This is a genomic window from Nonomuraea sp. KM90, assembly GCF_052246675.1.
GTDB lineage: Bacteria > Actinomycetota > Actinomycetes > Streptosporangiales > Streptosporangiaceae > Nonomuraea.
In genome coordinates, this window is sequence record NZ_JBQQCB010000054.1 from 1 (window position 1) to 57,671 (window position 57,671).

Below are 57,671 nucleotides of genomic sequence, written 5' to 3' on the forward strand. Positions count from 1 at the left end.
GAGTGCCCCTGTGATGATCGAGGATCTTTCCGAGCCGGAACGCGCCCTCTGGGAGGCGTTCCCCGCGGCGCGTCCGGTAGATCTCCCCGGCTCCCCGGTTCGGGCCGCGGTCATCGCGAGGCTGCTGCTCGGGGCCCAGGAGCGCCTTCCAGGGCAGACGCCCGGCGTGCGTCTGTCCGGAGCCCGGATCGCCGGCCGGCTGGACCTGTCGTACGCCGAGGTCCAGCACCCGCTGATCTTGACCGGCTGCGACTTCGAGGAAGCGCCGGTCCTCACCGGAGCCCGCACCGGCCTGGTGGACCTCTCGGTTTCCCGGTTACCCGGGCTGCGGGCCGGAGACGCCGTGATCGGCGGGGGCCTGCGCCTGGAAGGGTGCCGGATGGACGGCCCGGTTCAGGTCGGTGGGGCGCACGTGTCCGGGACGCTGGACCTCAGCGGTACGGCGATCAACGCCGATCTGGCCGTCCACGCCGCCGGCCTGATCGTCGACCGGGACCTGCTGTGCGCGAACGCCGTCATCGACGGTGAGATCCGCATGGCGGGCGCCCGGATCGCCGGGACGATGATCCTCGACGGCGCGCAGGTCGGGCGGCCGGGCGGCGGCAGCCTCACCGCCGACGGGACCGTCATCGACGGCGGGTTGTCGTGCGGCCACGGCTTCCGCTCGTACGGCGAGCTGAGCGTGCAGGACGCCCGGGTGGGACGCACGTGCGCGTTCAGCGGAGCTCGGCTGTCCAATCCCTCCGGCGTCGCCCTCAACGCGGAGAGGCTCACCGTCGAGGGTGGGCTGCTGCTGAATGAGAGCTTCACCGCCGAGGGCGAGGTCCTCCTGCGGGGGGCCCGCGTGGCCGGTTCGCTCTCACTCGCTCACGCGACCCTCGTCAATCCGGGAGAACGCGCGCTCAACGCGCCGCTGATGGAGCTCGGCAGCGGGCTGCGCGCCACACCGGGCTTCGTGGCCACCGGGGAGGTCTTCCTGGACTCGACGCAGGTCCGCGGATCGGTCAACGTCGACGGCGGGCAGCTGTCCAACCCGGGTGCGACGGCGCTCTCACTGCGGCGGCTGGGAGTGACCGGCAGGCTCAGCTGCAGCGAGGCCTTCAGCGCCGATGGGGAGATCGTGCTCATAGACGCCAGGGTCGAGGGCAGCGTGGCCTTCCACGGCGCTGTCCTCAGCAATCCTGGCGGGAGGGTCCTGTCCCTGTGGCAGGTGATCGCGGGCGGTGGCGTCGACTGCTGCGAAGGCTTCACGGCCAAGGGAACCCTCTCGATCAGAGACTCCCGGATCGCCACCACCCTGTGCTTCGCGGAGACCACCATCGACGGTGACCTTCACCTGCGTGGCGTCCAGGCGGCTTCGCTGAGGATCGGGCCGGAGACCGTCCTGCTCGGCGCCGTCGATCTTCGCCACACCCGGGTCGGCGTGCTCGACGACGTTCCCGGCCGGTGGCCCGATCGGCTCCGGCTCAACGGTTTCACCTACGACAACCTGGAGGCTCTCCTGCCTGTCCAGGAGCGCCTTGACTGGCTGGCCAAGGAGGGTTACCTGCCCCAACCGTACGAGCAGTTGGCCACCGTCTACCGCAGGCACGGTCACGACGAGGCCGCCAGGGACGTGCTGCTGGCCAAACAGCGGCGCCGTCGGGCGGGGCAACGGCTCGGGGCGCGGCTCTGGGGGTATCTGCAGGACTGGACCGTCGGGTACGGCTACCGCCCGTTCCGTGCCGCGCTCTGGCTCGCGGCCCTGCTCCTCATGGGTACGCTCGCCTTCACCGCCCACCACCCGGTGGCCTTCAAGCCGGCCGAGGCGCCCCGCTTCAACGCCTTCCTCTACACCCTGGACCTGCTGCTCCCGATCATCAGCTTCGGCCAGGAGGGCGCTTTCGGCGCGCGCGGCACACATCAGTGGCTCGCCGCCGCGATGATCGCCGCGGGGTGGATCCTCGCGACGACCATCCTGGCGGGCCTCACCCGCGCGCTCTCCCGCCAGTAGCCCGGGACGCTCGCGGGCTTGTGTGCGGGGATGTCGGCGGTCAGGGCGACCCAGTGGTCAGACGGGGAGTTCCCCGCCCGTGGTAGGTACTCCTGCCATGGAGTTCTTCTGTTATCACCGGGACCGGCCTGACTCCGCGGCGCTGCGCGAGGAGTTGCTGGAAGCGCACTGGTCCTACATGGACCGGTACGCGGCGGAGCTGATCGCCCGTGGCCCGACCTTCGCCCGCGGCGGCGAAACGGCCACCGGCAGCGTGCACATCGTCGACCTGCCGGATCCCGCCACCGCGCGCGCGTTCGCCTTCGACGAGCCCAACTACCAGGCCGGGGTGTACCGGGATGTGATGTTGCGTCGCTGGCGGAACGTGCTGGGGCGCACCATGTGGGACTTCCCCGGCGGCCGGGAAGGCGGCCACCGGTATCTGGTGCTGGGCCTCGGCTCCGGGCAGGCCGCGGACCTCGTCCCGCCGCCCGACCGGGACGAGCTGATCGCGTACGGGCCGCTGCTGTCCGACGACGGCGCCGCCTGGCTGGGTACGGCGGCCCTGGTCCGGGCTCCGGACCCGGACGCGGCACGCGCCGTCCTGACCCTGGACCGGTACGCCGGCATCGAGGTCCACGACTGGGAGTTCGGCGGGCGACGCTGATGAGCAGGTGACCGTGCCGGCGCGCTCGGGCGCGGACCCGTGAGCCCGCGGAGCGCATCAGGATCCCCGCTGAGCACGGGCGGCCGATCGGCTGCGCCGCCGGTATTCGGTGGGTGTCAGCCCGACCAGCGTCCGGAAGCGGCGGGCGAAGTAGGTCGGGTCGTCCCAGCCGACGGCGGCGCCGACCCGGGCGGCCGGCAGGGTCGACTGCGCCAGCAACGTGGCGGCGCGCTCGGCCCGCAGCCGGGCCAGGAAGCCCAGTGGCGTCAGCCCGACGTGCCGCCGGAACAGCCGGCCGAGGTGGGTGGGATCCAGGTTGATCGATCGGGCGAGCTCGTCCAGCCGCCACGGGTGGGCGGGCGCCGCCTCGAGCCGGGCGATGGTGGCGGCGACGGCGGGGTGGACGGCGGGCTCGATCGTCTGCTGCCCGGGGTCACGGCCGTCGGCCAGGATGCCGAGCACGGTGACCAGTCGGCCCAGCACGCGGCCCGGCCGGCTCTGCTCGGCCCCGAGGTCCCGTTCGAGCAGGGTGATCTCCGCGATGGCCTCCTCGGCGGCGGCCGGATCGGCGGTCGTGACCGCCACGCCGTGCGTGCCGGAGGCCACCGGGTCGGTCCACAGCATCCGGCGCAGCATCGGGAGGTCGTGCAGCGCCGCCAGCTCGGCCCGTAGCGCCTGGGCGGACAGGCAGCAGTTGGCGACGGTCAGGCCGGCGCAGTCGCGGAACCCGTGCCAGGCACCGGGGCGGAGCACGATGACCTGCCCGCGCCGCAGCGGATGCTCGCCCTGGCTGGTCACGTGCCGGCCGTGACCGGCTCCGATCACGGCGATCTCGAGGAAGTCGTGCGCGTGCGGCTCGATGTCGAGATCCAGGTGGTGGACACCTGCCAGGACCGGGTCCCCGGCGAACAGCGCGTGCTCGTGCAGCGTGGCAGGCATGTCGGGATCGTACGACCACACGCCGGGATCGGCCTAGCCCCGGGCGGCACGCTACGACGACGCTTGGAGCATCCCAACGGCAAGAACCTCGGAGGTCAGTGATGGCGACGACCACGACCCGGCAGCCCGGCAGCGATGTCGGCCCCGACGGCCGGGTGCCGGACGAGCTGGTGGCGGCGTACCGCGAACACGGTTTCGTCCGAGTGCGTGGCGTTCTCGAGCCCGGCCGGATCGAGCGCTTCCGGGCCGGCGCCGAGGCGTTCCTGCGGGCGCACCGCGCGGAGAGCCTGGAGACGCGAGGCGTCTTCAGCCAGCTGGTCAACGTCTGGCGACAGGACCGGACGCTTCGGGAGCTCACGCTCGACCGGCGGCTCGGCCGGATCGCCGAGCAGCTCGCCGGGTTCCCGCTGCGGCTCTGGCACGACCAGATGCTGGTCAAGGAGCCGCACAACAACGCCGCCACCGAGTTCCACCAGGACCGCCCGTACTGGCCGCACGCGGGCGACCGGCTCCCGCTGTCGGCGTGGATAGCGCTGGTCGACGTTCCCCCGGAGCGGGGGTGCATGACCTTCCTGCCCGGCACCCAGCATCGGACCGGCCTGCGCCCGCAGGACCTCCACCGCGAGGAGGACCTGTTCGAGATGGACCCGTCCCTGCGCTGGATCCCCCGGGTCACGGTGCCGCTCCGCGCCGGCGACTGCACCTTCCACAGCGGCTACACCGGCCACATGGCGCTGCCCAACCGCACCGATCAGGCCCGGTTCGCGCACGTCGTCATCTACATGGACGAGGCGACCCGCTACAGCGGGACCGAGCACATCGTGACAGATCCCCTCGGGCTCGCCGTGGGTGCCGGGTTGGACGGCGACACCTTCCCCCGCCCCTGGGCCTAGATCACCACTTGTTCGGGCAGACCCGGATGGTGCGGGTCGAGAACGACCGGATCGAGATGGACCGCGTCTTCGGTGCGATCCGCCCGTTCGCGAGGCGCTTCACCATGAAAACGCCGGGACGGCCCCGGAATGGGGGTGAACCCGACGGCGGCCATGGCGACGCCCATGGCGAGCGCGCCCGCGAGGGCGGAACGCCGAAGGCTCACCAGTTGGTGAAGGCCCCGTCCGGAGTCCGCAGGTGCGGGCGCTCGGCGGCGACGGCCTGGTAGCGGCGGGCCGCGGTCCGGTCGAGGTCCACGCCGAGCCCGGGCAGCTCCGGCAGCTCCACGCGCCCGGCCCTGATCGTGGGCCGGGCCGTGAACAGCGCGTCGATCGCGGGCTCAGGCGGGGCCTGGTGCTCCTGGATCGCGGCGTTCGGGGTCGCGAGGTTCAGGTGCAGCGAGGAGGCCGCGGTCACCGGGCCGAGCGGGTTGTGGGTGGCGAGCCTGATGTAGTGCGTCTCGCACATCGCCGCGATCTTCCTGGCCTCGGTGAGCCCGGCCGCCACGGCCACGTCCACGCGGGCGTAGTCGATCAGGTCCGGCTCCACCAGGCGCTGGAACTCCCACTTCGAGCCGAACTGCTCGCCCGCCGCCAGCGGCACCGCCGTACGGGCCCTGAGCATGCGGTAGGCGTCCAGGCCCTCGCTGCGCAGCGGGTCCTCCACGAAGTACGGCCGCGCCGCCTCGATCTCCCTGCACAGCGTGACCGCCTCCGGCGGGTCGAACCTGGTGTGCACGTCGAGGATCAGCTCCACCTCCTCGCCCACCACCTCCCGCATCCGGTGGAACAGCGCGATCCCCGCCCGCATCGAGGCCCGCTGGTCGAGCACCCCGTCCGGCGCGTGCGGCACCGCGAAGCGAAGGTGCCGCCAGCCGTCGGAGACCAGGCCGCGCGCCTTGTCCAGGAACGCCTCCACGTCGTGGTAGTCGTCGCCCAGGTGCGTGTAGGCCGGCACGTGGTCGCGCACCCGCCCGCCGAACAGCTCGTAGACCGGCACGCCGAGGGCTTTGCCGCGGATGTCCCACAGGGCCACGTCCACTGCGGCGATCGCGGCTGACAGGAACCGGTCGGCGGGGAAGAACCCGCGCCGGAACAGCACCTGCCACAAGTGCTCGATCCTGGTGGGGTCCTCGCCGATCAGGAGCTCGCCCAGGTGCTCGATGCCCCCGGCCACGGCCTTCTGCCTCGATCTGATGCCGACCTCGCCCAGGCCGTACAGGCCCTCGTCGGTGTCGATGACCAGCAGCATCATGCTGTCGCCGTGATCGGGCAGGGTGAGCAGTTCCCAGCCGGTGATCTTCATCTGACTCCTTTGAAAACGATCCCGCAAACACTCAGGGATGCATCATGACAGAGCACCGCAGAGTTGAATAGGTCAGGTATTTTCCTGGATGAAACACTCTTGACGCATTCCGGGAACGTTTGCAACGATCCTCCCAACCAGTGACACGGGAGGGCGGAACCGGTGGCGGTAACGATCAAGCAGGTGGCGAGCGCGGCCGGGGTGTCCGTCTCGACGGTCTCCCGCGCGTTCACCGCGCCGGAGCAGGTGCAGCCGCAGACCCTGCAGCGCGTCCGCGAGGCGGCGGCCGATCTGGGCTACTCGCCCAACCCCGCCGCCCGCTCACTGCGCGGCGGCAGGACGGGGTCGATCGGTCTGATCATCCCCGACATAGCGAACCCTTTCTTCCCGCCGATCTTCAAGGCGATGCAGGCCCGCGCCAGGCGGCTCGGCTACACCGTGCTGGCCGCCGACACCGACGAGCGCGAGTACGACGAGCTGGAGACCATCGCCGCGGTGTCCAAGCAGGTGGACGGCCTGATCCTGTGGGCGTCCACCCTGCCGGCGGAACGGCTGCGCGAGCTCGGCGCCGAGATGCCCACCGTCCTGGTCAACCGGCACGTCGAAGGGCTGCCCGAGCTGCGCATCTCCCTGTCGCAGGGGATCGCGCAGGCCGCCGAGCACCTCAAGGCGTACGGGCACACCCGGTGCGTCTTCGTCAACGCCGAGCACGGCGAGCACGGCCGCGGCAAGTCCATCAGGGAGGTCTTCGAGGCCCACGACCTGACGCTGACCGAGCTCGGCCCGTACGACCCCCGCTTCGAGACCGGCGTGCACGCGGCGACGCTCGTCGCGGCGGGCGAGGCGACGGCGGTGCTCGCGCACAACGACCTGGTGGCGCTCGGAGTGCTGCACCAGTTCGCCAAGCTCGGCATCGGCGTGCCCGACCGGGTGAGCGTGATCGGAATAGACGACACGCTGCTCGCCGCCACCTCCACCCCGTCGCTCACCACGATCAGGATCTCGGCCGACGAGGTCGCCACCCGGGCCGCCGACCTGCTCATCAACACCATCACGGGCAGGGGCGAGGCGCGGACCGTCGAGATCGGCTCGCGCCTGATCCCCCGAGCCTCCACGGGCCCCGCCCCCGGCTGAGCCCTCCCTCCCTTCAGCGAAACCCCTTTCCGGCACGGCCGCCGCGCCCTGCCGCCATCTCGACGTGCGCCACCTCCACCACAGGAGTCATCATGAAGCTGACCGCCGGCCTCCTCGGCTGCGCCGTACTCACCACGGCGCTGACCGGATGCGGGTCCCCCTCCTCCGGCGAGCCCGGAACCGTCGTGATCCGGGTCCAGGGCATGCCTCCCGCCACGGACAAACCGGGTCTGGAGCAGTTCAAGAAGATGGTGGCGGAGTTCGAGAGGCAGAATCCCGGGATCAAGGTGCAGGGCTCGACCACGGTGTTCGACCCGCTCACGTTCTCCGCCAAGCTGGCGGGCGGCAAGGTCGAAGAGGTGATCAAGGTCCCGCTGACCGAGCCGCAGGGCCTCATCGCCCGCAAGCAGGTCAGGCCGCTCACCAATGAGCTGTCGGGGTGGGCCCACTACAAGGAGTTCAACCCCCAGGTCCTGCGCCCGCTCAGCGACGCGGCCGGCGAGGTGTACGGCGTCCCGCAGGCGCCCTTCGCCCAGGGCCTGGTCTACAACCGCGACCTGTTCACCAAGGCCGGGCTCGACCCCGACAAGCCGCCGAAGACGTGGGACGAGGTCCGCACCGCGGCCAAGGCCATCGCCGACAAGACCGGCAAGGCGGGCTTCGTCCACGAGTCGAAGAGCAACCAGGGCGGCTGGCAGCTCACCATGCTCGCCTACGCGCACGGCGGCGAGATCGAGCGCGAGGAGGGCGGCAGGCACGTGGCCGCCTTCAACGCCGACCCGGTGAAGAAGGCGCTGGGCCTGCTCAAGGAGATGCGCTGGACGGACGACTCCATGGGCGACTCGCAGCTCAACGACCAGAACGATGTGATCAAGCGGTTCGCCGCGGGTGAGATCGGCATGTACATGGGCACGCCGGGCACCTACCGGCTGGCCAAGATGACGTACGGGATGGAGAACACTGACGCGTTCGGCGTCGGCCCGCTCCCGCAGGCCGGCGGGAACGCCACGCTGACCGGCGGCGACGTCTACCTGGTGCCCAAGTCCGTGACGGCGGAGAAGGCCGCCGCGGCGGTGAAGTGGCTGCTGTTCGCCTACGCCGAGCCGCAGCACGACCCGGCCGTGGCCGCCTCCAGGGCCAAGCAGCTGGCCGCCGACCCCGAGTCCGCGGTCGGGGTGCCCACGCTGCCGATGTTCGACGCCACGCAGCAGGCCAGGATCGACGAGGCCGTCAAGCCGTACGTGAACGTCAAGCTCGAGCACTTCCGCCCGTGGCTGGAGGGCACCCCGTCGCTCACCCTGCGCCCCGAGCCCGCCGTCCAGGCCCAGCAGGTGTACGCGGTGCTCGACACGGTGGTCCAGGCGGTGCTCACCGACAAGAACGCGTCCGTGGACGACCTGCTGGCCAAGGCGGAGACGGACGTCAACGCCAAGCTCGCGGCGGCCAGGCAGTGAGTGCCGGCCGCACCGGGACGCCCACCGTGTCCCCGCCCACCGTGTCCCCGCCCGCCGCGTCCCCGCCCGCCGCGTCCGCGGTCCGGGCGGAGCCCACGAGAGCGGCGGTCAGGAAGGGCCGGCACACGCTGACCGCGCTGGTGTTCCTGGTCCCGGCGCTGGTGGTGTTCGGGGTGTTCTCCTGGTGGCCGATCGTCAGAGGCCTGCTCATCAGCTTCCAGGAGACGAACCTGGTCGACCCAGCCGCCTGGGTCGGCCTGGACAACTTCCGCGCCCTGTTCGCCGACCCGCTGCTGGGCACGGCCGTCGCCAACACGCTGGTGTTCGTCGGGCTGGCACTGCTCATCGGCTTCCCCGCGCCGCTGGTGCTGGCCGTGGTGCTGTCCACCGTGCGCAGAGGCGCGGGCGTCTACCGCTTCCTCGTCTACCTGCCCGTGGTGGTGCCGCCCGTGGTGGCGATCCTGCTCTGGAAGTGGTTCTACGACCCGGGGCACGGCCTGTTCAACGGGCTGCTCGGCCTCGTGGGGCTGGGGCCCTACCCGTGGCTGGACTCGCCGGACACGGCGATGGTCAGCCTGGTCCTGCAGTCCACCTGGGCGGGCATGGGCGGCGCGGTGCTGATCTACCTGGCCGCGATCGTCGGCGTCCCGTCCGAGCTGTACGAGGCCGCCCAGATGGACGGGGCCTCCATCCGGACGCGCGTGTGGCACATCACGCTTCCCCAGCTCCGCCCGGTGATCGGCCTGCTGCTGCTCATGCAGCTCATCAACACCATGCAGGTCTTCACCGAACCGTACGTCTTCACCGGCGGCGGCCCGGAGAACGCCACGCTCACCGTCCTGCTGCTGATCTTCAGGTACGCCTTCCAGGACGGCGCCTACGGTCAGGCGGCGGCGCTGTCGTTCCTGCTGGCGATCGTCCTCGGCCTGCTGTCGGCCGTCTACCTGCGGGCCACCAGGAGCTGGAGCGCGTCATGAGCCTGATCTCACCTGTCGAGGAGCGCCGCCCGGCGGTCAGGGCGGGGCTGCGCACGATCCAGGCGCTCACGCTGGCCTTCCTGGTCCTGATCGGCCTCGGCCCGCTCTACATGACGGTCAAGGGCGCCGTGTCGCCGAGCGCCGACCTGATCTCCAAGCCGCTCGACCTGTGGCCCGCCGACCCGCGCCCGGAGAACTTCGCCACCGCCTGGGACGACCTCGGCATCGGCCACTACCTCCTCAACACCGTGCAGGTGGTGGGCGGTTCGTGGGCGGTGCAGCTCGTCGTGGCGATCACCGCCGGCTTCGCGCTGTCGGTGCTGCGACCCCGGTTCGGCAAGTACGTCTACGGCGCGATCCTGGCCACGATGTTCGTGCCCTACACGGTCTCGATGACCAGCCTGTTCCTGACGGTCATCGACCTGGGGCTGGTGGACTCGTACTGGTCGATCTGGCTGCCCTCCGGCGCCTATGCGTTCAACGTGCTGCTGGCCAAGCGGTTCTTCGACGCGCTGCCGCCCGAGCTGTTCGCGGCGGCGCGGGTGGACGGGGCGAACACGTGGCAGCTGCTGACCAGGATCGTGCTGCCGATGAGCCGGCCGATCCTGGCCGTGATCAGCCTGCTGGCCGTCATGCACAGCTGGAAGGACTTCATCTGGCCGCTCGTGGCCATCACCGATCCCGAGAAGCAGCCGATCAGCGTGGCCCTGGCCAGCCTGGCCGAGCAGGCGCCGCAGGACGAGCTGATCGCCGCCATGGCGATGGCACTGGCGCCTCCGGTGCTGGTGTTCCTGGTCTTCCAGAAGCACATCGTGGCCGGGCTCGGCTTCACCGGCATCAAGGGCTGACATTTAACGAAAGGCACCCCCCATGGCCGAAATTTCCCGTCGTATCCTCTTCCAGGCTCTCCCGGCCGCGGCCGGCGCCACCTTCGTCGCCACACCCGCCGCGGCGGCCGGCACCGCGACCGGCGGCGCCGCCGTCGCCGAGCCGATCTCCGTCCAGGCCGACGGCATCACGCTGATCGCCGAGGAGGGCGGCTCGATCCTGGTGCGCGACGACGCCGACCGCCTCCGGCTCAGCCACTTCATGATCAAGGACAGCGTGCTCGGGCAGCAGCGCACGTTCGGCGGCACGCCCTCGCTGGTGACGGTGGACGGCAAGCCCGCCATCCAGGTCGACTATGTGATGTCGGCGTCGGCCCAGCAGGTCAAGGTGCGTGGCCTGTTCACCGTCTCCGCCCGCAGGGCGCACCTGCGCTGGGAGGTGAGCGGCAGCGCCACCCTGACGCCTTCCGGCTTCATGTTCGCCAGGACCGTGCTCGGCCCGTCGGCGCCCGAGCGGTACGTGCCCGTCACCAGGTGGACCCGCGACCCGCGCGGCGGCGTCCCGTACGAGGTCAACGCCGGCGCCCTCTACCAGGAGACCTGGACGGACACCGCCGCGTTCTTCCGCCTGGACAAGACCACGCCCGGCTTCACCAACGCCACCTGGATCCACGCCCCCGCCACCACCGGGACCGTGACCGAGGCCGAGCTGGTGCTCGGGGCGATGCGCCCGTCGGCCGCCAACGGGATCGCCACCGGGCTCCCGCTGAGCGTGGACGCCTGGTGCGACCAGCCGTTCGGCCTGCACGAGCCGAACGCGAGCATGCGGCTCAGGGCCCAGGTCGTCAACGGCTCGGCCACCGAGCGCAGCGTACGGCTGAGCTGGTGCGCCCGCGACTTCGACGGCAGGAAGGCCGCGCACGGCGCGCTGACCAGGACGCTCGCGCCCGGCGCGGTCTGGGACGAGACGTTCACGGTCGGGGGCTCCCCGCAGGGCATTCTGTTCGCCGAGGTCAAGGCGGTCGCCGACGACACCGACGAGGCGTTCGCCCGGACGAACCTGGCCACGCTCAAGCCGTACGACTACCAGGCCGAGGGGAGGTTCGGCGTCGCCAACTACTTCTGGATGCTGGTGCCGGACAAGGAGTCGGTCGGCGCGCTGATGCGCAGGATCGGCGTGAAGTCGGTACGCATCGCCTACGACGGCGCGCCGGGCCACTCGCCCGCCGAGCTGGACGCGCTCGGCGTCCCGCACAACGTGCAGCTCGGCGGCGTCATCTTCAACGGCACGCCCGAGCAGATCGCCGCCTGGGCCGACGACCGGGCGGCGATCGCCAGGGCGTCGGGCGCCCGCTACTTCGAGGTGGCCAACGAGCTGAACAACCCGTGGATGCAGGGCAAGCGGGTGCCCGAGTACATCCGCGACGGGCTCAAGCCGATCCACGACCGGCTCAAGGACTCCGGCATCAAGCTGATGAACTGCGGCCTCGGCGGCATGGACACGGTGTGGACCGCGAAGTTCATCGAGGCGGGCGGCTGGGACCTGATCGACGGGTTCGCCATCCATCCGGGGCGCGGCAACTTCACCCCCGACTACGCGCCACCGCCCGAAGAGTGGGAGCAGGGCGAGAACGGCACGTACTGGAACTTCCTCGGCGCGCTGCGGGAGGCCCGCAGGACCATCGACGAGCAGGGCGGCGGCAAGGAGCTGTGGCTCACCGAGGCGTACGCCTGCACCAGGCCGAACCGGTGGTGGAACGACAACCACCGGCAGGCGGCCGAGAACGTGCTGCTCACCCTGGCGCTGGCGGTCTCGGCGGGCGTGGACGGGGTGAACTGGTACCAGCCCCACGACAGCACGATCCACCATCCGCAGGAGGCCGACCCCGCCAACCCCGAATACCACTTCGGGCTGATGAACCGCGACACCAGCGCCAAGGCCGCGCTGCTGGCCTACGCCACGGCCACGCGGATCCTGGAGGGAGCGAGGTTCGTCCGCTGGCTGACGTTCCCCGACCCGGAGCTCAAGGGCCTGCTGTTCGACGGGTTCTCGATCCTGTGGAGCCGCAAGGACGGCTATCTCCAGCACGCGGACCACGGCACCGACCAGTGGTATCCGCACAAGGAGGCCTGGGCCGACCACTGGCCCACCAAGACCCCCCTGCTCCTGCCCGCCGGGGGCGCCACGGTCCGCGAGGTGGACTGCATCGGCCGCGAGCGCACCCTGCCTGTCTACAACGGCAAGGTGCGGGTGGTCCTGGACGGCGCGCCCCGTGTCTACTACGGATTGAGCGAATGAGACAAGAAACCGTAAGTCATGACATCACCGTCGTGGGTGGCGGCCTGGCCGGGGTGTGCGCGGCCGTCGCCGCCGCCCGGCTCGGGCGTACGGTGGCGCTGGTCGGCAACCGGCCGGTGCTGGGCGGCAACTCCAGCAGCGAGGTGCGCGTCTGGGTGTGCGGCGCGACCGGCCACGGCAAGAACCACCACGCCCGCGAGGGCGGCATCATGGGCGAGCTGCTGGTCGAGAACCAGTATCGCAACCCGCTCGGCAACCCCTACTTCTGGGACACCACGGTGCTGGACGCGGTCCGCGCCGAGCCGAACGTCTCGCTCTACCTCAACACCGACGTCCGCCTCGTGGACGCCGACGGGAGCGGGATCTCCTCCGTCACGGGCTGGATGATGGGCTCGGAGCGGCTCATCACGTTCGAGTCGTCGCTCTTCCTCGACTGCACCGGCGACGGCCTGGTCGGCCACCTCGCGGGCGCCCGTCACCGCATCGGCCGCGAGGGCCGGGCGGAGTACGGCGAGCCGTGGGCGCCCGACGAGCCCGACGACATCACGCTGGGCAGCACGCTGCTGTTCTACACGAAGGACGCGGGAGAGCCGGTCCGCTACGTCCCGCCCGGCTTCGCCAAGGACATCACCACCACCTCGATCCCCGAGCGGCGCATCATCAAGGCCGGTGACAACGGCTGCGCGTACTGGTGGATCGAGTTCGGCGGCGAGCTGGACACCGTGCACGACAACGACCGCATCAGGGACGAGCTGTGGTCGGTCGTCTACGGCATCTGGGACTACATCAAGAACTCCGGCAAGTTCGACGCCGACACGATGACGCTCGAATGGGTGGGCGCGCTGCCGGGCAAGCGGGAGTACCGCCGCCTGCTCGGCGACTACGTGCTCACCCAGCACGACGTCCTCGGCCAGACGCCGTTCGACGATCGGGTCGCGTTCGGCGGCTGGTCGATCGACCTGCACCCGCCGCAGGGCATGTACGCGACCGAGGCCGGGGCCAAGCAGCGCTACGCCGACGGCGTCTACCACATCCCCTACCGCTCGCTCTACTCGGTCAACGTGCCCAACCTGCTCATGGCCGGGCGCAACATCTCCGCCTCCCACGTGGCGTTCGGCTCGACCAGGGTGATGGCCACCTGCGCCACGATCGGCCAGGCAGCGGGCACGGCCGCGGCGCTCTGCGCCGAGCGCGGCACGCGCCCGCGCGACCTGCCGGCCGCCGACCTGCAGCGAACCCTGCTGCGCGAGGACGCCTCCATCGTCGGGCTGCCGCTCGACGACCCGGCCGACCTCGCGGGCACCGCCACCGCGTCGGCGTCGAGCACGCTGTCCCGCCTGGTGGTGGACACCCCGGCCGACCCGTGGCCGCTCGACGCGGACGCGGGGCTGGTGCTGCCCGCCGACCCGGCCCTCGGCGGCGTGCGGCTGCTGGTCGACGCGGCCGGTGACACCACGCTGACCGTCGAGCTGCACGACCCTGTGCTCGGGCAGAACTACGTGCCGCGCGAGCTCGTCACGACCGGCGCGATCCCCCTGTCCGCGGGCGAGAAGCAGTGGGTCGACCTGGGCCTGGACTGGCGGCCCGGCACGCCGCGCAACGCCTTCATCGTCGTCAGGGCCAATCCGCTGGTCCGCCTGCACGTCGCCGACCAGCCGACGCCCGGCGTGCTCTGCTTCACCCGGATCCCGCTGCGCCCGCAGGACGAGAGCCCCCAGCCGCTCCGCGAGTGGGTGGACACGGGGCTGCTGCGCCGGACGTTCTGCCTGGAGACGGGCGGCACGGAGGCGTTCGCGCCGGGCAGGGCTCTGGACGGCTATCAGCGCCCCTATGCCGGGCCGCACATGTGGGTCTCCGGCACGCTGCCCGCCAGCCTGGATCTGGAGTGGGCGGAGCCCGTGACGATCGCGCGCATCGAGGTGATCGCCGACGACGACGTGAACGAGGACCTGATCAACCTGCACCACCACCGCACCCCGTTCGAGGTGCTGCCCACGCTCGTCCGCGACTACCGGGTCGAGGTGCGGCGGGGCGGCGCCTGGCACGCGGTGGCCGAGACCCGCGAGAACCGGCGGCGGCGCAACGTGCACGTCCTCGACGAGCCGGTGCCGGCCGACGCGCTGCGGATCGTGGTCGAGGCCACCAACGGCGCGCCGTCGGCCCACGTGGTCGCGGTCCGGGCGTACCGTCCTGAGGACGGTCCGCGCGGCGGACGGACGGGAGGCGAGCGGTGAGCGGCGGCGTGCGGCGGGTGCTGGTGACGGGCGCGGCGGGCCGCATCGGGCGGGCGGTCCTCGACCTGCTGGCCGACCGGGGGATCGCGGCCGGTGCGCTCGTCCTGGACGACCCCGGCGACCTGCCCGCCGACCTGCCCGCCGATCTGGTGGTCGTGGGAGACGCGACCGACCCGGCCGCCGTACGCGCCGCGCTGAAGGGGGCCGACGCCGTCATCCACCTCGCCGCCATCCCGACCCCGGAGCGGGAGCCGGCCGAGAAGGTGTTCGCGGTCAACACCCAGTCCACCTTCACCGTGCTCGAACAGGCGGGGCTGGCGGGGGTTCGGCAGGTGTGCGTGGCGAGCTCGCAGGCGGCCGGCGGTCTGGCGTTCGCCTCGAAAGAGCTGCACCCCGCCTACGCGCCGGTCGACCACGCCCTGCCGTCGCAGGCCGAGGACCCGTACGCGCTGTCGAAGCTGGTCGACGAGCTCACGGCGGAGACGATGGCGCGCAGGCACGGGATGAGCGTGGTCGCGCTGCGCCTGCCGTACGTGGGGGGCGTGGACGAGCGGCTGCGCGACTTCGCCGCCGCGTGCGCGGCCGACCCCGGCCTGCACGCGCGCGGGCTGTGGGCGTACCTGGAGGTGCGCGACGCGGCCCGCGCGTGCCTGCTGGCGCTCGGCGTGCCCGGGCCCGGCGCGCGGACGGTGCTGGTCGCCGCCCCTACGACGCTCGTCCCCCATCCGACCGAGGACCTGATGCGCCGCTACCATCCGACGACCGAGCTGCGCGCGCCGCTGCCCGGCCGCACGGTGCCGATCGACCTCAGCCGGTCGGCCGGGCTGCTGGGCTTCACCGCCGACTTCGTCCTTTAGGGCCGCCGGCGGAACGCTCGGGGGCCGCACCTTCCCGGAAAGGGCTTCCGCCACGACGATCAGAGGTTGAGGCAACCTCATCCGGAGAAGGAGGCGTGATGGCGCATCACTGGCGCGGCTGGTGTCTGCTCCGCCCCGGCGTCCTGCTGTACGGCGGAACCATCGGTACGAACCAGCTGCACGCACACCACGCGGTCCACCTGATCGTCTCCGCGGAGCCCTTCACCATGGCCGACGCCCAGGGCCGGCGGCTGACCACCCGGACCGCGGTCATTCCGCCCGACACCGGCCACGCCATCCTCACGGGAGCTCGCGGGGCCCTCCTGGCTCAACTCGAACCCGGCAGCTCGCCAGGCCGCTCCCTTCTCGCCTCTTCGGGGGCGGGAGCCTGCGCCTCGACCTGGAGCCCGCCCCTCCCCCGTCCGACGCACGCCGGCACGAGCCCGGGACACCACCAGGTCGCGGCACCGCTCACGTTCGCGAGGCCCCCGAACGGCCACGAACACTCCGCCGAGGCCGCGGCCGCCCTGCAGATCGTCGAGGACTGGACGGGTCAGCGTCGTGCCGCGGAGATCCCGATTCACCCGGCGGTGGAGATGGCGATAGCCGTGATCCCCACTCTCCTGGCCGGGGGGCCGGTGCGTCTGGGCGTGCTCGCGGCCGCGGTACACCTGTCCCCCAGCCGGTTGGCGCATCTGTTCAGCGCGCACGTGGGGATCCCGCTGCGGCCCTATGTGCGCTGGCAGCGCCTTCAGCATGCGATCAGGCTGGTCGCCGCGGGAGAGTCGCTGACGGTGGCCGCCCACGGTGCCGGATTCACCGACGGGTCGCATTTCACCCGGGTCTTCCGGCACAACTTCGGGACCGCGCCCTCCACGCTGGCCGCCGCCATCGACTGGCTGCCCTGATTCGACACGTTCGTACAAGCGCTGACCGCATCGACGCCGCATCCTTGCCACGGACGCAGGTATTAGAAGCCCGAGGGAAGGCCCGCGATGCTCAATCTGTCGATCATTCTGGAAGACAGCGCCCGCAATGTCCCAGACCGCACCGCCCTGGTCTTCGGCGACCTGCGCCTGCCGTACTCCATGGTGGACTCCGTCGCGAACCAGGTGGCCAACCTCCTGGTGGCCAGGGGGATCGGCAGGGGCGACAAGGTCGCGCTGCTCTGCCCGAACCTGCCCTACTTCCCCTTCGTCTACTTCGGCATCCTCAAGGCCGGGGCGACCGTGGTCCCGCTCAACGTGCTGCTGCAGCCGCGCGAGATCGCCTACCACCTGACCGACAGCGACACCAAGGCGCTCTTCTGCTTCGAGGGCTCCCCCGAGCTGCCCATGGGCGCGCGCGGGCGGCAGGCGTTCGACGCCGTCGAGGGCTGCGAGCACTTCTTCGTCCTGCCCGCCACGCCGCTGGCCACCGAGTCGGAGCACGGCGAATCGTTCTGGGCGGCGCTGAGCGGCATGTCCGGGGAGTTCGAGACGGTGCGGACCGGGCCGGACGACACCGCGGCCATCCTCTACACCTCCGGCACCACCGGGCAGCCCAAGGGCGCCGAGCTGACCCACATGAACATCCTGACCAACACCATCGTCAGCGACGAGATGTTCCCCGCCGACCCCGACGGCGACGTCTCACTCACCGTGCTACCGCTCTTCCACTCCTTCGGCCAGATCGCGGGCATGAACGTGAGCGTGCGCCGCCGCGCCACCCTCGTACTCCAGCCGCGGTTCGAGCCCAGTGAGGCGCTGGAGCTCATGCGCAGGGAGAAGGTGACCATGTTCGCCGGGGTGCCGACGATGTTCTGGGCGCTGCTGTCGAAGATCCACGCCGACGGCGCCGAGGTGCCCTCGACGCTGCGGTTGGCGGTGGCGGGCGGGGCGTCCTGCCCGGTCGAGGTGCTCAAGGACTTCGAGGGCACCTTCGGCATCCCGATCCTGGAAGGGTACGGCCTGTCGGAGACCTCCCCGGTGGCCAGCTTCAACCAGCCCGGACGGCCCACCAAGCCCGGCACCATCGGCTTCCCCATCTGGGGCGTGCAGATGCGGCTGGTGGACGACGACTGGAACACCGTCGAGGGCGGGGGCCCCGGCGAGATCGCCATCCGCGGGCACAACGTCATGAAGGGCTACTACGGGCGGCCCGAGGCCACCGAGGAGGTCATGCGGGACGGCTGGTTCCGCACCGGCGACATCGCCACGCGTGACGAGGACGGCTACTACGCCGTCATCGAACGCACGAAGGACATGATCATCCGGGGCGGCTTCAACGTCTATCCGCGCGAGCTGGAGGAGGTGCTGATGACGCACCCGGCGGTCTCGCTGGCGGCGGTGGTCGGCGTGCCCCACGACTCGCACGGCGAGGAGGTCAAGGCCTACGTCATCCCGGCGCCCGGCGCGACGGCGAGCGAGGACGAGCTCGTCGCCTGGTGCAGGGAGAACATGGCGGCCTACAAGTACCCGCGGATCATCGAGTTCCGCGAGCGCCTGCCGATGACGGCGACCGGCAAGATCCTCAAACGCGAGCTGCGCCAGTAGTCGCGCCCGCCGCGGCGGCGGGGACGGCAGCACTCTTGCAGACTTACAGGTGTAAGGGGTAATGTCGGGGGCGCCCTTACAGGTGTAAGGAGACTGCGGCCGTCCCGCGCCGTCACATACGGGGAAGTGTCATGAACACCAGCAGGCGAGCGACCGCCATCGCCGGCGCACTGGTCATGGTGGGCATGATCGCCGGAGCGTTGAGTATTGTTCCCGCTCTCGAGGAGCCGCACTATCTCACCCTCATCTCCGCGCATGAGGGTCAGGTCATCGCCGGTGCGTTCTTCCAGTCCATCATGATCCCCGCCTATGTCGGGTTCGCGCTGTACCTGTATCCCACCTTGCGGAAGGAGAACGAGGCGCTCAGCCTGGGTTTCCTCGGATTCAGGCTGATCGCGGCGACGTTCCATCTCGTCGGCGTGATTCTCCTGCCCCTGTTTCTGGTGCTGGGCCAGGAATTCGCCCAGGCCCAGGCCAGCGCTTCGGGCGCGGCTCACCTCGGGGTCCTCGGTGAGGTGCTGCGGACGGGACGTGACCTGGTCAATCATGTCGCCTTGATCATCTCGCTGGGTCTCGGCGACCTTCTCCTGTTCTCCGTGCTCTATCGGTCGAGACTCGTCCCGCGCTGGCTGTCCGTGTGGGGGTTTCTCGGGGCCGGGCTGGCCATGTCGGCGAGCTTCCTGGTGCTGTTTGGCCTGACCGATGTCGTCACACCGCTCTACCTGGCCATCAACGCACCGCCGGCCCTGCACAGCGTGGTCCTGGCCCTGTGGCTGATCGCACGAGGCTTCGAGACGAGGACATTGACCACGAGCGCGGGTTGAACCGGTACGGCGGGGACCCCCGCCGCCGAGCCGGCGTCAGCGGATGCGACGTCCCGTCTCGGCGCAGGAGTACCCGCCCAGGGCCTCCACCCCGGCGCGGAAGTCCGGCAGCTCCAGCAGCGCCCACAGCGGAGCCAGCAGCTCCTCCGACAGCGTGCTGGTACGCAGCACCAGGTCGTACGGCTCCTGGGCCACCGGGACGAAGTCGAGCCCGAAGGCGCGGGCGGCGGCGAGGATCCCCATGCCGGCGTCCGCGCGCCCCGCGGCCACGGCCGCGGCCACCGCCAGGTGCGTGTGCTCCTCGCGGGAGTAGCCGGACACCTCGCTCGCGTCGATGCCGAGGTCGGCCAGCTCGTGGTCCAGCAGCGCCCGGGTGCCGGCACCGCGCTGCCGGTTCACGTAGCGCAGGTCATGCCTGGTCAGGTCCTTGAGCCCGGTCAGGCCGAGCGGGTTGCCGGGGGCGACGATCAGCCCTTGCTCGCGGTGGACCAGCCGGACCACGGCGATGTCGGCGTCCGCCCCGAGCAGCCGGTCCACGTAGGGCAGCGTGTACTCGCCGGTGGCCGGGTCCAGCAGATGCGACCCGGCCAGGTGGCACAGGCCGTCGCGCAGCGCCACGAGGCCGCCCAGCGAGCCGACGTTCGACGACGCCAGGGTGATCAGCGGGTCGGCGGCGCGCAGGGCGGAGGCCGCGAGGTCGAGCACCATGTCGTGCGAGCCGATCGCGACGATGGTCCGGCCGATCTCGGACAGCCCGCGCAGCAGCTCGACCCGGACCCGCTCCCCGGCGTGGTGGCCCTCCACGCCCGAGGGCACGACGAGCAGGCCGTCGGCGCGTACGAGCGAGGTGAGCACCCCGGCACCCCGGGGCAGCGGGGTGGCCACGAGCCGGTCCTGCACCCGCCCCAGGCGCACGCGTACCCAGTCGTCCATGCCGATGGCGGACGGCAGCTTCCTGGCCAGGTGCGCCGTGGCCGACGGGCGTTCCCGCGGGGTGGCGCCCTCCAGCTCGGCGAGCAGCGGAGCCGCGAAGATCTCGAAGGTCAGCGCCGCCGACACCGGGTAGCCGGGCACGCCGATCACCGGCGTCTCCTCGACCGCGCCGAGGACGACGGGATGGCCGGGACGCACGGCGACCCCGTGGACCGCGACGACGCCGGCCCCGGCGACCACGCGCGCGGTGTAGTCGTCCCGCCCGGCGCTGGAGCCCGCGATGAGCAGGACCAGGTCGGCGTCGCGGGTGGCCTCCCGGAGCACGGCGGCGATGGCTTCGGGGTCGTCGGGGACGATCTCCGTGACCCGGGCCGCGCAGCCCGCCTCCCGGGCCTGCGCCGCCAGCATCATCGAGTTCGTGTCGAGGATGTCACCGGGGGCCAGCTCGACGCCGATCGGGCGGATCTCGTCGCCGGTCGGCACGATCACCACGCGCGGTGCGCGGCGGACGCCGAGCTCGACGACTCCCGCCGCGGCGCAGGCCGCGACGTCCACGGGGCGCAGCCGGTGGCCCTCCGGCAGCAGCAGCTCGCCGGCGCTGATGTCCTCCCCGATGGAGCGGACGTGCTGGTAAGGCGGGACGGCCGCCTGGAGCTCGGCCCGCCCTTCCGCGGTGCGGTGCACGTGCTCCCGCATGACCACGGCGTCGTAACCGTCGGGCAGCGGGTCGCCGGTGTCCACGACGGCGAAGTCGCCTGGAGACAGGAGCACCGGGCTGGTCTCGGCCGCGCCCACGGTGTCGGCGGCGCGTACGGCGATGCCGTCCATCGCCGCGGAGTCGAAGGCGGGCGAGGACCGCAGCGCCCACACCGGCTCGGCCGTCACCCGCCCGACGGCGGCGCCGACCGGCGTACGGACCAGGCCGACCCGGGCGGGGCAGCCGGCCGCGGCGCGCGCCTCGCGCCAGACGAGCCGGGCCTGCGCCGCGGGGACGTCGGAGACGAAGGGACTTTCCACGTTCATCGATACAGGATGACCTCTACCTCGGTGCCCGCGTCCAGCCCGGTGGCCGGTTCGGGCACGATCACATAGCCGTCGGCGCGGGTCAGCACCGACAGCAGCGCCGACGGGCCGAAGATCGGCTCGGCCACGCCGTTCCGTACCCCGACCTGGACCACGTCAAGCCGGCCGGCCGCCGATGCCAGGTCGCGCGACAGTCGAGCCCGCGTGCTCGGCTGCGGCGGCGGGGTCTCGCAGCCGGCGACGCGCCACAGCAACGGCACTCCGACCTGCCCGAACACGACCAGCGCGGACAGGGGGTTGCCGGGCAGCCCGATGAGCGGGATCCCGGAGCACTCGGCCAGCAGCGTGGGCTTGCCCGGCTTGATGGCGATCCCGTGGCACCAGACCTCGCCGATGGCGGCCACGGCGCCCGCCGTCTCGTCCCTCGCGCCGACCGACGAACCCGCCGACACGACCACCAGGTCGGAATCGGCCAGGACCGCGGTCAGCCGCTCCTTGAGCGCGCCGGGCTCGTCCGGGACGATGCCGGCGATCACCGGCTCGCCGCCCGCGTCGGCGACCAGCCCCGCCAGAGCGGAGGCGGTGGCGTCGCGTACCTGCCCGGATGCGAGCCGCGCGGTGGCGGGCGGCACCACCTCGTCGCCGGTGGAGATGATCGCCACGCGGGGGCGGCGGTGCACGGTGACCGTGGTCACCCCCGCGGCGGCGAGGAACCCGAGATCCGGGGCGCGCAACGGCCGGCCACCGGGCGCCAGCACGCCGCCCGCCGCGACGTCCTCGTCGGCGCGCACGACGCCGCCGCCGGGCGCGACGGGCCGGGTCACCTCGATCGTGCCCGGCATGGTCTCCGCGGTGTACTCCACCATGACCACCGCGTCGGCGCCGGCCGGAAGCACTCCCCCGGTCGGCATCGCGACGCATCCGCCGGCCCGGACCGCCACGGTCGGCTCGGCGCCCATGCGTACCGCGCCGAGCAGGTCGAGGTAGGACGGGAGCCCGTCGGAGGCGCCGTAGGTGTCCATCGCCCGCACCGCGAAACCGTCCACGGTGGACCGGGCGAAGCCGGGCAGGGCGGCGGGGGCCGTGACGTCCGCGGCGGGCACCCGGTGCAGCGCCTCGGACAGCGGGACGCGCTCGGCGGGCGTGCGATGCGAGGGCCGGAACCCGGAGCGGACCTCGGCGAGGGTACGGGCGGTGAAGAACTCTCTGCCGCTCAACGGTCCGGCTGCTCCCTCGATCCTTCCGGCCGGGGCTGCGGACGCGCCGCCGCACCGCCCTTGTCCAGCCCGAGCACGGACACCACCGGGCCCAGCGCCACCTGCCCGAGCCCGCAGATCGACGTCTTGCGCATGGTCTCCTCCAATTGCAGGATCCGGCCCTTCCGCGCGGCGTCGAGGGTGGCGGATCCGGAGTCCAGCACTTCGCGCAGCAGCTCGTGGGCCTTGGTGGAGCCGACCCGGCAGGGCACGCACTTGCCGCACGACTCGTTACGGAAGAAGCGCAGCACGTTGGTGGAGGCGGCCAGCAGATCGGTGCCCTCGGCGAGCACCACCAGGGCGCCGGAGCCGAGCATGGTCCCGGCCTCGGCGAGCGTCCCGAAGTCCAGCGCCAGGTCCAGCCGGTCGGGGCCGATGAAGTTCGAGGACGCGCCGCCCGGCTGGACGGCCGCGACCCGGGCGCCGCCGAGCACCCCGCCGGCCAGGTCGATCAGCCGGCGCACCGTGGTGCCCATCGGCACGCAGTACACGCCGGGGTTCTCGACATGCCCGGACACGGCGAAGAACTTCCAGCCGACGCTGTCGCCCTCGCCCTGCTCGGCCCACCATGCGGCGCCGCGTTGCAGGATCACCGGCACGTCGGCGAAGGTCTCCACCGAGTTGATCAGGGTGGGGCGGCCGTGCAGGCCGTAGTTGCCCGGGAAGGGCGGCTTGTTGCGCGGCTCGCCGCGGTGGCCCTCCATGCACTCCAGCAGCGCGGTCTCCTCGCCGAGGATGTAGCCGCCGGGCGAGACGAAGATGTCGAGGTCGAGGCGGCGGCCGCTGCCGCAGGCGTTCTCGCCGATCACGCCGGCCGCGCGCAGTGCCGCGATCTCCGCGTGCAGCACGCGCTCCTCGGGGCCGTACTCGTGCCGGATGAAGATCCAGCCCTGCTCGGCACCGACCACGGCCATGCCGAGCAGGAGCCCCTCGATCACCAGGTGCGGCTGATCGGTCAGGATCTGCCGGTCCTTGAACGTGCCCGGCTCCGACTCGTCGGCGTTGCAGATCACGTATTTGACGCCGCCCGGCTCCGCGGAGGCGACCAGGCCCCACTTGCGGCCCGTGGGGAACCCGGCGCCGCCCATGCCGCGCAGCCCGGAGGCCTCCAGCGTGGCCACCACGCTCTCGGCGCTCACCTCGCCGGCCAGCAGCGCGCGCAGGCTCGCGTACCGGGTCGAGACGTCCGAGCCGGCCGGGTACGGGTCGTTCGGCCAAGGGTCGGCGCGTCCGGTCACGGTGGCCTCGGCGAGCTCCTCCTCCCGCGCGGCGGCCACGAGCGCGTCGACGTCGGCGACCGGGGCCGGGTGCTCGTTGACGGCCAGCGCCGGGGCGCTGTCGCACCGGCCCAGGCAGGACACCTCGACGAGCTCGATCTCGGCCTCGTCCCCGTAACGCTCGCGCACCTCGGCGATCCGGTCGTCGGCCGAGCGCAGCCAGCACGACAGGTCGTGGCACACGTTGACGGACACCTTGGCGGGCGGGGTCGTGCGGAAGTGCGGGTAGAACGAGACGAGGCCCTCGATCTCGTACAGCGGCCGCCGCATGGTGCGGCCCAGCTCCTCCAGCTCCTCACGCGGCAGCCAGCCCAGCCGCGCCTGGATGGCGTTGAGCGCCGGGATCAGCGACGGCCCGGGGAACTTGCCGGCTCGTGCCTCGACGCCCGGAAGCCGCCCGCGCACCGACTCGAAACTCAGGGTCATTCAGACACTTCCCCTATTACTGAGGGGCGCATGTCGAGGGCCTCCGTGCCATCGACGCTCAGCGCCTCGATCTGGATCGCGCAGAACTTGAACTCGGGGATCTTGCCGTGGGGGTCGATCTCGTCGATCGTCAGCAGGTTCGCCGCCGCCTCCCGGAAGTGGAACGGGATGAAGCAGTTGCCGAGCTGCTCCCGGTGGGAGACGCGTACCTGCAGCTCGATCGAGCCGCGCCGGGAGCGCACGCGGGCCATCTGGCCGTGCGTCAGCCCGCGGTCGGCGGCGTCCTTGGGGTGCATGTACACCTCGGCGATCGGCGCGATCGTGTCCAGCGCGTACGAGCGCCGCGTCATGGACCCGGTGTGCCAGTGTTCGAGCAGCCGGCCGGTGTTGAGCACCAGCGGGTATTCCGCGTCCGGCAGCTCCTTGGCCGGCAGCCACTGCGCCGGGACGAGGTGGGCGAGGCCGTCGTCGGTGTTGAACCGCTCGTCGAACAGGACCACGGTCCCGTCGGAGTGCTCGGGGTCGGCGTTGGGGTAGAGCTTTCCGGTCAGCCCCAGGTTGTCGTATCGCAGGTTCGCGTACGACGGCATGAGCGCGACCATCTCGTCGAACACCTCGCTGGGCGAGGAGTAGGACCAGTCCAGCCCGATCCGCTGCGCGATGTCCTGGATGATCTCCCAGTCCACCCGGGCCTGGCCCGGCGGGTCTATCACCTTGCGGCCCAGCTGCACGCGCCGGTCGGTGTTGGTGTAGCTGCCGTCCTTCTCCAGGTACGACGACGCCGGCAGGATCACGTCGGCGAACTCCGCGGTCTCGGTCAGGAAGATGTCCTGCACCACCAGGAAGTCGAGCTGCGACAGCGCCTTGCGCACCTTGTTGATGTTGGGGTCGGACAGGAACGGGTTCTCGCCGAGCATGTACATGCCGCGCACGCCGCCCGGCTTCAGCACCGATCCGATGATCTCGGTGACGGTGAGACCTCGGTTGGGGTCGAGCTCAACCCCCCATGCCTCCTCGAACCGCCGGCGGGTGCCGTCGAGGTCGACGCCCTGGTAGTCGGGGAAGAACATGGGGATCAGCCCCGCGTCGGAGGCGCCCTGCACGTTGTTCTGCCCGCGCAGGGGGTGCAGCCCCGTCCCCGGCCGGCCCACGTTGCCGGTGATCGAGCAGAGCGCGATCAGGCAGCGGGCGTTGTCGGTGCCGGTGGTGTGCTGGGAGATGCCCATCCCCCAGTAGATGACCCCGGCCTTGGCCTCGCCCCAGACCCGCGCGACCGTGCGGATGAGGTCCGCGTCGACGCCGGTGATCTGCGCGGCACGCTCCGGCGGGTATTCGTTGACCGTGCGCACCAGCTCCTCGAAGCCGGAGACGCGGGCCTTGACGAACTCCATGTCGATCAGGCCGAGCCGGATCACCTCGTGCATGACCGCGTTGTAGAACGCCACGTCGGTGCCGGGCTTGACCTGGCAGTAGTAGTCGGCGTGCTCGGCCACGGTGCTGGCGCGCGGGTCGACATAGATGATCTTCGTGCCGCGCCGGCGGGCCTGCTTGAAGAAGGAGCTGGCGACGGGGTGGTTCGCCGTCGGGTTCGATCCGGTGATGATGACGACCTCGGCGTTCGCGACGTCGCCGTACGTGGTCGAGACCGCGCCGGAGCCGACGCCCTCGAACAGCGCGGCCACCGACGAGGCGTGGCACAGCCGGGTGCAGTGATCGACGTTGTTGGTGCCGAACCCGGCCCGGATCAGCTTCTGGAAGAGGTAGGCCTCCTCGTTGGAGCACTTCGCCGAGCCGAACCCCGCGATGGCGCCGGCGCCCAGCTCCGCGTGGATCTCCTTCAGCCGCCGGGCGACGAGGTCGAGAGCCTCCTCCCAGGTGGCCTCGCGGAAGTGCGGCAGCACCTCGTCGTAGTCGACCAGGCCGCCGGGCTTGCGCCGGCCGTCCTTGCCGTTCTTGCTCAGCCGGCCACCGCGTCCCCCGCCGCTGCGGTCGCCTCCGCCGCCCGCCCGCCCGCGGTCGTTGCGGGCGTCACCGCGCACGTCCGCCGACAGCGGGCCCTTGGGATAGGCCGAATCCACCCGGATCAGGGGCATGGTCAGGCGCTGCGGCGACGCCGCGTAGTCCCAGCCGTACCGGCCCTTGACGCACAGCCGGCTCTTCGAGCCCGGCTGGTCGCGGCCCTCGGCGAAGGAGATCGCGCCGCGCGACCGGTCGACGTAGTAGGTGAGGGCACAGCCGACGCCGCAGTACGGGCACACGGTGTCGACCGCGTCCAGCTCCTCGCGGGGCCGGATGGGGATGTCGTTGATCGCCTTGTTGGTCAGGGCGCCGGTGGGGCAGGCCTGCACGCACTCGCCGCAGGTCACGCACGAGCTGGCGCCCATCGGATCGTTGAGGTCGAAGGCGATCCTGGTCGAGTAGCCCTTGCCCGAGCGGCCGATGACGTCGTTGCCCTGGATGTCGTCGCACGCGCGCACGCAGCGGTCGCACAGGATGCACGCGTCGTGGTCGACCGCGATCACCGGGTTGGAGGTGTCCAGACCCCGGCCCGAGCCGCACGGCAGGTCGGTCGTCTCCTTGGCCACGTCGAACCGGTCGGCGAGGTCGAGGAGCAGGTTGTCGCCGGTGGTCGTCTGTTTCGGGTCCTCCGCGCGCGGGGGCTGGTCGGAGAGCAGCAGCTCGGTCAGGGTGGCGCGGTTGCGCTCCAGCTCGGGGGTGCTGGTCTTGACCTGCATGCCCTCCTCGCAGGGGCGTACGCAGGCGGCGGCGAAGGCCCGCCCGCCCGTGTCCACGACGCACATGCGGCACACCCCGACGGGGTCATAACGCTCGTTGTGGCACAACACCGGGATGTCGATGTCCAGCAGCTTCGCGGCATCGTAAATACTCGCGCCCTCCGGCACGGTCACAACACGGCCATCGATCTCGACTGTCACGGTCCGTACGGCGGTCGCCGGCTCCTCGAGCGTCGTCATGTCTACCTCAAGCTGGTATACGGAATACGGCATACGCTATGCCGGTAATTTACCCCTGCGGGCACCCGATCTTCTACCCCCCTCGCCCGTTCCGTGACACACGATCTTCTACTCGTCCAGCAGGAGATCTGCGAGGTCGGCCGCCATGACGCGCCCCTCCTCGTCCAGACCACGCGCGGCGTAGTATCCGGCCACCATCGACCGCAGGCGGCCCTCGTCCAGCGCCGCCCGACGGCCGGAAGGGAGCTCCAGCGGCGTTTCCAGCATCCGCGCCGGCAGCGTGTCGTCGGCCGCGGTGGCCCCCTCGCGCACGTTGAAGGCGCGCTTGGCCCGGACGATCCGCCGGGCGGTCTCCCGCAGCTCGGGGGCGTCCAGCCGCCATCCGGTGACCAGCGCGAGCAGTTTCGCCCACTCCGTGAAGGGGTCGTCGAAGACGCCGCGCAGGAACTTGCACAGGATCATCGAGTCCATGACCGCGGCGCGGTCCTCGGTGTCGACCGCGGCGGCGACATGGGCCGCGCCGCCGGCCAGCCGGTCGAGCTCACCCGACAGGTCGGCCTCGTAGGCACCGGACCGGTTGTGATCGGCTCCCCTGGAGTTCACCGCGAGCCCGAGCGCCATCGCCTGCAGGCTGCGAGGCTCGTAACCGGGCAGCTCCAGCCCCTTGACCTGCGGCGCGAAGTCGATCGAGGACTGCCCGACCACACCGGCGGCCCGGCGTGAGCCCTGCGCGAGCAGCTCCCCCAGGCCCGGCGACCGCTCCCCGATCGCGTCCAGCGCGCGCAGCAGCGCCGCGCCGTCGCCGAACCGCAGCCACGGCTCGTCGAGCAGGCCGCGCTCGACGCACTCCATGGCCCACGCGATCGTGCCACCCGCCGAGATCGTGTCGATGCCCAGCTCGTCGCAGCGCGCGCTGGCGGCGAACACCTCGTCGGGGTCGGACACGCCGCACAGCGGGCCGAGCGCGAAGACGTTCTCGTACTCCATCCGCTGGCTGCCGCCGCCCTTGCGCGAGTAGATGTGCTCGCAGCCGATGGAGCACGACGCGCAGCTGTTGCGCGCCACCCCGCGCAGCTCGTGCAACTCCTCGGCGGCCAGCCGGGGCGCGCCCTCGAAGGTCGCCGCGGTGAAGTTGCGCGTGGGCAGGGTGCTGACGGCGTTGAAGGCCAGGAGGTTGGCCAGCGTGCCCAGCTCGCGGTATTTCGCGGTGGCCGGGCCGAAACTGCGCCGGCGCAGGTCGCGGGCGGCGGCGAGGACTCCCGCCGGATCCGCCACCGGCACCTTGGCCGCCGCTCTGACCAGCACCGCCTTGATGTTCTTCGCGCCCATCACCGCGCCCAGGCCGCCCCGGCCGGCGTGGCGGCCGTCGTGGCTGATGGTCGCGTACCTCACCTGCCGCTCCCCCGCCGGGCCGATGGCCGCGGTCTGCCAGTTGCGGCCGAAGCGCGCCCGGGCCTCCGCCTCCGCCTGCGCCGCGGTCAGCCCGGCGAGCTCGGGAGCCGGTACGAGCCGCACGCCGTCGCCCTCGATCAGCAGCACCGACAGCTCCTCGGCCCGGCCGCGGATCACGATCGCGTCATGCCCGGTCAGCTTGCCCGCGATGGCGAACCGGCTGGAGGCGAGGGCATCGGTCAGCAGCCCGGTCAACGGCGACTTGGCCACGACCGCGAACTTCGCGCTGGTCGTCAGCGGGGTGCCGACCAGCGAGGAGAAGACGAAGGCCAGCGGCGCCTCCGGAGCCAGCGGATCGACCCCGGCGGGCGCCAGCCGATGCAGCAGCCACGTGCCGAGGCCCACCCCGCCCAGGTAGGCGCGCAGCACCCGCTCGTTGAGCTCGTAGGGGGTGCCGCTCGCCTCCCCGGCGGCGACGTCGATCAGCAACGCTCTTCCGAAGAAACCGCCAGTCACCATGTCCCGACTCTACGACGGGACAGGCCGAGCCCCGGACGGGCGGCCGGCGGACGCCGCGCTCCTCAGCCGCCGGCGTCCGCGGACAGAAAGGTGACGGTGTCCCCGGCCACGAGGGGCAGCGACCCGTCCCGGGTGACCTGATCGCCGTTGAGCGCGGCCACCACGTGACGGTCCAGGGCCAGCCCGGCCGCGGTGGCCGCGGCTCCGAGCGTGGCGGCCCGGACGGCGCGCGGCCGGTGGCCGCCGTTCCTCGCGAGCGCGCCGAAGCTCTCCACCACGACCTCGGGCGGCTGCCGGTCCCGGGCCGCGGCGTAGTCCTCCGGAGAGTTGACGTTCACCACGGACTCCAGCGTCGGGTCGTGCCGCGCGAGCGCGGCGTCGGCCAGCAGTTCCGCGTCGCTCAGCTGGACCGCCTCACAGTGCTTGAAGAGCATGCCCGGCCGTAGGTCGCCCGCCGCCAGGAGGTCGGTGACCAGCCCGGCCAGGGAGGTCCGGTATCCGGCGGCCAGCGGCTGCCGGAACCCGCGGGCGACCGGCAGCGCCACGTCCGTTCCCGGGACCATGGCGCGCAGGACGCGGCGGACGAAGGCCGGGTGGAGGAACGGCAGGTCGGTCGAGCACACGAAGGCCGTCTCAGCCCGGTCGGCCACCGCGCCCAGCCCCACGGCCAGCCCCTGCATGGGCCCCAGCCCCTCCACGGGATCCTCGACCACCGCGACCCCCGAGGGCAGTTGCGGGAGCTCCTGCCCGGGCGCGGCCACCACGACGACCGGACCGTCGACGGCCCGGGCGAGCACGGCGGTGGCCCGGTAGAGCAACGTCGAACCATGCCATTCCAGCCAGGCCTTCGGCTGCCCCATCCGCGAGGATCGCCCACCCGCAAGCACCACGCCCGCAGCAGTCTGCATGCCCGCATGTTAGGGCACGCCGGGGCGCGAACAGGCTCCGGGGGCGCTACGGCAGCGCAGCGTGATCGCCGGCCACCGTGATGCAGCGATCCTTGGTGACCGTCACGTCCGCGGGCCGATGCCGTCCAGTACGGCACCGGCCAGATCATCGACGAACTCGGCGGTCGGCTCCCGGGGGGCGGAGCCGTTGGCGAGCAGCCCGGCGAGGATCATCTCGTGGCAGATCCCGACGATCATCGCCGCGGCCGCGTCCACCTTGGCATCCGGGGCAAGTCGCCCCAGGCCGACCTCGGCACGCAGGTATCCGCGCAGCCGATCGCGCCAATCCGCACCGGGCACCCCGAGCTCGGCGAACGCGGCGAGCACCTTCGGCTGAGAGATCAGACCGGCGGACGCCGGCAGCACCGCCGTGTGGAACGCGATGCCGTACGCGATGTACGCCCGCAGGTTCTCCCGGACGCAACCGTCGCCCGGGCCGGGCAACTCGCCCAGATCCCGCTCCACCGCACCGACATGTGCGCGCAGGGCGAGCGCCAGCAGTTCCTCCTTGTCGGCGAAATGGTTGTAGAGCACCCCGTCGGCGACGCCCGCCTCCCGGGCTATGACCCGGACGGCCAGGCCGGCGGTCCCACGTTCGGCGATCAGGCGTTCGGCCGTCGCGATCAGATGCTCCCGCATGCTGAGGTCGGTCCCACGCAGTACCGGTGCTTTTCTCGGTGACACTAGGGCACCGTATCGAGGTCGAGCCCGAAGCCGTGGGCCGATGCCGCCCCGGAGGGGGTCGGCACCGACCCGTCACCGCCGGCGTGCGTCCAGGCCTGCGACTTCATCGGTCGGCGCGCACCAGCCAGGCGGCGCTCCGGAGACGAACGGCGCCGTCGCTTTCGAAGTCCCGGAACGCCGCCTCCAGGACCGTACGGACCGGCGCCGGATCGGCGCCGCCGAGGTGGTGCCGGACCGGGCCCCAACCGCTGAAGAACTCGGCCGCGGCCACGGCGCTCGGCCCCCAGTCCCCCACTCCCTCCACGTGCGTCACCGTGATGTTCCGGAAGCCCGCCCGCGCGAGCACCTCACGGATCCGGTCAGGGTCGGCGAGTGAGAGCGGGCCCGACCCATCCGGTGCGGACGCCGGCTGCCCGCCGGGCAGGTGCCCGGCGAGCGCCGCCATGATCGTGCCCAGCTCCGTGCCGTCCAGCTCCTTCATCGACACGAAGGCGAGGCGGCCACCGGGCCGGAGCGCCCTTGCGACGTTGCCGAAGGCGGCGACCGGCTCGCCGAAGAACATCACGGCGAACCTGCTGACCGCCACATCGAACGAACCCGCCGAGAACGGATACACCTGGACATCACCGGACTCGAACCTGACATTCCGGATGCCCTCGGCGGCGGCCGTCGATCGGGCCCGCGCCAGCATCGGCTCCGACAGGTCCACCCCCACGGCCTGCCGGGCCCTGCGGGCGGCGAGCCTGGCGATCTGCCCGGTTCCGCAGCCGATGTCGAGCACCCGATCGCCATCGCCGATCTCCGCCGCGTCCAGCAGAACTCCGTTGAACCCGCTGTTCACCGCGTCGTACCGGTCGTGATTCGCAGCCCAGTGCTCGCCCTCGTACCCGTTCCACGCCTTCGCCTGTGCGGTGTTGACGATCGGTTGCATGGCGCTCCAGTCTGTGAACGTACGTTCATGAACACGTGTTCATAGTGGAGCACGGGCAGGGGCGCGTCAACCACCGATCACACGGCCCGCCCCGGCCCGGCGGAGGCGAAGGGATCAGCCCCGCACCGTCTCGGCCGTCGTCGGCAGGTCGGCGGCCCGGTGGGACACCGCCGCCACCCGCCCGCCCTCGACGACGAAGTACGTCGGGTAGACGCTGACGTCGAAAGCCGTCTGGAGCGGCCCCTGGAAAGCCTCGACGATCACCTCGCCGGCCTCTCCGATCCGGTCGGCCAACTCGGCCACGTGCGGATCGGACGCCACGCCCTCGGCGGAGCCGGCCAGCACGGCATGGCCCGACCAGCCGCGCCCGGCCGCCTCGGCCATGCGCCCGGCCAGCGCGGAAACGTCCTCCTCGCAGGAGTGGCAACCGAGCGAGTGGAAGGCGACGATGCCGGTCCCGTTCCGCAGCGCGGCCGACGAGAAGGTGGCGCCCCGGGTAGTCGCGGTGGCGGGAAACGCACCGACCGGGGCTCCCGGCCGCAATCCAGGTCTCGGACCTTCGAGGCCGTCTCTGAGCGTGGCCAATCTGGTGGTGTGCTCACGCAATCTGCGAATCACTCCGAAGGTCAGCAGCAGATCGACGAGCACCAACAGGATGAGCACTCCGACCAGGAATTCCATCGTTTTCCCTGTTCTCCATACGAGAATAGTCCGCCGGGCCGGCACGCGCCCCGCCCGGCATTTGCCGATGACGTAGTCGACTTCTTTTCAGCCTGCTCAGGCCACTCGACCACGGTGCCACGCGGCTGTTTCCGCGCGGCTTCACGAGGGCTTCATCGCGGCTTCGACGGGCTTTTCACCGTTGAAATGCCTGTCGGCCGTCGGCAGACTCGGAGAAAGCCACGGACGGATTTGACCGGTCATGAGGATGCGAATGCTTGCCTATTTACTGCTGAGCTGCCGAGTCGCCGTCTCCGGCGTGTTCCTGCTGTCGTTCGCCGGCAAAATACGGGGGCGGACGGCCTATCGCGAATTCGTGGCGTCCGTCGAGGCGCTGAACGTGGTGCCCCGGCCGCTGGCCCGAGCCGCCGCGACCGCCGTGATCGCCGCGGAGGCGTGCACCGCGCTGCTCGTCGCCCTGCCGCCGCCGGCCTCGTTCGCCGGATTTGTCCTGGCCGTCGGCCTGCTGACCGCCTTCACGGGCGTGATCCTCGTCGCGCTGCGCAGGGGTTCCACGGCCCCGTGCCGCTGCTTCGGCGCCGCGGCGGCCCCGCTGGGCCGCCCGCACGTGATCCGCAAACTGACCCTCCTGGCGGTCTCCGTGACCGGCCTGGCGGGGGCCGCCGGGGTCGCCACCGTACGGCTCGCGGGGGAAGGCGTCCTGGCGGCCGTCATCGCCGCCGCGGTGGTGGTGCTGCTCGTGTCGCGCTTCGACGACCTCCTCGCGCTGTTCCGCCCGGAGGGAGCCCGGTGATCCGCGACCTCGGCACGGCCTGGCGGCTGACCTGGCAGGCGGGCCCGCTGCCCGCCATGGGACTGCTGGCCTGCGCGATCGTCGGCGGGCTCATCCCGGCGAGCACGGTGTGGCTGACCAAGCTGCTGCTGGACGGCATCGTCGCGGGCCACCCGGGCGCCCTGCTCCTCGGCTGGTCGGTCGGGCTGGCCGTCGCGGGCACCGCGGCCGCCGCGCTTCCCCAGCTCAGCCAGTACCTCGACAGCCAACTCGGCCGCAGCGTGGACCGGCTGGTCCAGGACCGCCTCTACACCGCGGTGTGCACTTTCCAAGGACTGTCCAGGTTCGAGGACCCCCGCTTCCGTGACCGGCTCCAGCTCGCCACGCGTGCCGGCGGCGGCCTGCTGGCACCGGCCACCACCGGGCTGTTCACCATGGGCGCGAGCGTCATCACCCTGGTCAGCCTGCTGGCCACGCTCGCCGTCCTGAGCCCGGTCATGGCCGGCATCGTCGCGCTGGCCGCCGTTCCCGCCCTGATGGCGCAGATCTGGCTGCGCAGGCGCTGGGCCGGGGTCATGCTCGACATCACCCCGGCCAACCGCCGTCACCTCTTCTACTGCTCGCTCATCACCGACGTCTCGGCCGCCAAGGAGATCCGGCTGCTCGGCCTCGGCGCCTTCTTCAAGCGGCGGCTGCTCGGCGAGCTGGTCAAGGTGCAGGCGGGGGAGCGGCTCATGGACCGGCAGAGGCTCAAGATCCAGTTCCTGCTGTCGGTGCTGGGCAGCCTGATCGCCGGCGCGGGGCTGGTCTGGGCCATCCAGAACGCGGCGGCCGGCCGGCTGACGATCGGCGACGTCTCGGCGTTCATCGCGGCGGTCGCCGGCGCGCAGCAGGCACTGGTCTCCCTGGTCAACGCGATAGCCAACGCGTACCAGTCGCTGCTGACGTTCGCGCACTACCGCCACGTGACAGACCTGCCCGACGCGCTGGCGGCCGCCTCCGCCGCCCCGCTCTCGCCGGAGCCGCTGCGGCGCGGCATCGAGCTGCGCGACGTCTGGTTCCGCTATCACGAGGGCCACCCCTGGGTCCTGCGGGGCGTCAGCCTGACCATTCCCCACGGGCGTTCCGTGGCGCTGGTCGGGCTGAACGGCGCCGGCAAGAGCACGATCGTGAAGCTGCTGTGCCGCTTCTACGATCCCACCCGGGGCGCCATCCTGTGGGACGGCGTCGACCTCCGCGACCTGGACCCCGCCGAGCTGCGGCAGCGCCTGGGCGTGCTGTTCCAGGACTTCATGTCCTACGAGCTGACCGCCGCCGAGAACATCGGCGTCGGCGACCTCCTCGCCCGGCACGACGCACCCCGGATCGAGCGGGCCGCTCGCGACGCCATGGTGCACGCCGAGGTGGCAGCCCTGCCGCACGGTTACCGGACCATGCTGAGCCGGATCTTCTTCGCCGAGTCGGGCGAGGACGACCCGGACGCCGGCGTCGTCCTGTCCGGCGGCCAGTGGCAACGGCTGGCCCTGGCCAGGACCCTCATGCGCGGTGACCGCGACCTGCTCATCCTCGACGAGCCGAGCGCCGGCCTGGACGCCGAGGCCGAGCACCGGGTGCACACCCGGCTGCGTCTTCACCGCGCGGGCCGTACCAGCCTGCTCATCTCGCACCGGCTCGGCGCGGTGCGCGAGGCGGACGAGATCGTCGTCCTGGCCGACGGAGGGGTCGCCGAACAGGGCACCCACGCGGAGCTGATGGCCCTGGACGGCCACTACGCCCGGCTGTTCACCATCCAGGCCAGCGGCTACCAGGCCGGGGACACCCCCGCGGAGGACGCCGCCGCCCATCGGTGAGCCGCCTGCTCTCCCCCGGGAGTGAGCGGCGCCTTCCGCGCAGCGCCGTCACGCAGGACGCCGAAGCGCCCTGAACGTCTCCCGGGGCGACCCGTTGACATTAATCACAGAGCGAAATGTCCGTTTTGCGTGACAAGTCCGTAATGAGGACGACAGAATGCGGGACCGACAGCCTCTCCCGCCCCTGGAGGAACCCATGCGCAGATCCCTGGGTGTACTCGCCGCCGTCGCCGGCCTCGCCGCCTGCGCCCCGTCCGCCGACCGGCCGCCGGCCGGAGCGGCCGGAGCGGGGCCCGAGGTGACCGCGCCGGCGGACGGCGCGGCGCCGGCACAGACCGGGGAGCCGACTCCCCGGGCGACCCCTGAATCCGACGAGTGCCGCGTGAGCGTGACCAGGCCGGGCGTCTCCGCACTGGAGATCCGGACCTCGGCCGCCCGCCGTGGCTGCGTGCACCCGGCGCTGCTGCGCATCCGGGTCAAGCGCGCCGTCCCCGGCGCCGACCCGGTCGTCAAGAGTGGCGCCACCAGGAAGGGCAGCATCGCCCTGCGCCTGCCCTGCGAGCCGGGTACGTACTACGCGGTCGCCACCGACTACCGGGGCGGCACAGCCAAATCCAAGGCCGTACGGCTGACCTGCGCCACCCCCACCCCGGCCCCCACGACACGGGAGACGGAGGCGCCGCCGGCTCCCAAGACGAAGGCGCCCATCACGTCCGTCGGCACGACCATGGAGAACGAGGTCGTCCGGCTGACCAACGCCGAGCGGGCCAAGGGCGGCTGCGACCCGCTCAAGCACGACGCGCGGCTGCGCAGGGCCGCGTTCGGGCACTCGGCCGACATGGCGAAGAACGACTACTTCGACCACGACTCCCGGGACGGCCGCGACATGGTCGACCGCATGCGCGCGACCGGCTTCACCGGCTCGGCCTGGGCCGAGAACATCGCCATGGGTCAGCGGTCGGCGGCCGAGGTGGTCCGCGGCTGGATGAACAGCGACGGCCACCGGCAGAACATCATGAACTGCTCGTACACCTTCATCGGGGTGGGCGCGGCCAAGGACGCGCAGGGACAGATCTACTGGACGCAGGACTTCGCCACCCGCTGACCCCGCGGGCGCCGCGTCGCACTTCCGCTTCGTTGCCGCGCGCCTTGACTTGAAGCGCTTCAAGTTCCGGAGACTGGACTCATGGCGGCGACGGACAAGATTGACGGCACCTCTCGCATGACGATTCAGGAGGTGTCCAGGCTGAGTGGGCTGTCGGAGCCGACCCTGCGGTACTACGAGAAGATCGGGCTGATCAGCGCGGTCGAGCGCGACCGGAGCAGTGGCCACCGGCGTTACGGTCCGGCCGTCGTGGAGACGATCGAGGCGCTCAGCTGCCTGCGGTCGACCGGGATGAGCGTGCGGGACATGCGCGCCTACCTCCGGCACCTGGACACAAGCGACGCGGGCCGGCTGCGTGAGTTGTTCCAGCGCAATGCCGAGCGCCTCGCCGGGGAGATCGAGCGCATGCGGGTGCGGCTGCGTTATCTGGAGCTCAAGGCCGACCTCTGGAGCGCACGGGAGCGCGGGGACGCCGAGGCCGAGCGCCGCGCCGTCACGGACATCATGCCGGTCATCGCTGACCTGTATTGACGAGGGGAAACGACATGACACAGCGATCAACCGCGGACGACGGGCTTGTGCTGGTGACGGGCGGCAGCGGTCACGTGGGCTCGCACGTGATCCGTCGCCTGCTCGCGGACGGGCACCGGGTGCGGACGACCGTCCGCTCGCTCAGCCGGGCGGCCGGCGTGCGGGCGATGGCAGACGAGGCCGGCGACCGGCTGGAGATCGTCAGCGCCGATCTGTCCGCCGACCGTGGCTGGGCCGAGGCCGTGGCGGGGTGCGCCCATGTGCTGCACGTCGCGTCGCCGTTTCCGGCCGCCCAGCCCGACAACCCCGACGAGGTCATCGTTCCCGCGCGCGACGGCGCGCTGCGCGTCCTGCGGGCGGCACGCGATGCCGGGGTGAAGCGTGTGGTGCTCACCTCGTCGTTCGCCGCCGTGGGCTACAGCCGCAAACCCGGCGACGAGTACGACGAGAACGACTGGACCGATCCCGCCGACGACAACACCCCGTACATCAGGTCCAAGGCCATCGCCGAACGGGCGGCGTGGGACTTCGTCGACGCGGAAGGCGGCGGCCTGGAACTGGCGGTGATCAACCCCAGCGGGATCTTCGGCCCACTGCTCGGACCGTACCTGTCCGCCTCGACCGGCCTCATCAAGGCGATGCTGGAGGGTGCCATGCCGATCGTGCCCCCGGTGTACTTCGGCGTGGTGGACGTACGCGACGTCGCCGACATCCACGTGCGGGCCATGAGGCATCCAGCCGCCGCCGGCCAGCGGTTCCTGGTCGGCAGCGGCGAGGCGCTCAGCTTCCTCCGGCTGGCCCGGATACTGGCCGCGCATCTGGGCACGGCCGCGGCCCGGGTGCCGACGCGGGAGTTCACCCCCGACGAGGTACGCGAGGCGGCCCGGTCCAACTCCGCGTTGCGGGAGACGGTCAGCCGGCTGGGCCACATCCCTGTCCTGCGCACCGACAAGGCCCGCGAGGTGCTCGGGTGGGCGCCCCGCGACCCGGAGACCACGATCGTCGACACGGCGGAAAGCCTCATCCGCCTGAAGCTCGTGACGACCTGAACCGCTCATCCAGCTCGGGAATCCTCTGGAAACCGCTCACCACGGACGACGCGTGGCCGATCACCCGCTTCGCGTACCCCTGCGCCCGCGCCGGCCGACCCACGCGCAGGTTCGTCGACCCGGCGCCCGATCCGCGGCGCTTCGGGTGGTCGCTCGAGCGCCGCACTCCACCCGGAGACGTCCGCGCCAGGAGATCAGCAGGACGAGCAGCGCTGCTGCGTACGCGACCCCGTAGCACGTGGGGAGCCAGCCACCCCCCAGCAGCCCCGAGCCTGCCGGCGGGCCGAACCTGCCGATGCCGGCACAACCCGCTCGCCGAGACGTTTGACACAGAAGCTCAATCCGGATGAGCTGGAGGCCGAACTGCACGCGATCCGCACGTTCTACAACGGGGGGCGAAGCTGCACGAGCCGGGCTCGAGGCCGCGCACGAAACCGGGCTGTAAGTCGGCAGGACCTTCGCCAGGCTCCCCTATGACAGCCTCCCCGCGATTGATGGGTATTTACGGCCAGATCTGGTGCATTTTCCGTGAATGCCGCCAGAAGGGCATAGGCCTTGTCTTTCATCGCAACTAGGCTGCGGGAGGAGCCCTCATGCCGCCGACGGACGAACCGGTTCTGAGCGTCTTGCTGCGCACTTGGCGCGAGCGCGCCCTGCTGACCCAGGAGCAGCTGGCAGCACGGGCCAACCTCAACGTACGAACCATCCGCCGGTTGGAGGCGGGCGAGCTGCAACGCCCGCGCGGCGCATCGATCCGGTTGCTGGCCACGGCGCTGAGCCTGGACGATGCGGAGCTGGCGATCTTGATAGGCGCCGTCAACACGACCCCGCCGCCCTCGCCTTCGGCGCGCATCACACCACGGCAGCTGCCCACTGACGTGGTCGCGTTCGTCGGCCGGGCGCGGGAGTTGGATCTGCTGGACCAGGCCCAGGCCGGGGACGACGCGGCCGCCGTGGTGATCACGGCGATCGACGGCATGGCGGGGGTGGGCAAGACCGCGCTCGCCGTCCATGCCGCTCACCGGCTGGCGCCACGTTTCCCCGACGGGAACCTGTTCGTCGACCTGCACGGCTACACCCGGAGCATGACCCCGGCGAACCCGGCCGACACGCTCGCCTCCATGCTCGGGGCACTCGGCGTGCCGGGTGACATGATTCCTCAGCGCCTGGACGAGCGGGCGGCTCTCTATCGCAGCGTGCTCGCCGGCCGCAGGATGATCGTCGTCTTGGACAATGCCACCGATGAAGCGCAGGTTCGGCCGCTGCTGCCGGGCGGCACGTGTCTGGTGCTGATCACCAGCCGTCGGCGGCTGATCGGTCTGGACGGCGCCCGGACAGTGTCGGTGGACGTGCTGTCTCCGGCGGAGGCGATCGCGTTGTTCTCCCGTACCGCCGGACCGGACCGCGTCGCGGACGTGTCACACGAACTGCTGGCCGAAGTGGTACGGCGGTGCGGGCTGTTGCCGCTGGCGATCCGTCTGGCCGCGGCCCGGCTCAAGGTCCACCCGGCGTGGAGCGTGGCACATCTGCTGAACCGGCTGGAAGAACATCAACGCCGGCTGACCGAACTGCACGCCGGCGAGCGCAGCGTCACCGGCGCACTGGGCCTGTCCTATCGTGAGCTGGCCACCTCCGACCAGCGCGCCTACCGGCTGCTGAGCTTGCACGCCGGGGTGGACATCGCCCCCGATGCGGCGGCCGCGCTGCTGGCCACCACCACTGAGCGGGCCGAACGGGTTCTCGAGGGGCTGCTGGAGGTTCACCTGCTGCAGGAGCCGACAACCGGCCGCTACCGGTTCCACGACTTGATCCGCGTCCATGCGAGGGAGCGGGCCGACGACGAAGAAGCCGAGCTCGATCGGCGCGCCGCGCTGACCCGGCTGCTGGACCACTACCGCCAGGCCACCTCAGCGGTGATGGACCGCCTCCACCCCTACGAGTCCGACCTGCGCCGGCACCCTGCGACCGGGACCTTCTCGCTGCCCGACGCACCAGCCGCCACCGCCTGGCTGGACGCTGAGCTGACCAATCTGCTCGCCCTCGCCCAGCACGCCGCCGAACACGATTTCCCCGAGCACGTCCAGCACCTCTCGACCACCCTGCACTGGTGCCTGCGCTCCCGCGGGCGCTGGGCCGAAGCTGAAACCCTCCACACGTCGGCGTTGTCCACCGCCCGGGCCACCGCAGACCTCAAGGGCGAGATGGACGCGCTCATCGCCCGCGGCGGAATCCACCACATAGGTGGTCGACACCAAGCAGCAATCGAGGACACCAAGGGCGCGCTTGGTATCGCCCGTGCCATCCAGCACCGCTCCGGCGAGCTCCGGGCGCTGAACGTCCTGGGCATGACCCACGGGCTCCAAGGAAGGTTCGCCCAGGCCGGCGAATGCGCCGCGCAGGCGCTCCGCATCGCTCGGGCGATCGGCCACCGGGCCGGCCAGGTGGAGGCGCTGATCAGTTCCGGCAAAGTCCATCGGATCATGGGCGAGCACAAACAAGCCGTCGACGATCTGACGCAAGCCATCACCATCGCGGAGGCGATGGATGACCAAACGGGTGCGCTGCGAGCATTGAACAGCCTCGGACGCATCCATCTGGGGCAGGGTGAGTACGACCTGGCCACCGGCTCGTTCACCCGCGCCCTGGATCTTGCCCGCGGCACCGGTCACCGGGTCGGCGAACTCGACAGTCTCACCGCCCTCGGCCACCTGCACCGCATCCACGGGCGATCCCACCAGGCCCAGGAGTGCTACCAGCAGGCGCTGGTTCGCGCACGCGAAGTCGGGGACAGGAACTGGCAGTTCGAAGCCATCCATGGCATGGGCCGCCTCCATCACGAATGCGGTCGAGCCGATCAAGCACTGGACGACCACCACCAGGCACTCCGCCTCGCCTCAGACCTCGATCAGCCCAGCGATCAGGCCCGCGCCCACGACGGCCTGGCCCACGCCCACACCACACTGAACCACCGCGACAAAGCCCGCCACCACTGGGCTCAGGCCCTGGCCATCCTGACGTCCCTCGGCATCGACCGGACAGAGGAGAGCGGTGTCGATGTCACGAGCATCCGCCTGCACCTCGATGACGCCGTCGTGATGAACGCTCGATCGACGATCACAGACGAGTCCCACACGTAGTCTCCCCCGCTCCAAGCGCCCCACCTCCCTGGGAGTGCCCTCGTGTCCGGGCTCCTGACTGAGCTGCGCCGCAGGTGCGGTCAGAGCCGTCCGGCGTGATAGCCGGGCCGACATCGGGTTCGGTGCGAGGAGTCTCAAGCACGCTTGCGGGCCACCGCCCGGGGAAGCCCGAGCGTACGTCCGGCGTCGATGGCGAACCGGCGGGCCCAGCCGGCGCAGAACTCCCGCCACTCGGCATCGGCGGCCGCGCCCCGAGTTCGTGCCAGCGCATCCAGTGGCGCCTACCGGATGTAGAACCAGCGATCGACCAGGCCGTCATCTCGCAGCGCGGCGGCGGGCCGCTGGTCTCGGCGCTACGCGGGACGCGGGCGTAGGTCTTCCTGCCGTGCGAACTCGTGAGGTTCACCGTGGCGACCCACGCCCGCTCCCCCTCTGCACCACATCCAGGAGGTCAGCCGGCTTCCGCCGCGGCTGACGGATCTGTGACCGTCAGCAGCACTGGAAGCACTGGTACCGCCAGCCGTCGCAGGTGACGAGCCCCGACTGCCAGCGGCAACAGGTGCGGAGGTACAGGTACGAACCGAACTGGTCCCGGTCACAGCGCCGTTCCGTCCAGCAATCAGCTGCCTGGGCGACACCGACGCTGGGGACGAGCAGCTCGACCAGCCGATCCCCGGCATTCACAACAAGACGGATGATCTTATCCACGTTCTGCCTCCTCTTCCTGCTGGACAGCTTCGGTGGAAATGTAGGCGGGGGCTGCGTCATACCAGCCTCAAAGTGCTCCACCAGGGTCCGGACGACGAGCACACCCGTCCTTGCGCGTGAAGCCGGAACGAAGCCGACGAGACGTTTACTGGAGACGCGCGACCCACGTCCGTCGCGCCCGCCGACGACACGCAGGAGGCCGGGCTTTGCTGCTGACCACGGTGCTGCTGGTGGTGATCGCCGCCGCCTTCTGCGCCCTGCGATGGGTGCGGCGCAACACGGTGCTGGTGACGGTCGCGGGACACAGCATGGAGCCGACCCTCCGCGACGGCGACCGCGTTCTCGTCCGGCGCCGCAAGGTGACTCAGCTCAAACTGGCGGACATCGTGGTGCTTGACCCGCCCGGCACGGTCGTGGAGGCCGGCGCCGTACAGCGCTCACCCTCGGCCGGGCTCCAGGTCAAGCGGCTCGTGGGCCTGCCAGGTCAGCCAGTGCCTCCCAGGATGCGCGCGGCCGTGAAGTCCGACCGGGTGCCTGCGGGGACGGTGCTGGTGCTGAGCGACAACCTTCGTCACGGGCTCGACTCGCGCGTGTGGGGTCCGTATCCGGCGGGCGGCGTGGTCGGCGTGGTTCTGTTCGGTCAATGGTTCGATTCCGGGGGCACGAGGTGGCCTGGCTGCCGTTCCTAGCGCGGTGTGGGCGTCGTGATCGACGTGACGACGCCCGGCCGCAAGGCGTCGGTGGCGTTCTTCGAGACCGAATCGGCAGCGCCGCCGGGAGGAGCCGGCGCCGGCCGGCCCGATCCCGGGTGGCCCGGTGAAGGTGACACCGTTCATGCTGAGCCGGCCGGTCTCCGCCCCCGGGCTCGCCACCGAACTCGTACGCCTGGCCGAAGGCGAACGGTGGCGTGCTGCCGGTCGGCGACTTCCGCAGCGGGAAGATCACCTTCGAGCAGTGGGCGCATGACGTCCTTCGCGCAGGCCTGGTAACCCCAGCCGGCCTTGCTGCGGTGCGCCTTTGAGCAGGCGGTCTTGCTCTTGATCTGTGTATGGCCGCTGGATTCCCACTTCTTCGTGGAGGGGTGGTAAACCTCCAGCCGGAGAATGCGGTGCGGTGCCACCGCCACTGACCTCGTGGGGACTCCTAACGTTGACGAGCAGTTCGCTGCTCCCGCCTGGCCGATCGAGGGCTGTGCGTCAGCTTGGCGGACCTGGCTCGTGCCGCGGCCACGCGGCCAGGGCCAGTTCGGCGATCTCGGCGAGTTCGGCCGCGTCAGCTCCGTCCCGGGAGCGCTGCGACATCCCTTGGATGACGGTGGCGAAGTAGCCGGCCAGGGCGCGGGGGTCGGCGTCGGCGGGGAGCTCGCCATCCTGCTGAGCGGTGCGCAGGCGGTCGTGGAAGATCTCGAGGTTGGCGTTGCGCAGGTCGCGCAGGAACGCCGCTATCTCGGCGTCCTGGACGGTCACGTTGGTGGCGGCACTGATGGTGAGGCAGCCGGCGGGATGTGAGGGGTCGGGGTAGATCGCCGCGGCCTCGCGCAGGATGCGGGCGAAAGCGTGGTACGCCGCGGGCTCCTCGCGGAGGGCGACGCCGACGAACGCACCGACGGGCGAGCGGGCGTATGTGTGCACGACCTCCTTGAACAGCGCCTTCTTGTCCCTGAAGGCGGCGTACAGGCTGCCCGGGCGGATGCCCATCGCCTCGGTGAGCTCGTTGAGCGAGGTGGCCTCGTAACCGCGCTCCCAGAACAGCCGCGTGGCCGCGGCGAGTGCCGCGTCACGGTCGAACGTGCGCGGGCGGCCCCGTGCCGTGCCTGCTTGACCCATGCCGCACATTCTAGAGCGTCCGCTCAAGAAGTCGTGCTAGCGTACTTGTTGAGCAATCACTCAATAAATGGAGGACGGACATCATGGACGGACGCATGCTGGAGGGCAAGGTGGCGCTGGTCACCGGCGGCAGCAGGGGGATCGGGCGGGCCATCGCCGAGCGGCTCGGCCGGGACGGCGCCGTCGTGGCCGTCGCCTACGCCCGCGATCAGGCCGCGGCCGACGAGGTCGTCGAGAGAATCGGCAAGGACGGCGGCCGGGCGTTCGCGATCCGGGCACAGCTGGGCAGGCACGGCGACGCGGCCGCGCTGTGGGCCGCCTTCGACGCCCGGGTCCAACCGCACTCGCTCCGGCCGGGCGTCGACATCATCGTCAACAACGCCGGCATCGGCCGCAGCTCCGACCTGGCCGCGCTCACCGAGGAGCAGTTCGACGAGGTCTTCGCGGTGAACGTCCGGGCGCCCTTCTTCGTCGTGCGGCACGGGCTCAGCCGGCTGCGCGACGGCGGGCGCGTCATCAACATCTCCAGCGGCGCCGCCCGCCTGGCCATGCCCGAGATCATCGCCTACGCCGCCACCAAGGGCGCCCTGGACACCTTCACCCTCAACCTGGCCGCGCAACTGGGCCCGCGGGGCATCACGGCGAACTCGGTGGCCCCCGGGATCGTCGACACCGACATCAACGCGGGATGGCTGCGCGGCAACCCGGAGGCCGAGGCCCACGCCGCGTCACTGGCCGCCCTCGGCCGCGTCGGGCAGCCCGAGGACATCGCCGGCATCGTGGCCTTCCTCGCCTCCGACGACGCCCGCTGGGTGACCGGCAGGGTGATCGACGCGACCGGCGGCGCCGGATTGTGACCCGCTTCTCGGGTGGGACCGCCGCGCCGGTCCCACCCGACAAGCGGTCACAGCGCCGGCTTCCAGTCCTGCACGAGCAGCCCGAGCAGCACCTCGTCCAGGAACTCGCCCATCACCCAGGCCGAGGAGCGCAGCACGCCCTCGCGGAGGAAACCGTTGCGCTCCGCGGCGCGCAGCATCGCGACGTTGTCCGACAGCGTCTCGATCTGCAGCCGGTGCAGGCTGCGCACGACGAAACCGTGGCACAGCACCGCGACCACGTCGGTGCCGTAGCCCTTGCCACGGGCCGACGGCAGCAGCCCCAGCCCGATGTGCGCGGACCGGTTGTGGGTGTCGATGCCCCAGAACGTCGCGGTGCCGACCAGCGTGCCGCCGTCCAGCTCCACGACCGAGAACGGGACGCGCCCGTGCTCCTTGTCGTCCACCACGAGCCGCGGATCCTTCGAGCCGGGGGTGATCGGCCGCCACGGCCCGCCTTCGGCCCGCGAGGAGTTGACCACGTCGTCGTAGAGCTCGGTCCGCAGGATCGGAATGTCGTCCTCGTACCGGGCCCTGAGCCCGACCTTGCTACCTCTCAGCATGCCGACTTCCTATCCGACCGGGCTGTCCGGCGGCAAACCGCGCCGATCCTGACCGCCTCCGTCGCGCTTTCGGCGTCAGGAGACGCGGAGGAACGCTCACAAGCCGACCGGCGCGCCGTTGTCCGAGGTGCACGCGGTGGCGAGGTCGCCCTGGAGGGCGCCGCGGTGGCGGGCGAGAAGCCGGACGACCCGACGGATCGGGAGCTGGGCGGCCAGGCCCGGTCCGAGGGAATGGAACCGGTCGGGGAAGCCGTGCCGGGCGAGGGCGAGCAGGTTGGGCAGCTCCGCCTTCAGCCAGCCGGCGGCATCGGCCATCGGAGGCGTAAGGATCCCGCTCGGGTCAAGGCACGGGCGCGTGCCGAATTCGTACGGATAAAGGCGGTCGATGGCCGCCGAAGCACCCCGGCTGTAGTAGTCGAGCAGGCGGCTCAACGCGGCACGCTGCTCGGCCTCGGGCTCCTCCGCGACAGCCTTCTCGGCGGCATGGGCACTGATCAGGTCGTGAAAGCGGTAGCGGGCGGGAACCTGCTCCTGCAGCAGATGGCTCTCCAGCAGCCTGTCCAGCAGCACCGAGGCACGCGTGACGGTGGTGGCCAGCAGGGCCGCGGCCGCGTCAGGGGTGATGTCCACGCCGGCGTGCAACCCCAGCAGGCGGTAGGCGCGCCGCTCGGCGGTGGTGAGCGTGCGGTAGGAGACGTCGAGGGCGGCGGTGACGCTGCGTTGCCCGGCGTGCAGCTCGCTCAGCCGGTGCTGACGCCGTCGCAGTCGCTCCAGGAGATGGCTCACGCTCCAGGCGGGATGGGCGTTCAGCCGGGCCGCCGCCAGCCGGATCGCCAGAGGCAGCAGCCCGCACCACCGCACCACCTCGGTCAGCGCCTCCGCCGGCGTGTCGACGAGGCGCTGTCGTGCCGCGGTGGCGGCGAACAGCGCGACCGCGTCCGTGAGCGGCATGACGTCCACGGTCACCGTACGCGCGCCGTCCAGGCCGACCAGCCGCCGCCGGCCCGTGATCAGGACGAGGCAGCTGCCCTCCCCCGGCAACAGCGGCCGAACCTGTGCCTCGTCGGCGGCGTTGTCGAGCACGATCAGCAGCTTCTTGTCGGCCAGCACGCTGCGGTACAAGGCCGCCCGGTCGTCGAGGTGTCGCGGGATCGACTCGCCGGGGACGCCCAGCACACCGAGCACGCGGGCGAGCGTGTCGGCCGGGTCGGCCGGAGCCACGCCGCAGGTGTAGCCGTGCAGGTCGATGAACAGGTTCCCGTCGGGGAAGCGGGGAGCCAGCTCGTGGGCGGCGTGGACGGCCAGCGCGGTCTTACCGGCTCCCGCCATGCCGTCGATGGCGATGATCGGCGCCGTGGTCGTGTCACCGGCCCGCACCAGGACGGCGAGCTCCGGCTCCCGGCCGACGAACGACCCCACATCGGTGGGCAGCTGCCGGGGCGCGGCATGGACGTTGAGGCACGCCCGCGCCGCGAGGTGCTCCTGCGTCAGCGACTCCCGCTCCCGCCAGGTGCGCGGCAGCGCACCCGCTGCCGGATCCTCCTTACGGAGGAGCGGCTGCCTCCCGTTCCGTGCCTTTGACGGCGCGGGCGAAGGGGGACGCGTCTGGTGCGCATGCTCCTGGGTGAGGACGGCCTGATGCAGCCGTCGCAGCTCGGCGCCGGGGTCGATGCCGAGCTCCTCCTTGAGGAGGTGGGTGACGGTGCGGTAGGCCTCCAGGGCTTCGGCCTGCCGTCCGGTCCGGCACAGGGTGGTCATGAGCTGGACCCACAAACGCTCCCGCAGGGGATGTTCGGCGGTCAACCCACGCAACTCCGCGATCAGCGCGGCGTCTTCTCCCAGCTGGATATCGAGGTCGATACGGCGTTCGAGCCCATAAAGGCGCTGCTCGGTGAGGGGCGGGACATCGATCTGGTGGAGGGCGTCGGAGTCGACGTCGGCGCATGCCGGACCGCGCCACAGAGCGAGCGCCTCGTGCAGGAAGCGGTTCTCCAGCACCGGCGTCGCCGCGTCGGCTGCCAGCCGCATCAACTGCTGGAACTCGAGCAGGTCGAGTTGGCCGGGCTCAAGGCAGGCAAGATAGCCGCCCGGCTCTGTCTGGATCACTTCGCTCAGATCCAGGATCTGCCGCAGGCGTACGATGTTGGTCTGCACGACCCGGCGCGGGTTTCGCGGAGGCCGCTGGCCCCACATACGCTCGGTGAGCTGGTCGAGGGGGACGACCTGGTTGGGCCGGAGCAGGAGGGCGGCGAGCAGCACCCGGATCTTGCCGACCGGCACCGACAGCTGCGTCCCGTCACAAGTCACTGTCAATGGGCCGAGCAGCGAAAACCGCAAAGCGGCCATGACACCCCCACTCCTGCGTTGACGCGCCCCGTCACGCGCCCCCGGCAGTTCAGACTGTGCAGCACCCGGCGGGAGCAAAACAGGGCAGCAACCAGACATAGTGCGGTCATTTCGTCCGGGGCCTCGGTCCCGGCGGTCGTTTCAGGGACCGGGCCGACGCTTCGATGAGGCGATGGACAGGCCGGTCTCGCGAAGGGCGGAGAGCGGGGCGCAGCGGGCACCGCCGTGCTCGCAGGCGCGCTGTATAGTCCGTCGCGGAGGCGCCGATGAGAGCACGGTTGCTGGCCGTCGCGGCCTGCCTGGTCGTGCAGGGCTGCGCTGCCGCGCCCACCCCGGCGGTCAGATCCGAGCCGCCACCCGTGCCCGTTCCCACGTCCGAGTTCGCGCCCGAGCCCACGCCGACGCCGGTGGACGAGGACGTTCCGCTGTCGGCGCGGTGGGAGCTCGTCCCCGGCCTGCCCGACGACGACAGCTGGGAGCGGGGCCTGTACGACGTGAGCGCCGCCTCCCCCGGCCTCGCCTGGGCCGCCGGCTACAAGGGCTGGGAGGACGGCGTGGAGATGACCCTGCGCCACTGGGACGGCTCCCGCTGGCGGCGTCTGCCGGCGGGCCATACCGGCAGCTTGGCGGCGGTCGACGCCGACGGGCCGGCCAACGCCTGGGCGGTGGGCGGCGGCGCCTTCGACGAGCCCGTCGCCCTGCAGTGGGACGGCCGCTCCTGGCGACGCCATCGGTCGCCGATGACGTCGCGGGACGTCGCGGTGGACGGCGGTCGCGTCGTCCTCATCTCGTCCTCGCAGGTGATGCAGGGGTACGGCGCCCGCTTCAGCCGGAAGCTCACCGTCAACCCGCCGGCCGACGAGCTGCGCGCGGTGAGCGCGGGCGCGGGGCACACCTGGATCGCCGGATCACGCATGGGGCAGCCGATGGTCTGGCACGGCTCGGCCCGCGGGTTCGAGCAGTCCGAGATGCCCGTGGTGCCGGGCGGCGGCACGCTGGGCGCCGTCTGGCAGAACAACCCGTCCGACGTGTGGGCGGTGGGACAGGCCGGGGAAAGCCCCCTCGTCCTGCGGTGGGACGGCGCCTCCTGGACGCGGGTCGCGCTGCCGCCGGACTGGCGAGGCGAGCTGACCAGCGTGACGGCCTCCGGCCCCCACGACGTGTGGATCGCGAGCCTGCGCACCGGGACCACTCCGCGGCACGTCGTGCTGCTGCACTGGGACGGCCGGACGTGGACGCGCGAGCGCTCGCCGTCGCCCGGCGAGGTGACCCGGGCGGTGATCGAGCGCATCCCGGGCACGTCCCAGCTGTGGCTGGCGACCTCGATCGTGAACGGCGACTCCGAGTCGATCGTCACCTACCGCCGCCGCTGAGAGTCAGGCGGCCCCCAGGACCACGCGGGGTCCTCGATGCGCGGGCCCCGGGCTCGTCGGGGCTGCGGACTCCACCGCCGGCCCGGAAAACCGGTGTGCCCGGGGGAAGATCGGGCGCTACGATCGCGGACGCTTGATCACCGGCGGCGGGAAGCGCTGTCCACGACCGCTCAGGAAAGGCGCCCTCGATGATGCAGGTTCCGGAGCAACGGCTTGACCACCCCGAGCTGCTGGAGCGAGGGCATCCCTTCCGGCAGTGGAAGACCTGGCGGATCGACGGCACCGAGCTGACGCTCACCGGCTACTCCCGCGCGAACGACAAGACCTTCTTCCACATCCCCGAGCTACGGTGCAGCCTCGACGCGGGGCTGTGTGAGGGGCGGCAGGTGGACACGGTCTTCCTGACCCACACCCACCACGATCACTCCAAGGACCTCGATTTCCTGGCGTCCTCCGGCGCGGACATCTACCTGCCCGCTGAGTCGGTGCCGTACGCGGAGTCCTACCTGCGTGCGTCCGCCGAACTGAATCACGGGGCGGGGTTCGACCCCGCGCTGGCGGGGGGTCACCGCCTGCATGGCGTGCGGCAGGACGACGAGTTCGTCTTCGGGCGCCGCGGACACCACGTGCGGGTGGTGGAGTGCGAGCACAAGGTGCCCTGCGTGGGATACGCCTTCTCGGAGCGGCGCAAGGCGCTGCGGCCGGAGTTCGAGGAGCTGCGGCGGTCCCTGGTGAGGGAGGGGCGGGGCGAGGAGTTCGGCCGGATCATGGCCCGGCGGCGCAAGGAGGGGGCCGAGGTCGACGCCGAGGTCAGCCGGGCGCTGTTCGCCTTTCTCGGCGACACCCATGTGAAGGTGTTCGAGCGGAACCCGTGGCTCTTCGACTATCCGGTCGTCATCACCGAGTGCACCTTCCTGGACGACGCCGAGGAGGAGCGCGCGAATCGGGTCGGGCACACGGTGTGGAGCCGGCTCAGACCCCTGGTCGAGGCGCACCCGCAGACCTTGTTCGTCCTGGTGCACTTCAGCCTGCGCCACTCGGACCGAGAGATCCTCTCGTTCTTCCGGCGGGAGCGGGCGGAGGCGGCGGACGGGCGGCTGGACAACGTCCTGTTGTGGGCGCACCCGGCAAGCCGCCTGCCCGAGCAGCACCAGCACACCGGATCTTGAACTGGCCGCTCCCGGCCGTCGCGGTCAGTTCGCCATCCGCCAGGTCTTCCGGGGTTTGTTGTGCATGCGTCCGGGAACGCCGGGGCGTTGCTGCCATGGGTACGGCCCGGTGGGCGGGCGGTATCCGACGCCCAGCGCGTCCAAGCGGGCATAGTGCGCCATGCTCATCCGGCGCTCGAAGTCCTCGAAATCGCGTTCGTCCGGGTCCGGCAGGTCCGACCAGGCCACCTCGGCGAACGCGACGAGGCGGGGGAAGGCCTGGTAGTCGACCCGGCTGCGGTTCTCGGCAACCTCGGTCCACAGGTTGGCCTGGGTGCCGATGATGTTGGCCGCGTGCGGGGCGCCGGCCAGCCGGGGCGGTACGGGTTCGAAGCGGTAGACGTCCTCCAGCGTGTGCACCCATCCGAACGGTACGGGCTCCTCGTCGCCGTGGGCCTGCACATGGTCGAGGTAGACCTCCTGTTGCGGGCACATCACCACGCTGTGCCCGGCCTCCGCGGCGGCGATCCCGCCCCCGTACCACCGCCAGCACATGACGGCCGCGTCCGCTGCCAGGCCGCCGTCTAGGATCTCGTCCCAGCCGATGAGGCACCGCCCCCGCGCGGCGAGCCAGCGGTCGAAGTGACGGATCATCCAGGCCTGGAGCTCGTCCTCGCCCCGGAGCCCCAGTTCACCGATGCGCGCCTGGGCCGTGGGCGACTTGCGCCACTGATCCTTGAAGCACTCGTCACCGCCGATGTGGACGTACCGGCTGGGAAAGATCTCCAGCACCTCCTCCAGGACGCCCTCGTAGAAACGCAGCACGCCGTCGGTAGGAGCCAGCACATTGCGGTTGAATCCCCAGTCGGTCCACACCTCCAGCGCGGCGGTGTCGACGACGTCGGCGTTGCCCAGTTCGGGGTAGGCGGCGATGGCGGCCTGCGAATGGCCCGGAAGGTCGATCTCGGGGAGGACCGTGACATGCCGCTCCGCCGCGTACGCGACGATCTCCCGCAGATCGTCCTGAGTGTAGAAGCCGCCGTGCGGCCGCTCGTCCCAGAGCGGCGGCTCGCCCCAGCCCATGCGAGTCCGCCGCCGCCAGGCGCCGACCTCGGTCAGCCGGGGGTACCGTCGGATCTCCACCCGCCAGCCTTGGTCGTCGGTGAGATGCAGGTGCAGGACGTTCAGCTTGTGCGCGGCCAGCAGGTCGACATAGCGCAGCACGTCGTCCTTGGGCAGGAAGTGCCGCGCGACGTCGAGCATGAAGCCCCGCCAGGCGAAGCGCGGCATGTCCTCGATGGTCACGTACGGCACAGTGACCGGCCCTCGCGTGATGGGGGCCCGGCGGAAGGCGTCCGGGCCCAGCATCTGCCGCAGGGTCTGGCGCCCCCAGAAGACACCGGCCTCGTCGCCGCCCACGATCTCGACGCCGCCGGCCGACACGGTCAGCCGGTACGCCTCCGGCCCCAGCGACGGATCGACACCGGTACGCGCGTCCCCGCCGAACGCCCCTGAGCCTCCGGCCCGTTCGAGCCGACGCGGGGCAGGGATCAAGCTCACCTCGGACGCCATACGCCCAGTCTCACCACAGAAACGAGTCATTCGCCAGGCGGCTCGGTGAACGGCCGGCCGGGTGGCACCGGCCGGCCGAGCACCGAACCTGACGATCTACCCGGCGTAGGTCTCGAACTCGGCGACCCGCGGCGTGCCGGTCGAGCCGGTGATCCTGAAGGTGATCTTGCTCAGCGAGGTCGGGGCGAAGGTGATGCTGCCCGCACCGCTGCCGGACTTCAGCACGGCACCGTTGGTGCCGTTGAGGACCTGCCAGGACCCGATGGCGCCCGCGGCGCCCGACGCCTCGCGGATGACGATCCTGGACACCGTCTGGGCCGAACCCCACTTGATGGAGATGTCGCCGGTCGAGCCGGCCGGTGACCAGTAGGTGCTCAGGTTGCCGTCCCGCACGTTGCCGTAGCTCGTCCCGTCGGCCTTGCTGGAGCCGTCGGAGCCGGCCCCGATGCTGAGGTTGTTCCCGCCGGGCGTGGGGCTGATCGTCGGCGTGGGGGTGACCGTCGGCGTGGGGCCGGTAGGTGTCGGCGTCGCCGTCGGCGTCTGCGGCGAGCAGTTGCCGTTCGACACCTGCAGCCCCTTGTTGGCGCCCGCCGTCTGCCGGACGATGCCCGGCACGCAACCGGCCCCGTCGAGGCTGTAGGAGTACGGGACGCTGACGGAGGTGTTGGACTGCGGGTCGGGGCCGGCGGGGTTGTTCTCGCTGCCGGGGCTGGACCAGGTCACGTTGTCGAAGATGTTGCCGGCGACCTGCCAGTAGCCGGCCTCGCTGGTGTAGAAGGTGCCCAGGACGTCCTTGGAGTCCTTGAAGTGGTTGTTCTCCACCTTGGCGCGAGCCCCGGCTCGGGAGTTGATGCCGGACTCATGCAGGCTCACGTAGGAGTTGTTGTAGATGTGAGCTATGCCGCCGCGCAGCAGGGGCGTACGGGAGTCGATGTTCTCGTACAGGTTGTGGTGGAAGGTGATGAAGCCGTTCGAGCGGTCGCTCTCGCTGGACCCGATGAGCCCGCCGCGGCCGGAGTTGCGCAGGATGCTGTACGACAGGGTCACGTACTGGGTGTTGTCCTTCATGTCGAACAGGCCGTCGAACCCCTCCGACTCCCCGCCCGAAGCCTCCAGGGTGACGTGATCGACCCAGACGTTGCGCACGTCGCTCTCCATGGAGATGGCGTCACCGCCGTTGGACGTGGGCGAGCCCGACTTCTTGACGTTCCGGACGGTCACGTTCTGGATGATGATGTTGGCGGCCTCGCGGATGTGGATGCCCACCTGGTCGAAGACGGCCCCGCCGCCGACCCCGATGATGGTGACGTTGCTGATCTGCTTGAGCTCGATCACGCCGGCGGCGGTGTTGCAGCTCTCCCCCGACACCTTGCTGGTGTTGCCGTGGTTGATGGTCCCCTCGACCTCGATGGTGATCGGGGTGCTGCTGCTGGCCCGGCCGCACAGGGCCGCATGGATCGCGGTGCCCGTCGTGGCCCGTACCGTCTGCCCGCCCGCGCCGCCGGTGGTCCCGCCGTTGGCGGTCGCGTAGCCCGTGGCGCTGCCGGCCGCCGCCGACGCCTGGAATGCCGGTAGGGCCATGCCGACCGCGGCCGCGACGGCCGCCGCGGCCAGCCCCGCCTGAAGTCGCAAGGCGACTGCTCGTCTCATGCTCGTCTCACCTTCGTCGTCGTCGATTGCTGGATGCGTTCTTCTCTGTCGGGTCGGTGCTCTCTCCGGAGCGGCCGGGGAGCGAAACCGTGCTGCGGCACGCGCCGACGTCAGATCCGCGCGCCGACGTCGGCGCCGTTGGACGGACGCAGGAAGGCGGAGGACGGGATCGAGCCGTCGGCCGCCCGAGGTCCCTTGATCACGCTCGCGTCGGTGCTCGTGAACGTCCATGAGCCGCCGAGGTCCCACGAGTTGCCCGAGCCGGACGACGACGCGCCGAGCGAGACCTGGGTCTGGTTCGCCACCGACAGGTTCTTCGTGAGGGTGGAGCCGGAGTCGGCGAAGTCGAACCCGGTGCCGCCGTTGCGCCAGGCGGTGTTGCGGTCAGCGGTCAGCCGGCCGGGGTTGCCGTTGTCGATGAAGCCGCCGACCGCGTTGTCGAAGGCGACGGAGTTGCGGATGACGTGGCCGGCCGGCGGGTCGGGGTCGCCGCCGCCGAGCTTGAAGCCGTTGCCGTCGCCGGTGTAGCCGGGCAGGTTCCACCGGTTGACGCCGTTGCCCCAGGCCACCGACGACTCCACGGTGACCGGGGACAGGAACATCCAGAAGTCCAGGCCGTCGTCGGAGTTGTGCCACAGCCGGGCGCCACGGATCACGTTGCCGCTGCCCGAGCCCTCCTTGATGGCGACCCCGTCGGCGCTCTCGCCGTTCTTGCGCGGGTCGCGGTTGCCGTAGGCATCCAGGTTGACGATCTGGTTGTTGCTGGACGCGCCCTGCAGGTGCAGGCCGGATTCGTAGTTGTCCCTGACGGTCAGGAGGTCGAAGACGTTGTCGCTGGTGTCCAGGCCGAAGATCCCGTACGGGCCGTTGACGATCTCCAGCCCGACCAGCCGCCAGTGCTCGCCCTCGATGTGGATGGCGCCGCGCTCGGGGCGCGGGATGGTGGAGCCGACCGCGCCGGGCGTGTACGGCATGTTCTCGCCGTCGATGATCACCCGCTCGCCCTGGTACGCGGTCATCGTGATCGGCCGGCTCGCCGTGCCGCTCTTGACCAGCTGGATGTTCGTGCTCGGCGCGTACGTCCCGCCGCGGATGACGATCGTGTGTCCCGGCTGCGCCAGATCCACGGCCCGCTGGATCGTCAGCAGCGGCGACGCCTGCGTGCCCGGGTGGCCGTCGTCGCCGTTGGTCGCGACGTACAACGTGTTCGCCGGCGGCGGCTGGTCACCGGTCTCGACGTCGAGGTGGTCGAGGTTGGGCAGGCCGGCGGCGGTGGCCGGGTTCAGCCGGATGGTGTTGGCGCCGGCGTTCAGCGAGACGGTCATGGTCCTGGTGACCCAGGCCGACCATGCGCCGGTGCCCTCGAACGACGGGGTCGCCACCGTGGCTCCGTTGACGATCAGGCCGGCGGCCCTGGCGGTGGTGGTGCCGTTGGCGAAGCGGATGCCCAGCGTCGCGGTGCCGGCGGTGGCGGAGCTCACGGTGAACTGGGCGTAGGCGCCGGTGGCGTTGTCGGCGTTGCAGAAACCGGTGCCGGAGTAGCCGGCCCAGTTGGAGTCGATCGTGCCGACGCAGACCGCCGGAGAGGTCTCGGCCTCGTACCGGATGGGCGCGGCGTGCGCCGGGTTCCCGGACAGCGCGACGAGCACGCCGGCCACCAGGCCGGCGCATGCGAGGAAGGGCGTCAGGCGCATCGATGGCCTCCCGGCGACGGACGCGACGAGCGGCCGCCACCCGGCCACGTGGCCGGCACGGCCGCCGATTTTCGGTTTCTGCGCACGGTGAAACTCCAGTTCGGCTGAGGGGATGTGAGCGCTTGGCGCGCTGACCTGCCGGACACCGCGGAGAAGGCGCCCGCCTTCAATTGGTAAGCGCTTTCCCAGGTGCGTTTGGAGTGAAGCACAAGGTGGCGGGGATGAGAAGTCCCGGATGGCGGCACACCCCGCCGGCCCGCCATCCGGGCTGGTCAGGCTGCCCGCCTGGCGGCTGCCCGAGTTGCAGCGGCCGCTGAAACTTTCATCCGCGGCACGCCGCGGCTGTCTTGGGCGGCGGGCAGCGGACCGGGCCGTCGCCGGGCAACCGGGTTCCGTCCGCGTGGGAAACTGCTGCGGTGACCGCACGACGTATCGCCTACCAGGGCGAGCCCGGCTCGAACTCCCACATGGTGTGCAAGCGCCACTACCCCGACTGGCACACGGTGCCGTGCGCGTCCTTCGAGGACGTGTTCGCGGTGGTGGAGAACGGAGAGGCCGAGCTGGCGATGATCCCGATCGACAACTCGATCGCCGGCCGGGTCGCCGACATCCACCACTTCCTGCCGACCTCGGACCTGTACATCATCGGCGAGCACTTCCTGCGCATCCAGTTCAACCTGATGGCGCCGCCGGGCGCCACCCTGGACACGATCAGGGCCGTGCACAGCCACGTGCATGCCCTCGGCCAGTGCCGCCGGATCATCCGCGAGCACGGCCTGGTGCCGGTGATCGCCGGTGACACCGCCGGCGCCGCGCGCGAGGTGGCCGAGGCGGACGACCCGACCCAGGCGGCGATCGCGCCGCCGCTCGCGGCGGAGATCTACGGCCTGCGCATCCTCGCCCGCGACGTCGAGGACGAGGAGCACAACACCACCCGGTTCGTGGTGCTCAGCCCGCACTTCATCCAGGCACCGCGCGGCGCGGGCCCGGTGGTCACCTCGTTCGTCTTCAACGTCCGCAACCTGCCGGCCGCGCTCTACAAGGCGCTGGGCGGGTTCGCGACCAACGGCATCAACATGACCAAGCTGGAGAGCTACATGGTCGGCGGCCATTTCGCGGCCACCCAGTTCCTCGCCGAGGTCGACGGGCACCCCGAGGACCCCGGCCTGAAGAACGCGCTGGAGGAGCTGGCGTTCTTCACCACGGACGTGAAGATCCTCGGGGTCTACCCGGCCGACCCGTCCCGCGCCGGCTGAGTCCCGGCACGGCCGCCGGGGCGCCCTCCTGGACCACCGTCTGTCCGGCGCCCTCCAGCCCGGTCCCCCCGTGCACGCAGGCGTTGCTCTTGACTTGACGGTCCGGCGCACCGCTCTTGTGCGAGCCCGCGAAGTCTGTCACCGTCGGCCGGGAAATCATCCACGGGGAGGCATCACATGGGGCTGGCAGGCGTGTTACGGGTGGCGACGATCACCTTCATGATCGTCGCCTTGGGGGCGGTAGCCGCCCCCGCGCAGGCGGATCAGCGGTCGGCTCCGGCGCTCGCCGAGGTCGCCGCCGATCAGCAGCCGCGCGATGATTACACCAAGCTCGCGCCCGGTCTGCGGGCGCTGCTGGAGGATGTACGTTCCGGAAGCCTGAACGAGCAGGCGTTCGTCAACCACGGATACGCCAAGCTCGGCTTCCAGGGGAACAACCCGCCGAAGAGGTACCGGGACGAGTCGCTCACGGAGCAGGAGCACGCGTACCTGGCGCTGGTGGTCAACGACGTGCTGCAGAAGCTCCCGCACGGGGTGCGCAACGGCATCGTCAACCGCATCGCGAAGGGGGCCTTCGACAGCCCGCCGGCCGAGCCGGAGCCGTCCACGACGGCGCTCGTGCCCGGGTTCTCGCAGTGCGACAAGGATCTGAACCTCGCCTGGGTGGGGCGGTGGAAGTGCAAGCACAGCACCCCGCACTTCGAGATCTGGTACAACGTCGACGGCGACCGGCCGGTGGACACCGACGACGGGCCGGTGCCGTATTGGACCTACGGGATCGAGGGAGACGGCATCCCCAACTACATCCAGCGGGCCGCGGGCCAGCTGGAGGTGGCGCTCTACGACTACGCCAACCTGGGCTACAAGCGGCCCAACGACGACCCGATCGTCGTGCTGTACGGGTCGAGCCGGGGCACGGAGACCGACGCGTTCACGCCGCCGACGTCGTTGCTCGGTGCCCGCAACACGATCTGGATGGGCAACAAGGCCGACGAGTGGTCCACGCCGCGGCACGAGGTCTTCCATGTGCATCAATACGCCTACATGAAGACCGATGTGATCAACAAGGTGGGCAACTTCGTCCCGCTCCAGTCGTGGATGGAGGCGACAGCGGAGTGGGCGACGCATCAGTCGGTGCGCGACGAGCCCGCTCCGGGGTTCCCCGACACCGAGCGCTACGACTACGCCAAGAACATCGTCGAGTTCCTCGGCCGTCCCGACCTGCGGCTCACCCACTGGGACGGCTTCGCGCGGGGGCGGCAGTACGGCGGGTTCATCTTCGCGGAGTTCCTGGAGGAGCGCTTCGACACCGATGTGATCCGTAAGTCGTGGGAGAACATCGCCGCCTCCGACGAGGGCGATCCCGGCATCCAGCTCGCCAACACGGTGCAGCAGCTCGGCAGCCACATCGTCCACGAGACCATCGCGTTCGCCCAGGCGAGCTACCAGCTCTGCGGCGAGGCGAAGGGCGGGCACCCGGGCGATCCGTGGGGCGGCGTCTGGCACATGACCGACCCCGACATCCCCAAGTGGTGCGACCTCCTGGACGCCGACCCGCGGACCACCAAGGGCGACCCCTTCCCCGCGATCCCCCGCCCGGCGCGCCAGGTGGTGAACCTCCAGGAGAGCGGGACCGTGAGCGGTGACGTCACGCTCCACCCCGGCGGCAGTGCCTACCTGGACATCACCGCGCCCAAGGCCACCTCCGACAAGACGTGGCGATCCTGGATCGTCGCGCTCAAGGCGAAGGTGGAGCAGCAGGTCGGCTTCGTCACGATCTCCACGATGCACTGGAAGGACTTCCCCACCCGCGCGTACGAGGACGACAGCGTCACCCCGCTGCCCGACTTCGACCAGAGCGTGCGGATGGGCCCGTGCGGCGGACACGTACGGCAGATCACCCTCGCGTTCACCCACCACAACCCGGCGCAGGTCGACCACCGTGAGCCGCCCGCGAAGGTGCACTGGGAGGTCGGCGCGAGCAAGCTGGACAGCGCCGGCATCACCAACGGCACCGTACAGCTGGGCGTCAGCAAGTACGGCACGCTGATCGAGGAGGGTTGCGGCCCCTCCACCGGGGAGGGCGTGACCTCGCTCGGGCTGCGCTACGTGCCCACGGGGGCCGAGGCGCTGGCCCACCCCGACCCGGCGCACCAGTGCCCGTGCGAGGGCTGGGGCACGCAGGTCACCTGGCCGGTCGGCGCGGGTGCCTATTC

The 57,671-nt window shown here is 71.2% G+C and carries 44 protein-coding genes (1 of these 44 running past the window's edge); 25 read left to right on the forward strand and 19 right to left on the reverse strand.

Annotation, left to right across the window (positions count from 1 at the left end):
- Together ACTWPW_RS36930 and ACTWPW_RS36935 are read left to right on the forward strand one after the other, a co-directional pair.
- Positions 1 to 1,993: hypothetical protein (locus ACTWPW_RS36930; RefSeq protein WP_443171375.1), on the forward strand; the 1,993-nt coding region annotated here is incomplete at its 5' end.
- 97 nt (positions 1,994 to 2,090) lie between these two features.
- The gene (locus ACTWPW_RS36935) at positions 2,091 to 2,639 is read left to right on the forward strand and encodes a YciI family protein (protein WP_443171376.1); all 549 of its coding nucleotides are present in this window, start codon (positions 2,091 to 2,093) and stop codon (positions 2,637 to 2,639) included.
- Positions 2,640 to 2,696: 57 nt separating this feature from the next.
- On the opposite strand, the gene ACTWPW_RS36940 is transcribed toward ACTWPW_RS36935, so the two are convergent.
- Positions 2,697 to 3,578, reverse strand: coding sequence for a helix-turn-helix domain-containing protein (locus ACTWPW_RS36940; RefSeq protein WP_443171377.1), 882 nt, complete (start codon positions 3,576 to 3,578; stop codon positions 2,697 to 2,699).
- Positions 3,579 to 3,679: 101 nt separating this feature from the next.
- Here ACTWPW_RS36940 and ACTWPW_RS36945 point away from each other — a divergent pair, with 101 nt between their 5' ends.
- Positions 3,680 to 4,471 carry a phytanoyl-CoA dioxygenase family protein gene (locus ACTWPW_RS36945; protein WP_443171378.1) on the forward strand — a complete coding sequence of 264 codons (792 nt, stop codon included), beginning with the start codon at positions 3,680 to 3,682 and terminating at the stop codon, positions 4,469 to 4,471.
- Here the strand turns inward: ACTWPW_RS36945 and ACTWPW_RS36950 are convergent.
- On the reverse strand, positions 4,468 to 4,677 hold the full coding sequence (locus ACTWPW_RS36950; protein WP_443171379.1) for a hypothetical protein: 210 nt from the start codon (positions 4,675 to 4,677) through the stop codon (positions 4,468 to 4,470). The genes ACTWPW_RS36945 and ACTWPW_RS36950 overlap by 4 nt on opposite strands.
- Complete coding sequence (locus ACTWPW_RS36955; protein WP_443171380.1) at positions 4,674 to 5,816, reverse strand: mandelate racemase/muconate lactonizing enzyme family protein; 1,143 nt, start codon at positions 5,814 to 5,816, stop codon at positions 4,674 to 4,676. The genes ACTWPW_RS36950 and ACTWPW_RS36955 overlap by 4 nt, the downstream gene beginning before the upstream one ends.
- A gap of 162 nt (positions 5,817 to 5,978) precedes the next feature.
- Here ACTWPW_RS36955 and ACTWPW_RS36960 point away from each other — a divergent pair, with 162 nt between their 5' ends.
- The 10 genes from ACTWPW_RS36960 (at position 5,979) to ACTWPW_RS37005 (ending at position 18,956) form a co-directional block, all read left to right on the forward strand.
- The gene (locus tag ACTWPW_RS36960) at positions 5,979 to 6,950 is read left to right on the forward strand and encodes a LacI family DNA-binding transcriptional regulator (protein WP_375118055.1); all 972 of its coding nucleotides are present in this window, start codon (positions 5,979 to 5,981) and stop codon (positions 6,948 to 6,950) included.
- 92 nt (positions 6,951 to 7,042) lie between these two features.
- Positions 7,043 to 8,404, forward strand: coding sequence for an ABC transporter substrate-binding protein (locus ACTWPW_RS36965; protein ID WP_443171381.1), 1,362 nt, complete (start codon positions 7,043 to 7,045; stop codon positions 8,402 to 8,404).
- A 26-nt stretch (positions 8,405 to 8,430) separates the two neighbouring features.
- Complete coding sequence (locus ACTWPW_RS36970; RefSeq protein ID WP_443171382.1) at positions 8,431 to 9,381, forward strand: carbohydrate ABC transporter permease; 951 nt, start codon at positions 8,431 to 8,433, stop codon at positions 9,379 to 9,381.
- Positions 9,378 to 10,229 carry a carbohydrate ABC transporter permease gene (locus ACTWPW_RS36975; protein WP_443171383.1) on the forward strand — a complete coding sequence of 284 codons (852 nt, stop codon included), beginning with the start codon at positions 9,378 to 9,380 and terminating at the stop codon, positions 10,227 to 10,229. Before ACTWPW_RS36970 ends, ACTWPW_RS36975 begins: the two co-directional genes overlap by 4 nt.
- A gap of 22 nt (positions 10,230 to 10,251) precedes the next feature.
- Positions 10,252 to 12,507 (forward strand): hypothetical protein, encoded by a 2,256-nt coding sequence (locus ACTWPW_RS36980; protein WP_443171384.1) that lies wholly within the window; start codon positions 10,252 to 10,254, stop codon positions 12,505 to 12,507.
- Positions 12,504 to 14,741, forward strand: a complete 2,238-nt coding sequence (locus ACTWPW_RS36985) for an FAD-dependent oxidoreductase (protein WP_443171385.1) — start codon at positions 12,504 to 12,506, stop codon at positions 14,739 to 14,741. The genes ACTWPW_RS36980 and ACTWPW_RS36985 overlap by 4 nt, the downstream gene beginning before the upstream one ends.
- Positions 14,738 to 15,598, forward strand: a complete 861-nt coding sequence (locus ACTWPW_RS36990; protein WP_375118049.1) for an NAD-dependent epimerase/dehydratase family protein — start codon at positions 14,738 to 14,740, stop codon at positions 15,596 to 15,598. The genes ACTWPW_RS36985 and ACTWPW_RS36990 overlap by 4 nt, the downstream gene beginning before the upstream one ends.
- 98 nt (positions 15,599 to 15,696) lie before the next feature.
- Positions 15,697 to 16,506 (forward strand): helix-turn-helix transcriptional regulator, encoded by an 810-nt coding sequence (locus tag ACTWPW_RS36995; protein WP_443171386.1) that lies wholly within the window; start codon positions 15,697 to 15,699, stop codon positions 16,504 to 16,506.
- 87 nt (positions 16,507 to 16,593) lie between these two features.
- Positions 16,594 to 18,132 (forward strand): long-chain-fatty-acid--CoA ligase, encoded by a 1,539-nt coding sequence (locus ACTWPW_RS37000; RefSeq protein WP_443171387.1) that lies wholly within the window; start codon positions 16,594 to 16,596, stop codon positions 18,130 to 18,132.
- Between the two features lie 131 nt (positions 18,133 to 18,263).
- On the forward strand, positions 18,264 to 18,956 hold the full coding sequence (locus ACTWPW_RS37005) for a DUF4386 domain-containing protein (protein ID WP_443171388.1): 693 nt from the start codon (positions 18,264 to 18,266) through the stop codon (positions 18,954 to 18,956).
- Positions 18,957 to 18,992: 36 nt separating this feature from the next.
- Here ACTWPW_RS37005 and ACTWPW_RS37010 read toward each other — a convergent pair whose 3' ends face one another.
- The 9 genes from ACTWPW_RS37010 to ACTWPW_RS37050 all read right to left on the reverse strand — a co-directional run bounded on the left by ACTWPW_RS37010 (position 18,993) and on the right by ACTWPW_RS37050 (position 32,000).
- The gene (locus ACTWPW_RS37010; RefSeq protein WP_443171389.1) at positions 18,993 to 20,912 is read right to left on the reverse strand and encodes a molybdopterin biosynthesis protein; all 1,920 of its coding nucleotides are present in this window, start codon (positions 20,910 to 20,912) and stop codon (positions 18,993 to 18,995) included.
- The gene (locus ACTWPW_RS37015) at positions 20,909 to 22,129 is read right to left on the reverse strand and encodes a molybdenum cofactor synthesis domain-containing protein (RefSeq protein WP_375118044.1); all 1,221 of its coding nucleotides are present in this window, start codon (positions 22,127 to 22,129) and stop codon (positions 20,909 to 20,911) included. The genes ACTWPW_RS37010 and ACTWPW_RS37015 overlap by 4 nt, the downstream gene beginning before the upstream one ends.
- The gene (locus ACTWPW_RS37020; RefSeq protein ID WP_443171390.1) at positions 22,126 to 23,871 is read right to left on the reverse strand and encodes an NAD(P)H-dependent oxidoreductase subunit E; all 1,746 of its coding nucleotides are present in this window, start codon (positions 23,869 to 23,871) and stop codon (positions 22,126 to 22,128) included. The genes ACTWPW_RS37015 and ACTWPW_RS37020 overlap by 4 nt, the downstream gene beginning before the upstream one ends.
- Positions 23,868 to 26,846: a formate dehydrogenase subunit alpha gene (gene fdhF, locus ACTWPW_RS37025; protein WP_443171391.1), complete on the reverse strand. Its 2,979-nt coding sequence runs from the start codon at positions 26,844 to 26,846 to the stop codon at positions 23,868 to 23,870. The genes ACTWPW_RS37020 and fdhF overlap by 4 nt, the downstream gene beginning before the upstream one ends.
- 108 nt (positions 26,847 to 26,954) lie before the next feature.
- On the reverse strand, positions 26,955 to 28,757 hold the full coding sequence (locus ACTWPW_RS37030) for an aldehyde ferredoxin oxidoreductase family protein (protein ID WP_443171392.1): 1,803 nt from the start codon (positions 28,755 to 28,757) through the stop codon (positions 26,955 to 26,957).
- A gap of 62 nt (positions 28,758 to 28,819) precedes the next feature.
- Entirely contained in the window at positions 28,820 to 29,665 is an 846-nt protein-coding gene (locus ACTWPW_RS37035) for an NTP transferase domain-containing protein (RefSeq protein ID WP_443171393.1), read from the reverse strand.
- Positions 29,666 to 29,767: 102 nt separating this feature from the next.
- Positions 29,768 to 30,343 carry a TetR/AcrR family transcriptional regulator gene (locus ACTWPW_RS37040; protein WP_443171394.1) on the reverse strand — a complete coding sequence of 192 codons (576 nt, stop codon included), beginning with the start codon at positions 30,341 to 30,343 and terminating at the stop codon, positions 29,768 to 29,770.
- Between the two features lie 148 nt (positions 30,344 to 30,491).
- Positions 30,492 to 31,319: a class I SAM-dependent methyltransferase gene (locus ACTWPW_RS37045; RefSeq protein ID WP_443171395.1), complete on the reverse strand. Its 828-nt coding sequence runs from the start codon at positions 31,317 to 31,319 to the stop codon at positions 30,492 to 30,494.
- A 114-nt stretch (positions 31,320 to 31,433) separates the two neighbouring features.
- Positions 31,434 to 32,000: a hypothetical protein gene (locus tag ACTWPW_RS37050; RefSeq protein ID WP_443171396.1), complete on the reverse strand. Its 567-nt coding sequence runs from the start codon at positions 31,998 to 32,000 to the stop codon at positions 31,434 to 31,436.
- 253 nt (positions 32,001 to 32,253) lie between these two features.
- On the opposite strand from ACTWPW_RS37050, the gene ACTWPW_RS37055 reads away from it, so the two are divergent.
- The 6 genes from ACTWPW_RS37055 (at position 32,254) to ACTWPW_RS37080 (ending at position 40,444) form a co-directional block, all read left to right on the forward strand.
- Positions 32,254 to 32,793: a MauE/DoxX family redox-associated membrane protein gene (locus tag ACTWPW_RS37055; RefSeq protein ID WP_443171397.1), complete on the forward strand. Its 540-nt coding sequence runs from the start codon at positions 32,254 to 32,256 to the stop codon at positions 32,791 to 32,793.
- Positions 32,790 to 34,622, forward strand: a complete 1,833-nt coding sequence (locus ACTWPW_RS37060) for an ABC transporter ATP-binding protein (RefSeq protein ID WP_443171398.1) — start codon at positions 32,790 to 32,792, stop codon at positions 34,620 to 34,622. Before ACTWPW_RS37055 ends, ACTWPW_RS37060 begins: the two co-directional genes overlap by 4 nt.
- 196 nt (positions 34,623 to 34,818) lie before the next feature.
- The gene (locus ACTWPW_RS37065; protein WP_443171399.1) at positions 34,819 to 35,727 is read left to right on the forward strand and encodes a CAP domain-containing protein; all 909 of its coding nucleotides are present in this window, start codon (positions 34,819 to 34,821) and stop codon (positions 35,725 to 35,727) included.
- Between the two features lie 81 nt (positions 35,728 to 35,808).
- On the forward strand, positions 35,809 to 36,258 hold the full coding sequence (locus tag ACTWPW_RS37070; protein ID WP_443171400.1) for a MerR family transcriptional regulator: 450 nt from the start codon (positions 35,809 to 35,811) through the stop codon (positions 36,256 to 36,258).
- Between the two features lie 14 nt (positions 36,259 to 36,272).
- Positions 36,273 to 37,307, forward strand: a complete 1,035-nt coding sequence (locus ACTWPW_RS37075; RefSeq protein WP_443171401.1) for an SDR family oxidoreductase — start codon at positions 36,273 to 36,275, stop codon at positions 37,305 to 37,307.
- A 593-nt stretch (positions 37,308 to 37,900) separates the two neighbouring features.
- Positions 37,901 to 40,444 (forward strand): ATP-binding protein, encoded by a 2,544-nt coding sequence (locus ACTWPW_RS37080; RefSeq protein WP_443171402.1) that lies wholly within the window; start codon positions 37,901 to 37,903, stop codon positions 40,442 to 40,444.
- Positions 40,445 to 40,933: 489 nt separating this feature from the next.
- On the opposite strand, the gene ACTWPW_RS37085 is transcribed toward ACTWPW_RS37080, so the two are convergent.
- A complete protein-coding gene (locus ACTWPW_RS37085; RefSeq protein ID WP_443171403.1) occupies positions 40,934 to 41,152 on the reverse strand; it encodes a hypothetical protein in 219 nt (72 codons plus the stop codon).
- A 206-nt stretch (positions 41,153 to 41,358) separates the two neighbouring features.
- On the opposite strand from ACTWPW_RS37085, the gene ACTWPW_RS37090 reads away from it, so the two are divergent.
- The gene (locus ACTWPW_RS37090) at positions 41,359 to 41,841 is read left to right on the forward strand and encodes a S26 family signal peptidase (RefSeq protein ID WP_443171404.1); all 483 of its coding nucleotides are present in this window, start codon (positions 41,359 to 41,361) and stop codon (positions 41,839 to 41,841) included.
- 507 nt (positions 41,842 to 42,348) lie between these two features.
- Here ACTWPW_RS37090 and ACTWPW_RS37095 read toward each other — a convergent pair.
- The gene (locus ACTWPW_RS37095) at positions 42,349 to 42,978 is read right to left on the reverse strand and encodes a TetR/AcrR family transcriptional regulator (protein WP_443171405.1); all 630 of its coding nucleotides are present in this window, start codon (positions 42,976 to 42,978) and stop codon (positions 42,349 to 42,351) included.
- An 83-nt stretch (positions 42,979 to 43,061) separates the two neighbouring features.
- On the opposite strand from ACTWPW_RS37095, the gene ACTWPW_RS37100 reads away from it, so the two are divergent.
- Positions 43,062 to 43,835, forward strand: a complete 774-nt coding sequence (locus ACTWPW_RS37100) for an SDR family oxidoreductase (RefSeq protein ID WP_443171406.1) — start codon at positions 43,062 to 43,064, stop codon at positions 43,833 to 43,835.
- Positions 43,836 to 43,882: 47 nt separating this feature from the next.
- Here the strand turns inward: ACTWPW_RS37100 and ACTWPW_RS37105 are convergent, their stop codons facing one another.
- Together ACTWPW_RS37105 and ACTWPW_RS37110 are read right to left on the reverse strand one after the other, a co-directional pair.
- Positions 43,883 to 44,416: a GNAT family N-acetyltransferase gene (locus tag ACTWPW_RS37105; RefSeq protein ID WP_443171407.1), complete on the reverse strand. Its 534-nt coding sequence runs from the start codon at positions 44,414 to 44,416 to the stop codon at positions 43,883 to 43,885.
- 96 nt (positions 44,417 to 44,512) lie between these two features.
- Positions 44,513 to 46,762, reverse strand: a complete 2,250-nt coding sequence (locus ACTWPW_RS37110) for an AfsR/SARP family transcriptional regulator (RefSeq protein ID WP_443171408.1) — start codon at positions 46,760 to 46,762, stop codon at positions 44,513 to 44,515.
- A gap of 266 nt (positions 46,763 to 47,028) precedes the next feature.
- On the opposite strand from ACTWPW_RS37110, the gene ACTWPW_RS37115 reads away from it, so the two are divergent.
- Both ACTWPW_RS37115 and ACTWPW_RS37120 read left to right on the forward strand, forming a co-directional pair.
- Entirely contained in the window at positions 47,029 to 48,135 is a 1,107-nt protein-coding gene (locus ACTWPW_RS37115) for a hypothetical protein (protein ID WP_443171409.1), read from the forward strand.
- 188 nt (positions 48,136 to 48,323) lie between these two features.
- Entirely contained in the window at positions 48,324 to 49,304 is a 981-nt protein-coding gene (locus ACTWPW_RS37120) for an MBL fold metallo-hydrolase (protein ID WP_443171410.1), read from the forward strand.
- Positions 49,305 to 49,328: 24 nt separating this feature from the next.
- On the opposite strand, the gene ACTWPW_RS37125 is transcribed toward ACTWPW_RS37120, so the two are convergent.
- From ACTWPW_RS37125 to ACTWPW_RS37135, 3 genes are all read right to left on the reverse strand, one after another.
- Positions 49,329 to 50,843, reverse strand: coding sequence for a beta-N-acetylhexosaminidase (locus tag ACTWPW_RS37125; RefSeq protein ID WP_443171411.1), 1,515 nt, complete (start codon positions 50,841 to 50,843; stop codon positions 49,329 to 49,331).
- A 108-nt stretch (positions 50,844 to 50,951) separates the two neighbouring features.
- The gene (locus ACTWPW_RS37130; RefSeq protein WP_443171412.1) at positions 50,952 to 52,505 is read right to left on the reverse strand and encodes a pectate lyase family protein; all 1,554 of its coding nucleotides are present in this window, start codon (positions 52,503 to 52,505) and stop codon (positions 50,952 to 50,954) included.
- A 110-nt stretch (positions 52,506 to 52,615) separates the two neighbouring features.
- A complete protein-coding gene (locus ACTWPW_RS37135; RefSeq protein WP_443171413.1) occupies positions 52,616 to 54,199 on the reverse strand; it encodes a right-handed parallel beta-helix repeat-containing protein in 1,584 nt (527 codons plus the stop codon).
- Positions 54,200 to 54,615: 416 nt separating this feature from the next.
- Here ACTWPW_RS37135 and ACTWPW_RS37140 point away from each other — a divergent pair, with 416 nt between their 5' ends.
- Together ACTWPW_RS37140 and ACTWPW_RS37145 are read left to right on the forward strand one after the other, a co-directional pair.
- Positions 54,616 to 55,455, forward strand: coding sequence for a prephenate dehydratase (locus ACTWPW_RS37140; RefSeq protein ID WP_364122752.1), 840 nt, complete (start codon positions 54,616 to 54,618; stop codon positions 55,453 to 55,455).
- Positions 55,456 to 55,632: 177 nt separating this feature from the next.
- Positions 55,633 to 57,671, forward strand: the 5' portion of a protein-coding gene (locus ACTWPW_RS37145) for a hypothetical protein (protein ID WP_443171414.1). The gene runs 637 nt beyond the window's last position; the window shows 2,039 of its 2,676 coding nt (coding positions 1–2,039); its start codon is at positions 55,633 to 55,635; its stop codon lies off the right edge, out of view.

Coding starts and splice junctions, on each gene's coding strand:
- fdhF (WP_443171391.1), bottom strand. CDS start 26,846: ATGACGACGCTCGAGGAGCCGGCGACCGCCGTACGGACCGTGACAGTC.
- ACTWPW_RS36980 (WP_443171384.1), top strand. CDS start 10,252: ATGGCCGAAATTTCCCGTCGTATCCTCTTCCAGGCTCTCCCGGCCGCG.
- ACTWPW_RS37135 (WP_443171413.1), bottom strand. CDS start 54,199: ATGCGCCTGACGCCCTTCCTCGCATGCGCCGGCCTGGTGGCCGGCGTG.
- ACTWPW_RS37130 (WP_443171412.1), bottom strand. CDS start 52,505: ATGAGACGAGCAGTCGCCTTGCGACTTCAGGCGGGGCTGGCCGCGGCG.
- ACTWPW_RS37045 (WP_443171395.1), bottom strand. CDS start 31,319: ATGCAACCGATCGTCAACACCGCACAGGCGAAGGCGTGGAACGGGTAC.
- ACTWPW_RS36995 (WP_443171386.1), top strand. CDS start 15,697: ATGGCGCATCACTGGCGCGGCTGGTGTCTGCTCCGCCCCGGCGTCCTG.
- ACTWPW_RS37040 (WP_443171394.1), bottom strand. CDS start 30,343: ATGCGGGAGCATCTGATCGCGACGGCCGAACGCCTGATCGCCGAACGT.
- ACTWPW_RS36935 (WP_443171376.1), top strand. CDS start 2,091: ATGGAGTTCTTCTGTTATCACCGGGACCGGCCTGACTCCGCGGCGCTG.
- ACTWPW_RS36955 (WP_443171380.1), bottom strand. CDS start 5,816: ATGAAGATCACCGGCTGGGAACTGCTCACCCTGCCCGATCACGGCGAC.
- ACTWPW_RS37020 (WP_443171390.1), bottom strand. CDS start 23,871: ATGACCCTGAGTTTCGAGTCGGTGCGCGGGCGGCTTCCGGGCGTCGAG.
- ACTWPW_RS37075 (WP_443171401.1), top strand. CDS start 36,273: ATGACACAGCGATCAACCGCGGACGACGGGCTTGTGCTGGTGACGGGC.
- ACTWPW_RS37000 (WP_443171387.1), top strand. CDS start 16,594: ATGCTCAATCTGTCGATCATTCTGGAAGACAGCGCCCGCAATGTCCCA.
- ACTWPW_RS37035 (WP_443171393.1), bottom strand. CDS start 29,665: ATGCAGACTGCTGCGGGCGTGGTGCTTGCGGGTGGGCGATCCTCGCGG.
- ACTWPW_RS36940 (WP_443171377.1), bottom strand. CDS start 3,578: ATGCCTGCCACGCTGCACGAGCACGCGCTGTTCGCCGGGGACCCGGTC.
- ACTWPW_RS37065 (WP_443171399.1), top strand. CDS start 34,819: ATGCGCAGATCCCTGGGTGTACTCGCCGCCGTCGCCGGCCTCGCCGCC.
- ACTWPW_RS37115 (WP_443171409.1), top strand. CDS start 47,029: ATGAGAGCACGGTTGCTGGCCGTCGCGGCCTGCCTGGTCGTGCAGGGC.
- ACTWPW_RS36985 (WP_443171385.1), top strand. CDS start 12,504: ATGAGACAAGAAACCGTAAGTCATGACATCACCGTCGTGGGTGGCGGC.
- ACTWPW_RS37005 (WP_443171388.1), top strand. CDS start 18,264: ATGAACACCAGCAGGCGAGCGACCGCCATCGCCGGCGCACTGGTCATG.
- ACTWPW_RS37100 (WP_443171406.1), top strand. CDS start 43,062: ATGGACGGACGCATGCTGGAGGGCAAGGTGGCGCTGGTCACCGGCGGC.
- ACTWPW_RS37080 (WP_443171402.1), top strand. CDS start 37,901: ATGCCGCCGACGGACGAACCGGTTCTGAGCGTCTTGCTGCGCACTTGG.
- ACTWPW_RS37105 (WP_443171407.1), bottom strand. CDS start 44,416: ATGCTGAGAGGTAGCAAGGTCGGGCTCAGGGCCCGGTACGAGGACGAC.
- ACTWPW_RS37050 (WP_443171396.1), bottom strand. CDS start 32,000: ATGGAATTCCTGGTCGGAGTGCTCATCCTGTTGGTGCTCGTCGATCTG.
- ACTWPW_RS37095 (WP_443171405.1), bottom strand. CDS start 42,978: ATGGGTCAAGCAGGCACGGCACGGGGCCGCCCGCGCACGTTCGACCGT.
- ACTWPW_RS37055 (WP_443171397.1), top strand. CDS start 32,254: ATGCTTGCCTATTTACTGCTGAGCTGCCGAGTCGCCGTCTCCGGCGTG.
- ACTWPW_RS37010 (WP_443171389.1), bottom strand. CDS start 20,912: ATGAACGTGGAAAGTCCCTTCGTCTCCGACGTCCCCGCGGCGCAGGCC.
- ACTWPW_RS37120 (WP_443171410.1), top strand. CDS start 48,324: ATGATGCAGGTTCCGGAGCAACGGCTTGACCACCCCGAGCTGCTGGAG.
- ACTWPW_RS36945 (WP_443171378.1), top strand. CDS start 3,680: ATGGCGACGACCACGACCCGGCAGCCCGGCAGCGATGTCGGCCCCGAC.
- ACTWPW_RS36975 (WP_443171383.1), top strand. CDS start 9,378: ATGAGCCTGATCTCACCTGTCGAGGAGCGCCGCCCGGCGGTCAGGGCG.
- ACTWPW_RS37030 (WP_443171392.1), bottom strand. CDS start 28,757: ATGGTGACTGGCGGTTTCTTCGGAAGAGCGTTGCTGATCGACGTCGCC.
- ACTWPW_RS36965 (WP_443171381.1), top strand. CDS start 7,043: ATGAAGCTGACCGCCGGCCTCCTCGGCTGCGCCGTACTCACCACGGCG.
- ACTWPW_RS37110 (WP_443171408.1), bottom strand. CDS start 46,762: ATGGCCGCTTTGCGGTTTTCGCTGCTCGGCCCATTGACAGTGACTTGT.
- ACTWPW_RS37070 (WP_443171400.1), top strand. CDS start 35,809: ATGGCGGCGACGGACAAGATTGACGGCACCTCTCGCATGACGATTCAG.